The following is a 57,671-nucleotide window of genomic DNA, read 5'->3' on the forward strand; positions in this document are numbered from 1 at the left end:
GATTTTTTCATATCATCCAGAACAATACTATGGCTGATACCTTTGACATGCAATCCTTCGGCGCTGCCGTGAAGGTCTACAGAAGTAAGTTCTGTTATAATTCCTTTGCTCATCAACCGGATTTCGGTAAGGCTTTTAAAAGTAAAAATAACTTCATCTCCCAGATAGGTTCGTATTGCCTTTGCCTGATCTGCAGGATTTATGATAGCTTTGCCGGGGTATATTGCCATACAAAAGAAAAATGATGATGATCGGCCATCTTTTGCGTTAGTTCTAAATTATGATAAACCACGTTTTGGGTAAAACTTCCTATGCTGATATGTACCTGCTCTGAAAAATGTGCCATAAGTTTATTTGTCAAAATATTAAGTAAGAATTTATTTTCAAAAATAAACCTTAAAGTTAATTATCCAAATACATTTCCTTATAATTTATACGGTTTTTTTACATATTAAAACTACAGCCATCAAACCTAATTTAAACTGCAAAAAAAACGCTGTAAGACAAAAATCTTACAGCGTTAACAGTTAGTTTTATGAATTAAAACTTTATATTTAGTATGCTCAATAATTTTCTATAATCATTTATATTTCAAAGTTTTATTATTTAGCAGCTTCAATTCTTGCTTTTACCTCTTCTTCCGTTCCTTCAAAAACTTCAGTAGTTGTTTTGCCATTTTCTGTTTTTGTTAAAGTTCCTGTGGTAACTCCGTTTACGGTAGCTAAATTAACTTCAATACGTTTTTTATCATATTTACTGGTATCAAAACAATCTGTTTTTTGATGAACGTATTTTCCGTTTGCATCAAAATGAGCCAGGCATTTTGCAGTTTCTTCTTCAGAGCAGCCTTTTTCTTTACACATTTTAATACATTCTTCTTTGGTCATCCCAGACATATCTCCACATTTAGAAACTCCGCCTGCATGCATTTCGATTTTGCAGCAGGAACCTTTTGCGGCAATATCTGATGGCGCATGTCCGTCACCTAAAATTGGAGCAATCACCAATCCGATTAGACAAGTCAGTTTAATTAAAATATTCATTGAAGGCCCGGAAGTGTCTTTAAAAGGATCTCCAACAGTATCTCCGGTTACAGCTGCTTTATGAGCATCAGAACCTTTGTATGTCATTTCACCATTAATCATCACTCCTGCTTCAAAAGATTTTTTCGCATTATCCCAGGCACCTCCTGCGTTGTTCTGAAAAACAGCCCAAAGCACTCCCGAAACGGTAACACCGGCCATATATCCGCCTAACATTTCTGCAATCAATTGATTGTTATCTGAGTAAACTAATTTTCCTAAAAGTACAATAGCAATTGGAAAACCAATCGTTAAAATCCCCGGAAGCATCATTTCGCGTAAAGCGGCTTTTGTAGAAATTTCAACGCATTTTCCGTATTCGGGTTTTCCGGTTCCTTCCATAATACCCGGTATTTCCTTAAACTGACGACGTACTTCGTACACCATATCCATCGCTGCTTTTCCAACAGAATTCATCGCTAAAGCGGAGAAAACAACCGGAATCATTCCACCCACAAATAACATAGCTAAAACAGGCGCTTTGAAGATATTGATTCCGTCAATTCCTGTAAAGGTTACATAAGCTGCAAATAATGCTAATGATGTTAAGGCTGCAGAAGCAATTGCAAATCCTTTTCCTGTTGCGGCAGTTGTGTTTCCTACTGAGTCTAAAATATCTGTTCTGGTACGAACTTCTTTTGGTAATTCGCTCATTTCGGCAATTCCTCCCGCATTGTCAGAAATTGGTCCGAACGCATCTATTGCCAATTGCATGGCGGTTGTTGCCATCATTGCTGATGCCGCTAAAGCAACTCCGTAAAATCCTGCCAAAGCATATGAAATCCAGATGGCGCCAGCGAACAATAATACAGTGGGAAAAGTTGAAATCATTCCGGTTGCCAAACCTGCAATTACATTTGTTCCTGCTCCTGTAGATGATTTCTGCACAATCGCCAAAACTGGTTTTGTTCCTAATCCTGTATAATATTCTGTAACTGACGAAATGGCTCCTCCAACCACTAATCCTACTAATGTTGCGTAAAAAACACGCATTGATGAAATGTCTTTAGAACCTTCTCCGAAAAAGCTCATTTGCATTGTTTCAGGCAACATATATTGTACTAAAAAAAAACAGGCAACAGCTGTTAAAACAATCGAAACCCAGTTTCCTATATTTAATGCTTTTTGAACTTGTGCTTCTTTGGCATTGTCATCAGAAATACCAACCAGCATGGTCCCAATGATTGAAAATAGAATTCCAAAACCGGCAATCGCCATTGGAAGTAAAATTGGTCCAATCCCTCCAAAAGCATCATTGATACTTCCGCCCATATCTTTTATAACGTAATTTCCAAGAACCATTGCCGCTAAAACTGTTGCTACATAAGACCCGAACAAATCAGCGCCCATACCCGCAACATCTCCTACATTATCACCAACATTGTCTGCAATTGTGGCCGGATTACGAGGATCATCTTCCGGAATTCCAGCCTCTACTTTACCTACTAAATCAGCACCGACATCAGCTGCTTTAGTGTAGATTCCACCTCCTACTCTGGCAAACAATGCAATTGATTCTGCCCCAAGTGAAAATCCTGCAAGAGTTTCTAAAACAACCGTCATTGTTTCGGTGTCTTTCCAGACTCCTCCGGAAAATAAATTAAAAAAAATGATAAAAAAAGCTGTTAAACCTAAAACTGCCAAACCTGCAACTCCAAGTCCCATTACGGTTCCGCCTCCAAAAGAAACTTTCAAAGCCTGAGGCAGACTCGTACGGGCTGCCTGTGTAGTCCTAACGTTTGTTTTAGTTGCTATTTTCATTCCAATATTTCCAGCATAAGCCGAAAATAGAGCGCCAAAAATAAATGCAATTACGATTAATAAATGTGTTTTAACTCCCGGAATAAAAGTAATTCCTGCCAAAGCCAGGCTTGCAATAATTACAAATATGGTTAATAGTTTATACTCTGCTTTTAAGAAAGCTAAGGCACCTTCGTAGATGTAATCTGAAATCTCCTTCATTTTGCCGTCTCCGGCATCTTGTTTTAAAACCCAACTCCTTTTTATTCCCATGAAAAGTAATCCAATAATTGCCATCACAATTGGCAAATAAATCATAAATGCATTCATAATATTTTAATGGTTTTGGTTAATAGTCAACAAACTAACTAAACGAATTTAAACAAAAAAGCAATACTCTTAACGGAGTATTGCTTTTTTTACAAAATATGATGCCTGAAATTATTTAATACTAAATAATCCTTCTGGTTTGTTTTCAATTTGATTAAAACGATCTGTACATTCTTGAATGATAGCGAATGCCTCTTTTACATCTCCCCATCCTTCAACATCTACTTTTTTATTTTCAAGATCTTTGTAAACCTGGAAGAAATGTTCGATTTCTTTTAATAAGTGTCCGTTAATATCAGAAAGATCATTTAATGAATTCCAGATTGGGTCTGAAACCGGTACACAAATAATTTTTTCATCTGGTCCTTTGTCATCAGCCATGTGGAAAACTCCGATTGGTTTAACTTCGATTACACATCCAGGGAAAGTTGGTTCGTTAATCAAAACCAATACATCAAGAGGATCGCCGTCAAGAGCTAAAGTTTCCGGAATAAATCCGTAATCTGCCGGGTACATCATTGAAGAGAATAACATTCTGTCGAAACGCATTCTTTTGATTTCAAAATCGTACTCATATTTATTTCTGCTTCCTCTTGGTATTTCGATTAATACATCGAAAGTTGTTAGTTTGTCTGCGGTCATTTTTACTTTTTATTATTTCTATAATTTCGATTGCAAAAGTAACCAAAGAATCCTTTTTTACAATGAAAAAAGTACATTAATCTACGCATTTTATTGATTAATTAATATACTTTCCTTTTATATAACAGATAGTTAATAGGTAATCTTACGATTTCGCTTATTTAAGTAATAATGCCAAAGCAAATAGGTCGCATAAGACCGATACGGACTCCATTGATCGGTATGAGTCTCCATCTCTTGTTTGTCATGAATATTTAGTAATTCTTTGATCGTATTAATGACTGCAATATCACCCAGTGGAATCAAATCTGGTTCCTGAAGACAAAACATTAAATAGATATCAATAGTCCAGTTTCCGATACCTTTTAATTGGATAAGTTCTTCCCGAACTTGTTTTGCTGATTTTGTGGATAAACTTTCAATATCTAATTCTTTGTTTAAAACTGCTTCTGCCAAAATTTTAATGTATTTTGTTTTCTGACGGCTTACTCCCAGACTTCTAAATTCTTCTTCTGATAAAACCAACATCGTCTGGGGGTTACAAGTTGTATATGCCTTAATTTTTAAGAATGTAGCTTTCGCGGAATCTATCGAAACCTGCTGCTCAAGAATTAACAGTACTAAAGTTTCAAAGCCTTGTGGGCGTTTTGGAATTGGAGGTAATCCGTACTTTTCTATTATTTCGCGAAAAATTGGAGTTTTAGATGAAAGAAAATCAATAGCTTCCTGCATGAATTTGATTTTAAGTCTATTTTCAAAAGTAAATAAAATAATCTCGCAAAAAGATACTGAGTCGCTAAGTTTTGTTTCGCGCAGATTTTGCAGATTATTTTTACTTATCAGCCTATACATGAATAGTCTACAAAAAAAAGTCGCAAAGAATTTAACCTTTGCGACTTTGTAATTTAATGCTTTGCTCCTTGTGTATTTAGAAATAAAATCCGAAAGATCCTTTTACAGCAAATCTGGTAGCATCCGGCATGTTTAGGTAATTACCTCTCCATGAAAAATCAATTCTGAAAACTTTAAAGATATTTCCAATTCCGGCATTATACTCCCAATATATATTTTCCGGAGCATTATAAGGAAGTCCTGAGGCATTTATCGCACGGTTTTCATCAGAAATTGTTCCGTGAACCGCTCTCACACCTACAAATTCTCTCCAGTTCAGTTTTCTCATAAATGGAATCCTTCCAAACAATCTTCCTCCAAAATCATGATTCCATTGCAAAGTAGTGTATTGATCGGTGACAAATTCGTAGAAATTCAGGTTACTAAATGTATTTTCGATAGTCCAATACGTCTGGTTTCCAGGCACTACACTCATTAACCCTAACGGAATTGTACCAAAGGTCTTACCTGTTTCTAAAATAATATTTGTTCTTCCTAATGGTCCAATAATAATAGGCTGCTTGTAATATAATTGTATCTTTTCGTAAGCAAAATCACTATTTAAAACTCCTTTTAAACCATAGCTGAAGTTAATAAAGAAATGACTAAAAGGGCTGTCAACTAAATCCCTCTCAACACCATAACCAATAGTTTTACGGTTTGGCATTAACTCAAATTGAATATTAGCTTCTGACTGCGTTACCTTACTTTCCACAACACCGGCTGGGTTTTCAGGAGTTGGCAAAGTAGTATAATAATCTAAACTAAATGTATTGGAAGCCGACTCTAATGTTCTGTATGACAAACCTGCCTGAACAATAAAATTTTTCATAGGCTCCATTTCAACAGAAACATTACTTAGATTAATATTCGTTAGTTTTCCGTTACTTCCTGTCGTAAATAAAGCCGAAGATGCAAAACTTCTTCCTAAAACATCATTTGTAGTGGTTAGACTCGCACCTATTTGCTCAATATCACGCCTGTTTCCTCCAGAAATGATAACACGTTTTTTCTTGTCCACCATCCATTTTCCGGACACACCGTATTTGAATTTATTATCTTCAAAACCATAAGCCGTGTATGCTTGTATACGCCACGGATCATTTGGTCCAAAATAGGTTCTTCCCCCTACTCTTAATCTCAGTCCTTCAACTTCATTGTATCCAAAAGTGGAGAAAATAGGCCCAAAATCGAAATTCTTAAATTCTATATAACCGCTTCCCAAAATAGAAACCAAATTATAGAGCTGCTTAAATTTCTTAACTGTCTGCAGGGTATCAAGCATTTTATAAATGCCCTGTTCGTCTTTGTTTAATTTTTCAAAACGATTTTCTTCCCAAAATTCAGGTGGTCTATCATAAACGGCATTGTCAACAAAATTGACTTCTTCTTTATAAAATTTCTCAGGCTTCTGAATATTGAATTTATGATTTCTGTATAAAGTCGTTCGTTTTCCGTATACGCCTTTTGATTTTTCTTTTTTGTTTAAAGCAAAATCAGACATCATATAATCACGGGTCAAAAGGAAAACCGAGTCATTTTCTACTTCAAACTCCTGTTCGATGTAAATATCTTTTACCCAGTTAATATTAGCACTTTTAGTAACGCCCATATTGATTTTCTTAATGGCAAAAGTCGTGTCGTTTACCCAAAAATCACCTTTAAAAGTCAATTCATTTTTACGTCTTGGATAAAAAACAATATTATAACACCATTTTTTGTCAATAAAAGCACTGTCTTTCAATACATAATTGTAAACATCAATTCCGGTTCTCGAAAGCGGACTTGTAAAACTTTTATCAAAAAATTTAAGGTGGTTGTCATAAATATTATAATCGGAATAAAGATCTTTTACAAAAGACAAAATCTGTTGGTTTCCATTAAACCCGGACATTTTATTACCGGTCAGGTTTTCCTTGGTTTTCTTTAATTTATTATCTCCGTAAACATCATAAACAGATTCGTTGATAAAAATTGGTAAATAGGTTTTTCCTGTAACATCAGAAGTATCTACATGATTAAAAATAAACTCCATCCCCTTAAAAAGCTTGTTTTTCATGAATGCACTGTCAATTGTATTCATATCAAACTCCACTTTTTCATACTTCTGCATTTGATACTGATTAAACAGGTAGAGTCCGTTTTTACGTTTTCTTTCCCATATTTTTCTCAAAATATCCAATGCGGGGTTGTTTTTTTTGGATGTCTTTCCTGTAAAAATAACAACTTCATTGAGTGCCTCAGCCTCACTTAAAACAATTTTGAAGTTATAATTTACTGCTTTTTCCAAAGGGATTTCCTTATCTGAAAATCCAGCAGAAGTAATGAGTAAGGCGGTATAAGTATTGGGTGATTCTAAATAAAAACGTCCGTCTTCATTAGAAACAATTCCTGTATTTGATCCTTTAAAAACAACATTTGCAAATGGAACAGGCTGATTAGATTTGTCTAAAACAATTCCACTCACTTTAGTTTGCGCAAAGACAATACCTGCAAAAGCAAATACAAAAAATAGGCTGAGTAAAATTATTTTTTTCATAATCGACAAAAAAAAACTTCATCAATTAACTATGAATGATGAAGTTTTATGAGTATTTTTTATGTTTACTATTTGTACAACACTTTCTTAACTGCTTTTACTACATCACCAGCATTTGGTAACCATTCTTTTAGCAATACCGGAGAGTAAGGCGCAGGAGTATCGGCAGTTGTGATACGCTGAATTGGCGCATCAAGGAAATCGAAAGCCTGTTCTTGTACAATATAGGTTATTTCAGAAGAAACACTTGCAAATGGCCAGGCTTCCTCAAGAATTACCAATCGGTTTGTCTTTTTAACTGATTTTAAGATTGCATCCTTATCCATTGGACGAACTGTTCTTAAATCGATAATTTCACATGAAATTCCTTCTTTAGCTAATTCATCAGCAGCAATAAAAGCTTCTTTAATGATTTTTCCGAAAGAAACAATTGTTACATCAGTACCTTCACGTTTCACATCAGCAACTCCAATTGGAATTACATATTCTCCATCAGGCACTTCTCCTTTGTCACCATACATTTGCTCAGACTCCATGAAAATAACCGGGTCATTATCACGAATTGCAGACTTTAAAAGCCCCTTTGCATCATAAGGTGTTGAAGGAACGATAACTTTAAGTCCCGGAGTGTTAGCAAACCAGTTTTCTAAAGCCTGAGAGTGAGTAGCTCCTAATTGACCTGCAGAAGCTGTTGGTCCGCGGAAAACGATAGGCACATTGAATTGTCCTCCTGTCATTTGACGCATTTTAGCAGCGTTGTTTATAATTTGATCAATACCAACTAAACAGAAGTTGAAAGTCATATATTCAACAATTGGACGGTTCCCATTCATTGCAGATCCTACTGCAATTCCTGTAAACCCAAGCTCAGCAATTGGAGTATCGATTACTCTTTTTTCGCCAAACTCAGCAAGCATTCCTTTTGAAGCTTTGTATGCTCCGTTGTATTCTGCAACCTCTTCGCCCATTAAATATATGGATTCATCGCGACGCATTTCTTCGCTCATCGCTTCGCAAATGGCCTCTCTAAATTGTATTGTTCTCATAGTTGTATATTATGTTCTTTTTTTCTGATGAGCAAAAATAAATATTTTAAATAACTTAAAAGCAAAAATTGAGTTTAAAATAACAGTAACTTCTCCTTCTTCTTTCACTTTTAACTTTTTAAAGTTTATTGTGATATTTACAAAATAGATATACTGTCAATTTTGTTAACTAAAAGATATTTCATAAAAACTCAATTTTATCTGTTTTATTCTAAAAAAGGATAAAAATCTTTTTTGATGTCATTCTACCAAAAGACATTAATTAGCTATCATTAAGTATTATACAGCAGTTCTGAAATCAAGTCTGCTAAAAATCAATAATATTAATGAAAGTTTTAGCTTTCTTTTTTCCACAAAAGCATTCCAAAAACCAGCAATTTCCGAAATCGTAATAGTTTTAGAAAATATTATGCATGCATAGTATAATTATTCCAAATTAAATTCTAAATTTGTAAAAGCATATTATAAATTCAAAATATATACTTATGAAAATATTGGTTTGCATCAGCCATGTGCCTGATACTACTTCAAAAATTAACTTTACAAATGGCGATTCTGAATTTGATACAGCCGGCGTACAATATGTAATAAATCCTAACGACGAATTTGGTTTGACCCGTGCAATCTGGTTTCAGGAACAACAAGGTGCAACCGTAACTGTAGTAAACGTTGGAGGCCCAGATACAGAACCAACTTTACGTAAAGCTCTGGCAATTGGTGCAAACGAAGCAATTCGTGTAAATGCAAATCCTACTGACGGCTTTTTTGTTGCAAAACAATTAGCAGAAGTAATTAAAAATGGCGGGTATGATTTAGTAATTGCCGGAAAAGAATCTTTAGATTATAATGGAGGAATGGTTCCTGGAATGATTGCCGGAATTTTAGGCTCTAACTTCTTAAACTCTTGCACAGGTTTAACTGTTGAAGGAAACAACGTAAAAGCAGTTCGTGAAATCGATGGTGGAAAAGAAACTGTAAGCACCACTCTTCCATTAATCATTGGAGCACAAAAAGGTCTTGTTGAAGAGAAAGATTTACGCATCCCAAACATGAGAGGAATTATGACTGCAAGAACTAAAGCTTTAACTATTCTTGAGCCTGTTGATGCAGCCGTAAACACAAAAGCGGTAAAATTTGAAAAACCAGCTCCAAAATCGGCAGTGAAATTGGTTTCTGCAGATAATTTAGATGAGTTAATCAATTTATTACACAACGAAGCGAAAGTAATCTAGTAATCAGTATTCAGTCGCAGTTTTCAGTTTACGAACTTGAAACCTGAAACTTTAAACTTTTAAACAAAAACATCATGTCAATATTAATATACGCAGAATCTGCAGAAGGAAAATTTAAAAAAGTGGCTTTCGAATTAGCCTCTTACGCTAAGAAAGTAGCAGAATCGTTAGGAACAACTGTTACAGCTTTAACTGTAAACATCAGCGATGTTAGCGAATTAGGAAAATACGGAGTTGATAAAGTTCTTAAAGTAAGTAACGATAAATTAACTGGTTTTAATGCAAAAGCTTACGCTGACGTAATTAAACAAGCAGCTGAAAAGGAAGGCACAAAATTAGTTTTGCTTTCTTCTACAACAGATAGTATCTATCTTTCTCCACTAGTTGCGGTAGCTTTAAATGCTGGTTTCGCATCAAATGTGGTTGGATTGCCGGTTAGCACTTCTCCTTTCCAGGTAAAAAGAAATGCTTTTTCAAACAAAGCTTTTAATATTACTGAAATAAGTACAGATGTAAAAGTTCTTGGTTTAGCTAAAAACTCTTACGGACTTTTTGAAAGCGCAGGAGCTGCTGCAGCAGAAGATTTTAATCCAACAATTGGAGACAATGATTTTGGTGTAAAAGTAGAATCTGTAGAAAAAGTATCTGGAAAAGTTTCTATCGCTGATGCTGATATCGTAGTTTCTGGCGGACGCGGACTAAAAGGACCAGAAAACTGGGGATTAATTGAAGATTTAGCTGCTGTTCTTGGAGCTGCAACTGCATGTTCTAAGCCAGTTTCAGATTTAGGATGGAGACCTCACAGTGAGCACGTTGGACAAACAGGAAAACCAGTTGCAACAAACTTATATATTGCTATCGGTATTTCTGGAGCTATCCAGCATATTGCAGGTATCAACTCATCTAAAGTAAAAGTAGTTATCAATAATGACCCGGAAGCTCCTTTCTTTAAAGTGGCTGATTACGGTGTAGTTGGAGATGCTTTCGAAATTATACCACAACTGACAGAGAAATTAAAAGCTTTCAAAGCTCAGCATTCTTAATTTAAAATTCTCTCCAAAAATATAGCTGCCTAAAAACAAGATAATCGTATCTTTGTTTTAAGGCAGCTTTTTTGTTCCATATTTTTTGATTAAAATTGCACCTTAATTTCCCAATCAAAAGTAGTATTAAAATGAGGCGCTAAGTGCCTTTTTTACAAATATATATGAGTCTAGTAAAATTATCCATAAAAGGAATTTCATACAGTCAAACTCAAAATGGCGCTTATGCCTTAATTTTGAACGAAGTGGATGGTGAACGAAAATTGCCTATTGTAATTGGTGCTTTTGAAGCCCAATCAATCGCTATTGCCTTAGAAAAAGAGATAAAACCGCCACGTCCTTTAACTCACGATTTATTCAAAAATTTTGCTGAAAGATTTGATATCGTGGTAAAACAAGTAATCATACACAAATTGGTGGACGGAGTTTTTTATTCAAGTTTAATCTGCGAAAGAGATAAAATAGAAGAAATCATTGATGCCAGAACTTCTGATGCAATTGCTTTGGCATTGAGGTTTAACGCTCCGATTTTTACCTATAAAAACATTTTAGACAAAGCCGGAATTTATTTAAAATCTAATACCGCCGAGACTGACTCAGGTGCTCAGGAAATAGACGATGTCCTTTCTAATCCGGAGACTTTTGGTCACGAAGAAGAAACCAACCAATCCGGAGATGTTTATGCAAAACATTCTTTACAAGAATTAAACGAGCTTTTAGATCAAGCCGTTTCTCAGGAAGATTACGAAAAAGCGGCCAAAATTAGAGATGAAATCTCCAGAAGATAAATTTATGTTTGTTTAATCGTTTAATTGATTAAACAGTTACACGAATAAACGATTAAACGATTAAACAAAAATGAAACAATACTTAGATTTAGTAAAACACGTTTTAGAAAACGGCAATCAAAAAGGCGATCGCACAGGTACTGGAACTAAAAGTGTTTTTGGTTACCAGATGCGTTTTGATTTAAGTGAAGGTTTCCCAATGGTTACAACTAAAAAGCTTCATTTAAAATCAATCATTTACGAATTGCTTTGGTTTTTAAAAGGCGATACCAATATCAAATATCTTAAAGAAAACGGAGTAAAAATCTGGGACGAATGGGCTGACTCTAATGGTGACTTAGGCCCCGTTTACGGACACCAATGGCGCAACTGGAACAGCGAAGAAATTGACCAGATTACTGAATTAATTAACGAATTGAAAACCAATCCTAACAGCCGAAGAATGCTTGTTTCGGCTTGGAATCCTTCGGTTTTGCCGGATACTAAAAAGTCTTTTGAAGAAAATGTTGCAAACAATAAAGCTGCTTTGCCTCCATGCCATGCTTTTTTTCAGTTTTATGTAGCCGCTCCCGATTTAGAAAAAGGAGAAACTAAAGGAAAACTTTCCTGTCAATTATATCAACGAAGTGCAGATATCTTTTTAGGCGTTCCTTTTAACATCGCTTCTTATGCATTATTAACCATGATGATTGCTCAGGTATGCGAATTAGAATATGGTGAATTCATTCACACTTTTGGCGACGCACATATTTACAATAATCATTTCGAACAATTAGAATTACAATTATCACGTGAACCAAAACCACTCCCAAAAATGATTTTAAATCCTGAGATCAAAAACATTTTTGACTTTGATTATAATGATTTCACTCTTGTAGATTACGACCCACATCCTGCTATAAAAGGAAGTGTTGCTGTATAAAAACAAAATCCGCTTATTTTTAAAGCGGATTTTTTTATACTACTAAAACACTATTTTCGCTTCCTGCAAAATCGTTCCATCTATAAGAATCAGCTTCGGGATCATTTACATAAAGCCCGTCCACAACATACTTAAATTCGTAAATAGCATCTTTAACCAAATCATAAGTAGCCTTAAAAGTCCCGTTTTTTAATTTACTCAAGGTTCCTTCTTCTATATTCCAGTTATTAAAATCTCCAACTACAGCGACCGAATTAGCATCTTTTGCTTCAATTGCGAATGTTACTTTACAAACTGGTTTCGTTTTTATAAATTGCTTTTTTAAAGACATAACTATTTCATTTTTAGGTTCGTATACCAAAGTTCGCAAATTCATCTGAGTAAACAATGCTTACCGATATGAATTATCATTATAACAATCAAAGACGTTTTTTTTACAGTATCATTAATTTTAAGTTTTAAAATCTATGAATTCGGATTTACAGCCGGTTTCAAGACAAATATTATTTATTCAAAATAGTGAGTTTTCAAAATAAATTATAACTTTATAATCTTATTTTGAATAAATTATGGAAAAAGAGGTGCACGAACAATACGAGTATGCCCGTAAAAGGATCAGGCAAAAAAAAGCATTATATTTTCATTTGGTTCTTTTTCTATTGGGAAGCTTATTTTTATTTGTTGCCGATAATTTTTGTGGTCTTCGTATCAGAACAACTGAAAATTGGAGCATCTGGATTATTACCCTATGGTTTTTTATTTTTATTTTGCACTTCATAAAAATTTATATAACCGACAGATTTATGAATAAAAAATGGGAACGGGAACAAATTGACCGTCTGGTTGCATTACAGCAAAAGCGAATTGCCCAATTAGAATCATCCATAAACGACAATCCTGAAAACAAAATTTAGTTTATAATACTATGCTTATAATGATAGCGGCTGTAGCCGAAAATAATGCTTTGGGAAAAAAAAACAAATTAGTGTGGCATCTCCCAAATGATTTTAAAAGATTCAAATCTCTTACAACGAATCATCATATTATAATGGGTAGAAAAACTTTTGAAAGTTTCCCAAAACCATTACCTAACAGAACACACATTGTAATATCCCGTCAGGAAAATTATAATCCCGGAGGCTGTATTGTCGTAGACAGTATCGAAAAAGCCATTGCATTATGTCCTGAAAATGAGGATTCATATATTATAGGAGGCGGAGAAATTTATACTTTAGGATTACAATATGCTGATATTATCGAAATAACTAAGGTACACCATAGCTTTGAAGCTGATGCTTTTTTTCCTAAAATTAACGATAGAGAATGGCAATTGGTAGAATCTGAAGAAAACTTCAGGGATGACACCCATCTTTATGATTATACTTATGAAACATACATTCGTAAATAAAAAAAACATCCTCAAATTGAGGATGTTTTTTTTTAATTCAATGATTAGAGCAATGACCTACTCTTGAAACAATATTTGATAACATAAAATAAAAATTACAAATATTAAAAATACTCCAGAGAGGAATATAATAACATTTGATATTTTTTGAGAGTACATCTCAAAAAAACCCTTAATACCAAATACCACGAAGGTACTAAAGGCAAAGAAAATTAAAATTTCCAAAAACAAATTTAATCCTAAGAACGTATTTTGCGCTTTAAATATAATACTGCTCTCAAAAACAGTACTTTCAAAACAGCTTACAAGAACAAATGAGATGCTAAGCGCAAGGAGCACCCATTTGATTTGGGTCATTGTATCTCTATTTATCATTGAAAAAATATTAACATTTTTACAAGTGCTAAATTGACCAATAAATACGTTACCTACAATACCCACTTTTAGTGATTTTACTAAATCGATGTTTTCTACGCTTAAAACAATTTCTATCCTAATTAAGCAAAGGCAATTGCAGTTAAATACTTTATGTTATATTTGCGTAAATTAAAAAAATGTCTGAAAAAATAACTCCGTACAAAAATTCAACATTAGGCAAAAAAGAACAGGTTGCACAAATGTTTGATACCATATCTGGAAACTACGATAATTTGAATCGTGTAATTTCGTTTGGAATAGATGTCAAATGGCGCAAAAAAGTTTTGAAAATAGTTTCAGATTCAAAACCAAAAACCATTCTTGACATTGCTACCGGAACCGGAGATTTGGCTATTTTGATGGCACAAAGCAATGCTGAAAAAATTATTGGTTTAGATATTTCTGCCGGAATGCTGGAAGTAGGAAGAAAAAAAATAGAAGAAAAAAAACTTTCTGACCGTATTGAACTTATTCTAGGAGATTCTGAAAGCATGCCGTTTGAAGACAATTATTTTGATGCCATCACTGTTGGTTTCGGCGTTAGAAATTTTGAACATCTGGAAAAAGGTTTTGCTGAAATATTACGTGTATTAAAACCAAATGGTGTTTTTGTTATTTTAGAAACTTCTGTTCCTGACAAAACCCCTTATAAACAAGGATATCGTTTTTACACCAAAAACATACTCCCGATGATTGGAAAATTATTTTCTAAAGACAATTCGGCTTATGGATATCTATCTGAATCTGCAGCTGCTTTTCCTTATGGAGAAGCCCTGAACAATATTTTGAGAAAAATTGGGTTTATAAATGTTGTAGCCAAACCTCAGACTTTTGGAGTTGCAACCATATATTCTGCTTCTAAAAAATAGTATGAAAAAAACAGTAGTCTTAATTTTATTAGTATTATCGACACAAGGATATTCTCAATTTGCTAAAAGCATGTTTAGCAAAGATCCTATTATCAATCTGGAAAACTGGCAAAAACAGCGCCTTTACTTTGGGTATTATTTAGGTTTTAACAGCTTTGATTTTAAATTTGACTATAAAAATGTAGTACAGGAGGATATTCAGGTTAAAAAAACTGTCGGATTCAATGTAGGTGTTGTTGCCGATGTGAGACTACAGGAATATTTAAACCTGCGTTTTGAACCGGGTCTTTATTACACTAAAAGAAATTTATATTTCCCTAATTTCACTTCGGAGAGTGATTATTTAAGAGAAGTAAACAGCACTTATATTCACTTTCCTTTATTATTAAAATTCTCTGCTTTACGTACCGGAAACATCCGCCCTTATTTGACAGGAGGCCTTTCTACGACATTGAACCTTTCGAGCAACTCAAAATCTAAAGATGATAATTTTGAAGGTAAATTCAGGGTAAAACAATGGACTACTGCTTATGAAATCGGGTTTGGTATTGATATATTTTCAGAGTATTTCATCTTTTCACCGTCTATAAGAGGAATGTTTGGTTTAAGCGATGAATTAATCAGGGACAATAAAACACCCGAAAATCCAAATAGCCCTTGGACAGACAATATCGATTCCATGAAATCAAGAGCTATTTTAATAAATTTTACTTTTCATTAAAACAAAAACCTAACTATTTCGTTTAAATTCACTGAGAACAATAGCGGTGGCGGTAGCTACATTTAAACTTTCGGTTTTTTGTAATTCACCAAATCTGGGAATTGTGATTCGGCTTGTTACCATTTTTTCAATCTCTGCCGAAATACCATTGGCTTCATTACCCATAATAATGATTCCATTTTTAGGCAAATCAGACTGATAAATGTTTTCACCGTCCATAAAGGTTCCAAATACAGGTATTTTTGCGTTTGCTATATAAGATTTTAAATCAATATAATTTACATTAACCCTTGTGATGGAGCCCATCGTGGCCTGCACAACTTTTGGATTGTAAATATCAACAGTTTCTTTTGAACAAATAATCTGCTGAATACCAAACCAGTCGCAAAGCCTTAAAATGGTTCCTAAATTTCCCGGATCTCGTATGTCATCTAAAGCTACAATTAAACCGGAGTCGATTATTGCTTTTTCGGCAGGGATTTTGAAGACGGCTAAACAGGTATTAGGTGTTGATAAAGCACTTATTTTTTTAAGCTCCTGATCAGTAATGGGTATACGTTTTGAAAATTCAACCGATTCGAAATCATTCTGGGTAGTAAACAAAAGCTCTAATTCAAAATTGGATTGCAACAATTCCTGAATTACTTTTACTCCTTCGGCAAAAAATAATTGATTAGCAAAACGTTGCTTTTTTTGATGTAGCCCCGATATAAGCTTTATTTGGTTTTTACTAATCATAAAATAATGTACTTTTGAATTAAATATTTAAAAACACTTGAAAAAGATTTTTACAAAAATAACAGCATTTATTCTAATAGCAATACTTATTTGCGCTTGTAACGCTGTAAAAAGAGTTCCGAACGGCAAAAACTTACTCCTAAAAAATGATATTATAGTAAACGGCAAATCTACAAATGACGAAGTAGCTTCGAATCAGATGTACCAAAAACCTAATAGCAATTTGCTTGGATACCGCCTTCGTTTAAATTTATATAATCTGGCCAATTTAAATCCGGATTCTACATATCAGGCAAAATTCAAAAACAATCCCGAAAAGTATGAGCGTATGTCTAAAATACTTTCTGCAAAACAAGTAGATCGTCTTGGACAGTCATTTTGGTATAAAGGGATTCATGAATTCTTAAAAAAAACAGGTGAGGCTCCCGTAATTATTGATACTTCGAAGACCAAAAAATCAGTACTCCGTTTAAAATCTTATTACTTTAACAATGGTTATTTTAAAGTAGCCACCAATTACAATATCGACAGTATTGGTTTTAAAAGAGCAAAAATCAATTACAACATTACCACAGGACCTGCTTATACACTGGACTCCATTAGAACCAACATCAGCTCTCCGGCTTTAGATTCATTATACAAAAAAAGTCCTGAGCCTTCATTACTAAAATCTGGCAATCAATTTAAAACCAGCGATTTTGAGGAAGAAAAAAATCGAATCACGACCTATTTCAGGAACCATGGAGCCTACTTTTTTCAGCCTACTTATGTAACTTATGACGTAGATACAATCGGAAAAAAGGACAAAGCTGATATTACCTTAATCATCAAAGACAACACTATTCAGGAAAAAGATTCAAGCAGATCTGAACCTTTTAAACTTTATAAAATAAGCGATGTCAATATTTATACTGACTATTCTACGGCCAATGCAAAAAAACCGATTAAAGACAGCACAACTTATAACAACTTTAATTTGTACAGCTATAACAAATTAAAATACAAGCCACGTGCAATTACAGACGCTATTTTTATTACAAAAGGAGGTACTTATGCTGATTTCAGAACTACTCTTTCGTCCCGTTATTTAAACAATTTAAAGATTTTCAATTATCCATCTATACAATATGAAGTAGACAAAAGAGATTCTACAGCACAATCCCTAATCGCAAAAGTTTATTTAACACCAAGAAAAAAATACAGCTTTGGAGCTACTTTAGATTTAACACATTCTAACATTCAGGATTTTGGAATTGGAGCCAGTATTTCGGAAACAATTCGAAATGTATTTAACAGAGCCGAAACCTTAGAAATTTCTGCACGAGTAAACGTAGGGTCATCTAAAGACATGGCGAATCCTAATAATAATTTTTTTAATGTTTCTGAATACGGACTGGACATGAAACTTAATTTTCCACGAATCCTGATGCCTTTCGGGACTGAGAAAATTATCCCAAAAAGCATGATTCCATCTACATCAGTAGCAGCGGGTTTTTCTAAACAAAGAAACATCGGACTCGATAAAGAAAGTTTTACAGGCGGGTTATCCTACCTTTGGTCTCCAAAAAGATACAATACGGCAAAATTAGACTTACTTAATGCGCAATATGTCCGTAATTTAAATCCAGACAATTATTACAAAGTTTATACTTCTTCTTATGATGAATTGAACGGTATTGCGCAAAATTATAATACGACAGCAGAAAATGTCGATGCTCAGGGAAATTTAATAATTCCAACCGGAACCACTAATTTCACGAATGAAGTCTTATCAAATCAAACAGCCTTACAACCGGGCGATCCACAATATGAAGATGTTGAAAGCATAGAAGAAAGAAGAGTCCGACTTACCGAAAATGACTTTATTTTAGCAACCAGTTATACGTTTACCAAAACAACTAAAAAAGATTTAGCGGATAATAACTTTTATCAGTTTAAAACCAAAATTGAAACAGCAGGTACTTTGTTATCGGCCATTTCGAGCGTGGCGAATTTACCAAAAAATTCAAATGGCAGTTATGAAATATTCAATCTGGAATATTCTGAATACATAAAAACCGAATTTGACTATATTAAACACTGGGATTTTGGCAAGGAAAAAGTATTGGCTGTAAGAAGCTTTTTTGGAATCGCAATTCCTTTTGGTAATTCCAATTACATTCCGTTCTCCCGAAGTTATTATTCTGGAGGATCAAATGACAACCGTGCATGGCAGCCTTACGCTTTAGGCCCTGGAAGTACAGATGCTGTAAACGATTTTAACGAGGCTAATATGAAAATTGCACTGAGCGGAGAATTCAGGTTTAAAATTTTTGGTGATGTCAAGGGAGCATTTTTTGCTGACGCCGGAAATATCTGGAATGTGCTCGATAATGTCACTGATGAAAAGGCAAGATTTGACAACGTAAACGATTTAGCTGAAATTGCTTTAGGCTCTGGATTCGGTTTGAGATATGATTTAAGTTTTTTTGTTGTTCGTCTGGATTTAGGCTTCAAGACTTATAATCCGGCGCATGAGCCGGGTGAACGCTGGTTCAAAGAGTACAATTTTGGTCACTCGGTTTTAAATTTTGGAATAAATTATCCGTTCTAATGCTAATTAATTCTTATTTTTGCAACCTAAAAACCTAAAAACAACTAAAAAAAATTACAATGGCACACAATATCAAACCAGGAGTGGCTACAGGAGATCAGGTACAGGAAATCTTTAATTATGCAAAAGAAAAAGGATTTGCCTTACCTGCAGTAAACGTTACAGGATCCAGCACAATCAATGGAGTTTTGGAAACTGCAGCAAAACTAAACGCACCGGTAATCATTCAGTTCTCTAATGGAGGAGCACAATTCAACGCTGGAAAAGGGCTATCAAATGCAGGTGAAAAAGCAGCAATCGCAGGAGGAATCGCGGGAGCAAAACACATCCACACTTTAGCAGAAGCTTACGGTGCAACTGTAATTTTACACACTGATCACTGCGCAAAAAAATTATTACCATGGATCGATGGTTTATTAGATGCTTCTGAAAAACACTTCGCAGAAACAGGAAAACCATTATTTAGTTCTCACATGATCGATTTGTCTGAGGAGCCAATCGAAGAAAATATTGAGATCTGCAAAGAGTACTTGGCAAGAATGAGTAAAATGGGAATGACATTAGAAATCGAGCTTGGTATTACAGGTGGTGAAGAAGATGGTGTTGACAACTCAGACGTAGACAGCTCAAAATTATACACGCAGCCAGAAGAAGTTGCTTATGCTTACGAAGAATTATCTAAAGTAAGTCCTAAATTTACAATTGCTGCTGCTTTCGGAAACGTTCATGGTGTTTACAAACCAGGAAACGTAAAATTAACTCCAAAAATCTTAAAAAATTCTCAGGATTTCGTACAAAGCAAATTCAACACAGGACACAACCCGGTAGATTTTGTTTTCCACGGAGGTTCAGGTTCTACACTTGAAGAAATCAGAGAAGCTATTGGTTACGGAGTTATCAAAATGAACATTGATACAGATTTACAATTTGCATACACTGAAGGAATTCGTGACTATATGGTAAACAATATCGAGTACTTAAAAACTCAAATTGGCAACCCAGAAGGCGCTGATGTTCCTAATAAAAAATACTATGACCCTAGAAAATGGGTTCGTGAAAGCGAAGTAACTTTCAACGCAAGATTGGAACAAGCTTTTGCTGATTTGAATAACGTAAACACGTTGTAATTAACAGTTAACAATTAACAATTGATAATAAACTCTTATCATCAATTGTTAATTATCAATTATCAATTAAAAATATGGCTTGGTTTAAAAGACAAGAAAAAGGGATTACGACCGCTACAGAAGACAAGATGGACGTTCCGAAAGGATTGTGGTACAAATCTCCTACTGGAAAAATTATTGATGCTGACGAATTAGCAAGAAATTTATTCGTAAGCCCTGAAGATGATTTTCACGTTCGAATTGGAAGCGCAACCTATTTTGAAATTTTATTCGACAACAACGAATTTGTTGAGTTAGACAAAAACATGACTTCAAAAGATCCTCTGCATTTTGTGGACACAAAAAAGTACGCAGAAAGACTAAAAGAGGTTATGGACAAAACTCATCTTAAAGACGCTGTACGTACGGGAGTAGGAAAATCTAAGGGAAGAGAACTTGTAATCTGCTGTATGGATTTCGCATTCATCGGTGGATCTATGGGAGCTGTTGTTGGAGAAAAAATCGCAAGAGGTATTGATCATGCGATCAAAAACAAATTGCCTTTTGTTATGATTTCTAAATCTGGTGGAGCTCGTATGATGGAAGCTGCTTATTCTTTGATGCAATTAGCTAAAACTTCTGTAAAACTGGCTCAGTTAGCTGAAGCTAAATTACCTTATATCTCTCTTTGTACAGATCCAACAACGGGTGGAACAACCGCATCTTACGCAATGTTAGGAGACATCAACATCTCTGAACCAGGCGCTTTGATTGGTTTTGCTGGTCCACGTGTTGTACGTGACACTACAGGAAAGGATTTACCAGAAGGTTTCCAAACTGCTGAGTTTCTTTTAGAGCACGGTTTCTTAGACTTTATCACGCCTAGAAAAGAATTGAAAGATAAGATCAACTTATATATTGATTTGATTCAAAATAATGATATTAGATAGTTTTTGACTTTCTAAAAACATTCAAAATCCCAAGATAAAATTGCTTCTTGGGATTTTTTTATATCTTTTTGAATGAAAATCAAAATCCTCAATCACCCTGCCTTTTTCAAATCTTTTTTTAATTCTTTTTCAGCAATTTCGAAAGCCAGTTTCTCTCGCCATATAGCATAACGTTCTCTAAAAACTACTTTTATAGCGCTATCTACTGCTCCATGCATAAACAAACTCCAAACACTTGCTACTTTTCTAGATATAGATTGATCCCATGCACGAAGTGTAAGGGAAAAAGATCCGTCTATATAACGCATCCAATGCCACATCCCTGTTGGCATGAATAAAGTATCACCATGTTCCAAAAAAACTTCATAACCTTCTACGCCTTTGAGCGCTGGAAATTTTTCAAAATCAGGATTAGCAACATCATAATCTTCTAATGCATAAGTAGTATTCGGAAGACAATACAGCCTTTTTTTCCATTTATTATCAAACAATATGATATGTTTCCTTCCACCAAAATGAGTATGAAAAAGATGTGGCAAATCAATATCATAATGCAAAAAAGTAATGGCTTTTGAACCGCCAAAAAACATGGCTGGCATACTTTCTATAAAACCACCCATCAATTCTTTGGGAATTTTTACATCGTCGATTAGCTCAGGCCTGTGTTTGAAAAGATTGAAGAAAAAAATACGCAATTGGGTCGGCTCTCTTTTTATTAAATCCAGATACTCGCCAAATTTCATACTGGCAATCGAAGCATTAATTACTTTTTTTGGATCGGCTTTTGAATTATCAACAAGTTTAACCTCAATATCTCCTGCAATTTCCTTAAAGTACTCTGTTGACCATTTTTCTCTGGCAGGCCAATCTTTTGTAAGCCCCTTAATAATCAAAGGCTTTCTTTTATCTAAATAGTTCTTCTTAAAATCTTCGCGGGAAATAGACTCAACAGTATCAACAGATTTCAGGTTAAAGCTCATTTATTTAATGATTTTAGTTGTGAGTCTACCAAAAATACCTAATTATTTTCAGTCATCAAAATTTACAATTAAATAACACAAAAACAATATATTACATCCCAGTTCGAATCGCTTCTACAGGATCCAGATTTGCAGCAGAAATTGCAGGAAGAATACCCGAAATTAATCCGATAAGACCTGCCAGAGAAGTTCCCAAAATGATATTTCCAAAACTTAAAACAAATTCAAAATCAAGTACTTTTGTCAGTATAACTGCAATTCCCCAGACCATCAATAATCCGATGATTCCGCCAATTACAGAAAGAATTATAGCTTCGAATAAAAACTGAAATAAAATGAATCGGTTTTTAGCGCCAAGCGATTTTTGAATCCCAATTAAATTGGTTCTTTCTTTTACGGATACGAACATTATATTCGCAATTCCGAAACCTCCCACCAAAAGAGAAAACCCACTGATAATCCATCCTACGACATTTAGCTGCCCTAAAATACTATCAATAAAATCGGTAAATCCGGAAAGTACATTTAGAAAAAAATTATCCATCTCCCCTGCCTTCATTCCACGAATGGCTCTGAGCTTTTGCGTCACCTCTGCCTTATATGCTTCCATATCAACCCCTTTTTCTGGTTTTAAAACTATAACCGGAGTCATAGAATCGCTATCGCCATACATTCGTCGTAAAAAATTTGCAGGAAGATACACAGAAGTATCATTACTGTCTCCAAAAAAACCGGCACCTTGTTTTGCAATTACACCAATTACGGTAAAACGCTGTCCGTACAAACGGATATTTTTTCCGATAGGATCGCTTGCTCCAAAAAGCCCTTCTGCAATGTCATATCCAAGCACAATGACTGCTGATCCGGAGTTGGATTCCGATTCATTATAAAACCTTCCTTTATCAAAACTTAACCCATCTATATCTACCATTTCAAAAGAAGACGGAACAATATTTACGTCAGCAACGGTTCTTGAATCATATTTTAATATTTCATGATTTACAAAAAGCTGATAACCGACTTGGTCGGTATTATTAAGTGAATTTTTAAGCGCTACATATTCATCATATTTCACATTTGGAAACTGTTCTCTCTTCCATTGTGGTATTTCTGAAGGCCCGAAGCTAAATTTTATTAAATAAATCGTATTTTTATCTAAACTGCTCAGATCTTTAGAAATTTTCTTATCTAAAGAATCAACGGCAGCCAATACGGCAATAATAGAAAAAATACCAATTGTTACACCCAACAATGACAATAACGTGCGCAATTTATTGTTTCGCAAAGCATTGATCGCAAAGCCCAGACTTTCTTTTAATAATCTCAGATAAAGAAGCATATAATAGTATTTTCCAATGAAGTAAAATTCAATATTTTAAAAACAAAAACCTAATAAAAGTTAACTTACTCATCAGTAGATTTTTTTAGCATAATGTTACATTAATTTTCTTTAAAATAATATATAAAAAAACTACTTTTGCAGTCTCAAAATTCATAACTACACAATGAGCACAACTAAAAAAATACAATCAGCGTTAATATCTGTTTTTTCGAAAGATGGATTAGAACCAATCGTTAGAAAATTACACGAACAAAACGTAACACTTTATTCAACTGGAGGAACAGAAGATTTTATCAAAAACCTTGGGATTCCGGTAGTTCCAGTTGAAGATATTACATCATTTCCTGAAATTCTTGGCGGAAGAGTAAAAACATTACACCCAAAAATTTTTGGAGGAATTTTGAACCGTCAGGACAACGAAAGCGATGTTCAGCAAATGAAAGAATTTGATATTCCACAGATTGATTTAGTAATTGTTGATTTATATCCTTTTGAAAAAACGGTTGCTTCTGGCGCAAGTGAACAAGATATTATTGAAAAAATTGATATTGGTGGTATTTCTTTAATCCGTGCTGGTGCTAAAAATTTCAAAGACACTGTAATTGTAGCTTCAGTTAATGAATACAGTTTACTTTTAGACATAATCACAGAACAAAACGGAAGCACAACTCTTGAAAACAGAAGATTGTTTGCTACTAAAGCATTCCACGTTTCCTCTCACTACGATGGTGCTATTTTTAACTATTTTAACACAGACGAAACTATTTACAAAGAAAGCATTGCAGATGGTCAGGTTTTAAGATATGGTGAAAATCCTCACCAAAAAGGATTCTTCTTTGGAGATTTTGACGCTATGTTCAAAAAAGTTCACGGAAAAGAATTATCATACAACAATTTATTAGACGTTGATGCCGCTGTAAATTTAATTGAAGAATTTAAAACAGACGGACCGACATTCGCTATTTTAAAACATAACAATGCTTGCGGATTGGCTTCAAGAAAAACAATCAGCGAGGCTTACTTAGCAGCTTTAGCTTGTGATCCTACTTCTGCTTTTGGAGGAGTTTTGATTTCAAACACTAAAATTGATTTAGAAACTGCTCAGGAAATCAACAAATTGTTTTGTGAAGTTGTAATCGCTCCTGCTTATGAAGATGAGGCAATTACAGTTTTACAAGAAAAGAAAAACAGAATCATTTTAGTTCAAAATGAGGTTGAATTACCATCACGTCAGGTAAGAACTTGTCTTAATGGTTTGTTAATTCAGGACAGAAATAATATTACAGATACTAAAGAGCATTTAAAAACCGTTACAATTACAGAACCGACTGCTAAGGAAATAGAAGATTTGATCTTTGCTTCGAAAATCTGCAAGAATACAAAATCAAACACAATTGTATTTGCTAAAAACGGAACATTGATTTCTTCTGGCACAGGTCAGACCTCAAGAGTCGATGCTTTAATTCAGGCAGTTGACAAAGCAAAAGCTTTTGGATTTGATTTAAATGGAGCTTCAATGGCAAGTGATGCATTTTTTCCTTTTCCGGATTGTGTAGAATTGGCCAAAAAAGCAGGAATAACCGCTGTAATTCAGCCAGGAGGTTCAATAAAAGACGAGTTGAGTATCAATTATTGCAACGAAAATAATCTTGCAATGGTATTTACAGGAACACGTCATTTTAAACATTAATTTGTTTAACTTTGTTCAAAATAATTTATAACATTTTAAACCCCTAAAAAACTTATGGGATTTTTTGATTTCATGACTGAGGATATTGCGATAGACCTTGGTACCGCAAACACTTTAATCATTCATAATGATAAAGTTGTTATTGACAGCCCATCTATCGTGGCACGTGATAGAGTATCCGGCAAAATCATCGCTGTTGGTAAAGAAGCCAACATGATGCAAGGTAAAACACATGAAAACATCAAGACCATAAGGCCTTTGAAAGATGGTGTAATTGCTGATTTTGATGCTTCGGAAAAAATGATTAATATGTTTATTAAAAGTATTCCGGCATTGAAAAAAAGGATGTTTACGCCAGCTTTAAGAATGGTGGTATGTATTCCTTCCGGAATTACTGAGGTTGAAATGCGTGCAGTAAAAGAATCTTGTGAAAGAGTAAATGGAAAAGAAGTTTATCTGATTCACGAGCCTATGGCGGCCGCAATTGGTATTGGAATCGATATCATGCAGCCAAAAGGAAACATGATTGTGGATATTGGTGGTGGTACAACTGAAATTGCCGTTATAGCATTAGGCGGAATTGTGTGTGACAAATCTGTGAAAATTGCAGGTGACGTTTTCACAAACGATATTGTTTATTACATGCGTACACAACACAACCTTTTTGTTGGGGAAAGTACTGCCGAGAAAATAAAAATCCAGATTGGAGCTTCTATAGAAGATTTGGACGGACCTCCGGAAGATATGTCTGTTCAGGGTAGAGATTTACTTACTGGTAAACCAAAACAAGTTGATGTTTCTTACCGCGAAATTGCCAAAGCATTAGACAAATCAATTCAGCGTATCGAGGATGCTGTAATGGAAACTTTATCTCAAACACCTCCTGAATTAGCTGCTGATATTTACAACACTGGTATTTATTTAGCTGGTGGAGGATCAATGTTAAGAGGTCTTGATAAGCGTATTTCACAAAAAACAGATTTACCTGTTTATATCGCAGAAGATCCATTAAGAGCAGTTGTTCGCGGAACTGGAATGGCACTTAAAAATATTACAAAATTCAAAAGCATCTTAATTAAATAAGATTCAAAATAACAAATCAAAAAAAAATCAGAGTCGAATTTAAAAATTCGGCTCTGATAAATTTGAAACCAAAAGCATATCCTGAAACAAAATAACCGAACAAGAAATGCAGCAAATTTTTAATTTCATTATAAGAAACAGTAACCGGTTGCTGTTTTTGCTGCTTTTAGGCGTATCGTTGGCACTTACAATCCAATCTCACTCTTTTCACAGAAGCAGACTTATTAGCTCTGCTAACTTTATAAGTGGCGGCGTTTATGAAAAGATAAACACTGTAAACGAGTATTTGAATTTAAGAGCAGAAAATGATGAACTGGTACTTGAAAATGCCAGATTAAAAAGCCTTTTATTCAATATAGAAGATACTACAAAAGCACCGATGATCGATAGCATTAAAGGTGTGAAACCAGCTGATATTATTGTTTCGAAAGTAATTCATAATTCATATAGTACACATGAAAACTATCTTACTTTGAACTCAGGATCAAAGGAAGGAGTAAAACAGGACATGGGGGTAATTAACAGCTTAGGTATTATTGGTATAGTTGATAATACTTCTCCTAATTATGCTACGGTAGTCAGCATCTTGAATATGAAGTCTCAAATTAATGCCAAAATAAAAAAATCAAATCACTTTGGTTCACTTACTTGGAATGGAAAAAGCACAGGCTTCGTACAATTGACCGATGTTCCAAGATTAGCTTCGGTGAGAAAAGGAGATACTATCGTTACGGGAGGACAATCTGTAATTTTCCCTGAAAACATTAACATTGGAACAGTAGATAAGATATATACCGATAAGAAGACTACTTTTTACACTATTAATGTGAAGCTGTTTAACGACATGACTAATTTGGGGCATGTTTATATCATCAAAAGTAAGGACAGAGAAGAACTTATTAATTTAGAAAACAAAAACAAGGAAAAAGATGAATAGCACTTTGTTAGTCAATGTTTTTCGGTTTATTATGTTACTGGCAATTCAGATTGTTATTTTTAATAATATGAATTTCCTGGGATACATAAGTCCTTTTCCATATATCCTATATATCATTTTATATCCGGTAAACAGCAATAGAACCGGTTTAATAATTTCCAGTTTTTTATTAGGCCTTACTATGGACATGTTCTGTAATTCAGGTGGGATTCACGCTGCTTCCTGCGTAATTTTATCGTATTACAGACCTTATATTTTTAAATTTTCTTTTGGATTAAGTTATGAATATCAGACTATAAAACTAAATGAGTCCCTTACACCGGAACGGTTTTCATTCATTTTGGTTTCTGTTTTACTTCATCATATCGTCTTATTTATCCTGCTGGCCTTTCAATTTAAATTCATTTGGGATATTTTACTTCGAACCTTATTCAGTTCTATTTTTACAATACTCATTTCTATCATAATCATATATCTTATTAAGCCAAATAAACGATGAGAAAAGTCCTGCTGCCCACTTTAATTATTATTGCAGCATCTTTGCTAGTGATCAGGATATTTTATTTGCAGGTTATTGACGATTCTTTCAAATTGAAATCAGAAAATAACGCTATTAAAATAAAATATGATTATCCAGAGCGAGGCTATATTTACGACAGGTTTGGAAAATTACTTGTTGCAAACCAGTCTTCTTATGATATCATGGTAATTCCAAGGGATATTAAGGAAGATCTGAATGTTACGGAGTTCTGTCAATTATTAAATATTACAAAAGAAGATTATTATAAAAGAATAGAAAAGGCAAAGGTTTACAGCCCAAGACTGCCGTCTGTTTTTTTATCACAGCTTAATAAATCCGAATTTGCTGCTTTTCAGGAAAAAATAAGAAAATATGAAGGTTTCTATTTTCAAAAACGTTCTCTGCGTGATTATGAAGTTGATTATGGTGCCAATATCTTTGGCTTTATTACTCAGGTAAATGAAAGACAAATTGCAAAAAACCCTTATTACAACAGCGGTGATTTAATTGGCAAACAAGGTGTTGAAGAAAGTTACGAGGAAATTCTAAGAGGTATCAAAGGAGTAAAATACATCCAAAAAGACAAATACAATCGCGAAATTGGTTCTTATAAAGATGGGAAATACGACACTATTGCTGTACAAGGTGAAGACATTACTTTAACCATTGATGCTGAACTTCAAAAATATGGTGAAGAATTAATGATTAATAAACGAGGCGGAATTGTAGCACTTGAACCTAAATCAGGTGAGATTTTGGCACTAGTTACGGCTCCTTCTTACGATCCGGGGATTTTAGTTGGAAGACAGCGTTCTAAAAACTACACTCTTTTATATCATGATTCTATTGCCAAACCACTTTATGACAGGGGACTTTTGGCAGAATATCCGCCCGGTTCTCCGTTTAAAATTTTAACAGGACTGGTAGCTTTACAGGAAGGAGTGATTGACGAAAACTTTTCTGTTTCCTGTCACCATGGTTTCAGTTATGCAAGAGGACGATTTATGAGATGCCACTGCAGTGGAGGACAATTGCAATTACACAGAGCTATTTACCAATCCTGCAACAGTTATTTTGCAACGTCTTACATGCGTACTATTAACAAATACACTAAACCGGCCGCCGCAGTTGATGTATGGAGTAATCACCTTAAAACATTTGGATTGGGTGAATTTATGGGATACGATTTACCAACCGGAAAAAGAGGAAAAATCCCAACTTCTAAAACCTATAAAAGAATGTATCCAAACGGAGGCTGGAGAAGTACGGCAATTGTTTCAAATGCGATTGGTCAGGGAGAAGTTGTAATGACACCAATACAATTGGCAAATATGATGGCAACAGTTGCTAATCAGGGTTATTATTACACACCTCACATCATTAAAAAAATTGAAGGCAAAAAAATTGATGACAAATTTACAACCAAGCATACGACAAGTATTGACAAAAAATATTTTCCACCTATTATAAGTGGTTTATTTGATGTTTATAACATGGGAACTGCCAGCAGACTTAAGGTTGAAGGAATCGATATTTGCGGAAAGACAGGAACAGCAGAAAATTATACAAAAATTAATGGCGTAAGAACAAAACTAAAAGATCATTCTATATTTGTTGCTTTTGCTCCAAAAGACAATCCAAAAATTGCTATTGCGATTATGATTGAAAATGGTGGTTTCGGTGCTACCATTGCCGGACCAATTGCCAGTTTGATGATCGAAAAATATTTGAAGAAGAAAATTTCACGAACAGATTTAGAGACAAGAGTTTTAAACATCAGTCTTAGAAGCGAATACGCAAAACTAGGCGGTATGAAAGAGGCCGAAGCAATTGAATCGACACCGAAAGATTCTGTTCTTAAAGCTAAAATTGTTACTCCAAAAACACCGACACCAAAAACAGAACCTACAAAAACAGCAGTAGACACTACTAAAAAAAATTAATACGGATTATTTCAAATGAAAAATCAAAGCGTAAAAAACAATATTGACTGGATAAGTGTTATTATCTACAGTGTTCTGGTGATTCTGGGCTGGTTAAACATATATTCTTCTTCCTTATCCTCTACAGAGGGGACATATGAAAAACAGTTGATCTTTATTGGTTGTACCATCCCTTTAATTTTTGTCGTATTATTTGTTGATGGAAAATTTTATGAAAAGTACGCTAGTATAATTTTTGCAGTTTCGTTATTATCCTTAGCTGGATTATTTCTTTTCGGAAAAACAATTGCAGGACAAAGATGCTGGTATGCAATAGGAAGTTTTACGCTCCAGCCCTCAGAATTTGCAAAAGCTGCTACTTCATTAGCCTTGGCCAAATATCTTAGCGACACTCAAATCAACCTTAAAGAAACCAACAGGCAATTACAGGCTTTAGCGATTATATTTTTACCCGTAATGCTTATTCTGCCTCAGCCAGATCCGGGGAGTGCTTTAATTTACAGTGTTTTTATACTTGTTCTGTTTAGAGAAGGATTACCTTCATGGTATGTATGGACTGGCTTTATCACGATACTTCTATTTGTCTTAACGCTGGTTTTAGAAACTTATGCCGTAATCTTAATTGCTGCCGGTGTATTGGCAATAATATATTTTAAAGGAAGAGTGGTTGATAGAAACCTTCTTCTTAGTACTATTTTATTAGCCGTGATTTCAGGTTTCGTTCTTTCAGTAGATTACGTTTTTGATAATGTATTCAAACAACATCACAGAGACCGTTTTAATATCCTTTTAGGAAAAACAGTTGACATGAAAGGTATTGGATATAATACCAATCAGTCTGAAATTGCAATTGGCTCAGGAGGATGGCTTGGCAAAGGTTTTCTGGAAGGAACACAAACCAAAGGAGGATTTGTACCCGAACAACATACAGATTATATTTTTACGACTGTGGGAGAAGAATGGGGTTTTACGGGTTCAGTAGTCGTTATTTTACTTTTTGCCGGTCTGCTTCTTAGAATAATTTATCTGGCTGAAAGGCAAAAAACCAAATTTAGCAGAGTTTATGGCTATTGTGTAGCCGCAATTTTATTCATACACTTTTTTGTGAACATTGCCATGGTAATCGGTATCTTTCCGACCATTGGGGTTCCTTTGCCTTTCTTTTCTTATGGAGGATCAGGTTTATGGGGATTTACCATTTTACTTTTTATATTCTTAAAAATGGATGCCAACAAAGTCAACGAATGGTAATCAAAAACTATAAAACAAAAAATCCGAAGTTTGAAACCTCGGATTTTTTTGTTTACATATAACTTAAAATCTCTTTCTTATAAGTATCGTACTCTCCCTGAAGAATTAGACCATTGTCTAATAACTTTTTGTAATTCTGTAATTTATCAAAAAGCTCTTCTTTTGACAATTCACTTAATTTTCGCTCTCCTGCTTGCGTCTGAGGCTGAACTACTGGCTCAAAAGTTTCTGTATAAACCGGAGCAGCAGGTAAAATTTCTGCAAAACTTGTTACTTCTTCAGTTTCTATCTCTTCAACTTCATCTTCAAAAGTATTAACATCTTCTACGGTTTGTACAGATTCTGCATTAGATACTGATACCGGATTTTTAAGCAAATCCAATTGTTCTTTTGCGTAGGTATATATTTTTCTGGCCTGAATTTTTGGAATATAATCAATCGAAATAGAGAAATCTGTTTTTGTATTAAATGAGAATTCTGAACCCAGAATATTTTCTTTTACAAAAGCACCAGCTATATTGTCCCAGGTATAATCTGTAAAATCCATTGAAAGCCCTAAATTTTTAGGCTCACAAATAATAATTCTTTTATTCGTTAACACAATACTGTCCGGAAAAACAGTAATTGCCGGTTTTTTTTGAACAGCGATATACCCTACTTCTTCTCCTTTCATCAACAAATCACTGAGTTTTGAAGTAATTTTTTCAATTGCTTTTGGGTCTTGTTCTTCGTTCAGAAACTTTTTAAATTGTTCTTTCATATTCTATTAAACTACTAAGTTGCAAATTTATTGAGTGTTATGTTTTTGACTTTCCTTACAAATGTAATGCCTAATTTTCTAATTCAATAATTTCGTTCTGAATTTTCTTTGTCAAACTTTTGAAAACCAATTCGTAGGAATGATCAATAAGTTCTTTGACAAAAGATTCCGGTAAACTTTTGTTTAGCGCAATCGTATTCCAATGTACTTTACTCATGTGATAACCGGGTTTTATTTCATCATATTCAGCTCTGAGTTCCTGCGCACGTTCAGGATCACATTTTAAATTTACTGAAGCTTCATCCTTTTCCCATTGCGACAAAGAAGACAATGCAAACATTTTTCCGCCCACTTTAAATACCAAAGTATCTTCATCAAAAGGAAAATGTTCACTGACACCTTTTTTCGAAAGACAATATTCGTAATACGTTTCTAAATTCATAATTATTTATTTACCAATTTCACCTAAATGAGTGTATTTAAAACCTTTTTCATATTTTAGTCCATAACCGAAAATCCGATCCATTGCAGAATGTGAAAGTAAAACAATTCCCGCTAATTGCAGATCTTCAATTTTAAAATACGAGCCTAAAATATATAATAAAACTGTAATTCCTTTGTGATGAAATACATTATAGAAAAACGCTCCGCTTTTGTTTCCAAATAAATATCCCAGCATCGATACATCAGGGGCTAAAATTAAAACTAAAAACCACCACCATTCAAAATTTAAAAGACTGAACAAGTAGATTCCGAGAATAAATAAAGTAGTTTCTTCGAGTTTAACAATTATATTCATCATAGTATTTTTTCCATCATTTTTTCAGGATGATTCAGTTTAGTAAAACCAAATTTCTCATATAAAAAATGAGCATCTGTTGTTGCCAAACGCCAGATTTTAATGCCTTTCAGCAACGGCTCATTCATCATATTCTCAATTAAAATCGACGAGTATCCTTTTCGCCGGTGTTCTTCAGTAATAAAAACATCCATTACATAACCAAAAACTACATAATCTGTAATTACTCTTGCAAAACCAATTTGCTTGTCATCTAAATAAATTCCAAAACAAACCGAAGCATCAATCGTAGTTTGTACCTCTTCGATTGTTCTTGCTGCAGCCCAGTAAATATCTTTTAGAAAATTTTGAATAAACAAAATGTCAAGTTTGCTTTTGTCTGTAGAAACGGTAATCTTATTCATAATTTTTGAAACATTATACTCTTTTAAACTTTTTCTAGCTATTTCATATTCGTTACATTTTAATTTTTTCGTCAACTTTTTCAATTGGCTTACTGATAAAACCCGGGGCACCAAACCGATATCCAAAATACAACAACCCATAAACTTTATCATTCGTAATAACGGTTGTTTTATCCTGATTATAAGAGCTATCGTCAAAATTTAAACTTAAACCAAAAAGAATACGTTCACTGTTATAACCTATTTTTATTCCGCCTTCGATATTTTTGGTAAAATAGGTTTCTTTCTCAATACTTTCAACACCTAAAGCTACACTTTTATCATTCAAAAATTTTACTCCTACAGAAGGTGACAAATGCGGTGCGATATAAAAGTTTTTGTGAATGATGAAATTATAATAATAACCGGCAGCCAATCGAATATCAAATTCTTTTTGCTTTCCGTTGAGATCTTCGGCTTGAGAAATAATTCTGTTATACGTATAAAGGAGAGACGGAATAAAACTTCCAGCACTCTTTTTTTGCCATTCGGTAAATGAGGTTATACTTTTAAGAGAGAATTTTGGATTGAAAAGATACGAGGTCGACATTCCGTATTGTACTGTTTTAAAATCCGGAAACTGAAGATACGGGTCTTTTCCTTCTACCCAGTCCGGATTAAAATCAGACATGTTGGCCACATAATATCCTTTGGTTTTACTGTAATTGACCGTTTGAAGCCACCTTCCTAAAAAGAAACGGAAATTATAATCTGAAAAAGAAGATTTTCCTTTTAAGTCTTCATCTTTATTTGCACCAAAAAATTTAGGATAAAAACCATAACTAAACCCAATAAATTTATAATCGATACTAAGAAAGAGTTTGTAACTATTATTGGTCTCCAAGTCCAGATTCGATCCTTTTTTATTGTCCAAAAAATAAGCATCAGTGTGAGAACTTAAATTGGCCCTAATCATTATTTTATCCGGATAATAAATAAAATTTACAGTATCTTTTTTTGTTTCGTTCTGACTAAATAATGGTGCGAAACTCAAAACAAAAAACATCAAAATAATATAGGTACAAATTGTACAAAAATTGGTTTGGGTTAAGTTTTGTATTCTCGCTGCTTTCAATGCTGAATAATTTGGTATTAGTAAATATACCCTAATTAAAATTGAGTTGAAAAATTAAATGTCAAAAGTTTCAATAGCATATAAAACAGGCTTACTGGGGCTCGCATCGTTTTCAAAAGAAGCAATTTGTAGGTTTAGCAGATAATCACCGTCTTTAATTTCGTTTGGCACAAAAATCATTTCGGTGATTGTCGCTTCAAAACGTGCATCACTGTTTAAATTATGTGTATCCTTCACATTCCAAAAAGCTTTATGAGCCAATAATTTTCCTTCATCATGTTCCCGATCAACGCTTGGCAAGTCAATTAATAAGTGCTGGATTTCGCTTTCGCGGATGAAAACCGCAGCTTCTTCAGACAAATAAGGCGGATTCGTGTTGGAATATTTCTTTGATTTTTTATCCTCCTGATTGGGAAGCGTTCTAATGATAATTGCCTGAGAATGTGAAGAACCTGTAATATTTAGAGCATTTGAAATCTGCTCTTTTGTAATCACGAAATCTTCTCCAATTTTTTCAGGCGCAACAGTAACCAGTCTGGAAAAAAAGAAAAACTGCTTTAGAGACTGGTTTATACTGTAAAAATCATTTGTAATATGTCCCAGACATTCGGTATGTGTACCATGCCCATGCGGATTAAAAAAAATATTATTGAAATTTGTTGATGACTTTCCTTCAGAAACTTTACCGATCCAGTCTCCAAAAACTACAGGTTCAATAACCGGTTTTTCGATATACCAGGCAATTGGGTTTTCTTCTGTATTGGTTAATGGAATAGAAATATCAATGGGTTTTGATAAGTCGATTTGATATTGATTGTCAATTACTGCTAACATAGGGACGTGGATTATACGGATATTCTAACGCAGATTTTAAGTTTTTTTATCAGCGTTCAATATTTATTCATCCAAATTTAGATAAAATAAATCTGAAGCAATTCCATCTGTTAAAAATTTTCCTTTAGGAGTTGGTTTTAAAATATTGTTTTGAATAAAAAGCAAATCATCATTTAAGAATTTTAAACTTTGATTTTCTAAATAATTCAAATAATCTAACCCAAATTCTTTTTCGATTCTTTCTAATGATACTCCCCAGATTGTTCGTAATCCTGTCATAACATACTCATTATAACGATCCGATATAGTCAGAATTTCAGTTTCAATTGGAAGCTCCTGATTTTGAATTGATTTTAAGTAAAGCGAATTATTTGCGATATTCCAGCCCCTTTTTTCCCCATCATAACTATGTGCAGAAGGCCCAATCCCGATGTATTTTTTACCCAGCCAATACGCCGAATTGTTTTTGGAGAAATAGTTTTCTTTTCCAAAATTTGATAATTCGTAATGAATGAAACCGTTTTTCTGAAGCATTTCAACCAAAATCATAAAATGATTTGAAGCTACTTCATCCTGAGGCTCAGCAATTTTTCCGGTTTGAATTAATTTGCTCAAAGCCGTTTTCGGTTCAACGGTCAGAGCATAACTCGAAATATGCGGAATGCCAAAATCCAGAGCAGTCTGAATATTTTGTTTCCACATTTCGTCACTCATTCCCGGAATTCCATAAATCAAATCAAGCGAAATATTGTCGAAATATTTTGTCGCTTCTTCCAGGCATTTTTTGGCTTCCGCCGAATTATGAGCACGGTTCATTAGCTGCAAATCTTCTTCATAAAAAGACTGAATTCCGATGCTAAGACGATTTATTGGACTTTTGGATAACTCTAAAATTCGTTCTGAGGATAAATCATCCGGATTGGCTTCAAGGGTAATTTCAGGATTTTCGATGACTTTATAATTCTTGTAAACTTCTGAAATCAAAAAGTTGATTTCTTCATTACTCAAAACGGAAGGTGTTCCTCCGCCAAAATATATCGTTTCTACAATCTCATACTCAAACTCATTTTTACGCATGCCAATTTCTTTAGCTAATGCCAAAACCATATCGTCCTTCTTTTTCATCGAAGTTGAAAAATGAAAGTCGCAGTAATGGCAAGCCTGTTTGCAAAAAGGGATGTGGATGTAGATTCCTGACATTTTTTAATTAGATAATTAGTTAATGTGTCAATTAGATAATTTATTCCATGTCAAAAGAATTATCTAATTTTCAAATTTTCTCAATTGACACATTATTTTTTAACTCGATCTTCATTCTGTTTCACAAAAGCATCCCAGCCCGAATAACTTTTTCCGGCAACAACTTTTCCTGAATTAAAGTGATGGCAAACAGCAGCTGCCAAACCGTCTGTTGAATCGAGATTTTTCGGCAATTCTTTTAAGCCTAAAAGTTGTTGCAGCATTTTGGCAACCTGTTCTTTACTCGCATTTCCGTTTCCGGTAATCGCCATTTTTATTTTCTTCGGTTCATATTCGGTGATTGGAATATCTCTTGAAAGTCCGGCAGCCATGGCAACACCCTGTGCACGACCTAATTTCAGCATTGACTGAACGTTTTTCCCAAAGAAAGGTGCTTCTATCGCAATTTCATCAGGATGATGCGTTTCGATTAATTCGATGGTTCTTTCGAAGATGATTTTTAACTTTTGGTAATGATTGTCGTATTTAGAAAGCTGCAATTCATTCAATTGCAGGAATTCCATTTTTTTATTGGTTACTTTAATCAGTCCAAAACCCATAATCGTAGTTCCGGGGTCAATACCTAATATGATACGTTCTTTTGTCAAGAGAAGTTTTGTTTCAAGTTTATTTTATTTCAAGTTTCAAATTACCTGAATCTCGAATAAATCATTTTCTAATTTACTAATTGCCACATTATCTCATTCTCAAATTGACTACTTTTGCGGCATGATTTCAATTCCTCACAAAGCTAAGCAATTCCTTGTTCTTCTGGCCAAACTTTTGATTGTTGGCGGCGCATTTTATTTTATTTACAATCAGCTGGCAAACAATGACAAATTAGACTGGCAGAAGTTTATCGCTTTATTTCAAAAAAATCAGTCGGTTTTAGGGATTGGGTTTATTTTGCTATTGAGTGTCTTAAATCGCTATTTTGAGATTTTGAAATGGCAGAATCTGGCGCAGGTAATTCATGAAATTTCAGTTTACGAATCTACCAAGCAGGTTCTAGCCGCTTTAACAGCCGGAATTTTTACACCAAACGGAGTTGGGGAATATGCAGGAAAAGCGCTGTATTACCCAAAATCTGAAGCTAAAAAAGTAGTTTTCCTGAACCTGATCTGCAACGGAATCCAGATGATTTTGACTATCCTTTTTGGAATTTTCGGACTGCTGTATTTCAATGCACAATTTAATGTTATCACAACCCAAACCGTTCTGATTCTCTTTGGCGGACTTGTACTTATTCTGATTGTTTTATTTTCGATTAAAAAAATAAAAGTAAAAGGATATTCAATCGAAAAACTGATTCATAAAATCAATGAAATCCCAAAATCAATTCATCAGAAAAATATCGTTTTAGGAATCTGTCGTTATTTGGTGTTCTCACATCAGTATTACTTTTTGTTTTTAGGTTTTGATGTCGATTTGCCTTATTTAACTTTAATGGCAGCGATAACATCGGTTTATTTTTTAGCGTCTTCATTACCGACTTTTCAGTTTTTGGATTTTGCCGTGAAAGGAAGCGTAGCGATTTATTTCTTCGGAATCCTGAAAGTAAACGAATGGATTGTAGTCTTCATCAGCACTTTGATGTGGTTTTTAAATGTAGTTCTTCCGGTTGTTTTAGGAAGTTATTTTGTGCTGAATTTTAAAACCAAAACAACAGAATGATTTTCGAATTATTCGCCATATTAGTCATTTATATTGTGAGTATTTCGGTGCTGATTTATGGTTTTTTCAGAGTGAAAACATATCAAAAAAAGGATTTAGAACCGAAAACAAGTTTTACTATTATAGTGCCGTTTCGCAATGAAAAAGAAAATCTGCCAATGCTTTTGGAGAGTTTTTCTAAATTGAATTATCCAGAAGATTTATTTAAAGTTATTCTGGTAGATGATGGTTCTGACGAGAAATTCCAAATTCTAAATTCCAAATTCCAAATTTCTGTAATTGATACTATAAGGACTTCTAATTCTCCCAAAAAAGACGGGATTACAACTGCAATACAACATGTAAAAACCGATTGGGTTATCACAACCGATGCCGATTGTATTGTTCCTGAAAACTGGCTTTTGACATTTGATAACTATATTCAGGAGAACAACGTTTCCATGCTCGCAGCTGCGGTTACTTATACATGTAACAATTCTTTTTTACATCATTTTCAGCAATTAGATTTGGTGAGTTTGCAGGGCGCAACAATTGGCAGCTTTGGACTCAACACTGGTTTTATGTGCAACGGAGCCAATTTTGCTTATACCAAGAAATTATTTGAAAAACTGAACGGTTTTGAAGAAAACGACAAAATTGCCAGTGGAGATGATGTTTTTTTACTGCAAAAAGCAATCGAAAATTTTCCAAATGAAGTTCATTATTTAAAAGCCAAGGAGGCAATTGTGACTACAAAACCTACTGAAAACTGGCAAACTTTATTTTATCAGAGAGTACGTTGGGCAGCCAAAACAAGTTCATACAAAAGTACTTTTGGGAAGTTTCTCGGACTTATTGTTTTCTTTGGAAATCTGAGTTTTGTTGTTGGATTTTTCTTTCTGCTTTTTGGAGCCTGGTCGTATCCAATTTTTGTATTGTTTGCTTTTTTTAAATTTTTGACAGATTTTGTGCTGCTTTCCATCACCAATTGTTTTTTGACAAAAGACAGAATTAAAAGTTTTTTACTGAGCAGTTTATTGTACCCGTTTTTCAGTTCTTTGGTTGCTTTATACAGTTTGTTTGGTTCTTATGAATGGAAAGGACGAAAGTTTCAAAAATAGTTCCCCTGAATCCTAGTGCCTAGCCCTGATGGAAGCGACATCCTTTTTATTTTTTCTTTAAAAATAAAAAGATACAGCGGACAGCAGGAAACAGCTCCTAATTATTAAACTACTGATTTTGTTTTACTTCTTTTTCCTTAAGAATTACGGGCAAAATAAATTGTGATTTTACCGGAATACCGCGTTTGATAGCAGGGTTAATTTTAGGAAAATCAACCAAACGCGCACGAAGGATACTATCAATTTTAATCCTGTCGTAATTGACAGAATCTTTTGGAAATTGAGGTTCGAAATTAATGGTCGCATCAGGAAAAACGGTTACTTTTACTTCTATGGTATCAAGTTCAGGATATAAAACAGACAAAGTATCTATATCTAACTTTTCCTGGATAAGCTGCGTCATGATTTCGAAAAAACATTGCTGACGCTGATTTTTATTATTAATTTTTTCACAGTCTGCTAAAGACGGATATTCATCAACTTCTTTCCAGTTGATTGATTTTAATTCTTTTTGAAGCAATTCTTTTTCAGAAGGTACCTGCTTCTCAAAATATTGACAAGAATTAAAAATTAAAAAAACTAAAAAAGGAAAATAATGTTTCAAGATTTTGATGTTGATTTTAACTTATAATGTAAAAATACAATTATTTTTTTTGGTAAGCTTTCTATTGCAAATATTCGTAACAGATTTTTAAAAGTCTTTTTTTCTGTTATTTTTATAATTTATTCCTGAAATAAAGATTAAAAAACTCATTCAAAATTTACAAAACAATGGACTTATTATTAGTTTTTCTTGGTTTTATATGCATCATAATAGGAATTATGGGCAGCTTTTTGCCTGTTTTACCAGGTCTGTCCAGCTCTTGGGTTGGTTTATTATTACTATATCTGACCAAGGCAGTCGAAAACAATTACTGGGTTCTGGGCATTACATTTATAATTATGATTACTGTCACCATTTTAGATTATATAATTCCCGCCAAAGGAACCAAACGATTTGGAGGCAGTTCTTATGGGGTTTGGGGAACCAATATCGGTTTGATCGTTGGTATCTTTGCACCTATACCCTTCGGCATAATCATTGGACCTTTTGCAGGCGCTTTTATTGGCGAGATAATCTATGATTCCAAAAACCATAAAAGAGCTTTAAAAGCAGCTACTGGTTCATTAATTGGCTTTCTGGCGTCAAGTTTTATAAACTTTTTACTGAGTATCGTTTTTCTTGGGCTTTTTCTGAATTTATTGTGGCAAAACAAAGCTAATTTGTTTTTATAGCTCCAGTAATAGTTAAGCTTTTTCTTATGTTTTTTAGATTTTAGAATAGTAAAAAAAAATATTTTCAACACAGTTATACTTCCATTTGAGAACTAAGGAGTTATATTCATTGATTGTATGCATTATTCTTGGATAAATTATCAAAAAAGCAAAAACAAAATATTTAACTTAATTTTTGGATATGTTAATATATTTTATATTTTTATCGCTATAATCGACAAAATACCACATTTATCGATTATTAGCAGCAAAATATTAATTAATCCAGTAATACAATTATGACCCCAAATCTACAAATTGAACTACGCCGCTTTATCTCTTCCAATGTCATCTCCAAGCTCAACAAATTTTACTTCGAAAATGATGCTTTATTAATTAAAGCTATTGATGTTTCGTTAGGAACTGTTTTAATGGGATGCTATAACAATCTTGAAGAGAAAGAATTAGAAGAAATGACAGTACTTATTGAAAATACTTCATTTTACAAAGAAATTGATTTTGCTTCTGCCCGGATTTTATCTGTGGACGACAATTACAAAGCAGAAGGCAATGCACTTTTAGAACAAATTTTCACAGCAAAAAAAGGAAGAATTTCTGAAATGATTTCAAATGAGGTTGGCATTAAAAGCGAAACAGCCCGAGAAGTCTTAAATTTTTCTGTATTGCTTATTGTTTCGTATTTGAAATACAACTCCGAATTAATTGCAAGTTTGAAACTGCTTTTGGACAATCAGAAAAGAGACATTTTAAACAGCATTCCTCCTGGAATTAAAATCATTTTAGGCTTTTCGTGTTATGAAACCGTAGAAGAAAAAAACCATTCACGTTTCGCCAGATCTATTTTCAATCTTTTTGGAAACAGTTAATTTTTAGTTTTCTAAAAATTAAATTTTCTCGATTGGTCTTTTCTTTAAAAGTTTCAAAATAACCGGGAATGTAGAAACGATTATAATGATAACAATGATGTATTCAATGTAATGTTTCAAATCAATTCCCTGTTTTAAAAACACGCCATATAGATAATGACCGGCGAAGATTAATATGAAAGACCATAAAAAAGAGCTCAGAACGTTATAGAACATAAATTTCTTTTTATCCATTGAAACAATCCCAGCTATAATTGGAGCAAATGTTCTAAAAACAGGTAAAAACCTCGCATAAATAATAGCCTTACCTCCATACTTTTCGAAGAAATCCTTCGATTGTAAGAGGTATTTCTTTTTAAACCAAAAAGAGTCCTCTTTTTTAAACAAATAATATCCGCTTTTGGCACCAAACCAATAACCGGTCATGTTACCTAAAACCCCCATTATTGCAACAGCTGTTGACAATAAAAACACATTTATAAAATCACTTGGAATAGATATAACATTCTGAATTAATTCGCGGCTGTAGATTCCCGCCAAAAAAAGCAAGCTGTCTCCCGGAAGAAAAAAACCTGCAAAAAGTCCTGTTTCAGCAAAAACTATAAACAGTACAATAAATAAACCTATCTGAACACCACCGATGCTTAATGTTATGTAAAATTCAGGGTTGACTAATTGAGTCCAGTCAAAATTATTCATAAATGAGTTTGGTTATATTTATTAAGTGCGTGAAAGTAACAATAATTTAATTTAACCACAATAAAATACGGTATTTTAAACATAAATTAACTATTAAAAAAAGCCCGGGCTTTGAAACCCGGGGCTTTGAATATTACTCTCTTTCATATTTGCAACAACTATGCAAATTATCGTAATCTTTTTGCGTCGCTTTCACCTCTTTGGTATCATGTCCTGCTTTTGCCACAGCTTTGTTTAAATCTGCTGTTGAACATTTTTCTTCATTTAAAATCACTGTTAACTGGTGCGATTCGACATCCCAGCTTGCCGATTTAACTCCCGGCACACCAAAAGCTGCTTTTTCAATACGTTTTTTACACTGCTCACAATTACCGTTAACCTCTGTAGTGTATTTTAAATTCTTATTTTTTTTAGTCTGAGCCTGAGCTGAAAACCCTAAAAATGTTAGTACTGCTATTAAAATTAATTTTTTCATTTTATAAATAATTTATTGTTATTGTAATTGATTTTTGAAATTGATAATTGTTATTTACTTTATTTTAAATCGTAAACCTGCATAATACATCTGACCAAAAATAGGTGCGTATGCTATTGAAGCATCAAAGTTAGGACCAAAAGGATCATCTGCACCCAAAATTGCTTTTTGCTGTTTGTAATTCCCAATGTTTTCACCCCCAATATACACCTCGAAAACCGAAGAAAAAACACGCGTAACCTGAGCATTCATCACTGCATAAGACGGTGAAAATTCCGGAAACTGATCTGCCTCAGGGTTTGATGCGGTGTAAGGCAATTGCTGTTTCCCTGACCAGTTATAGGTGTAATCAAACTTCCATTGCTTATCATCATTAAGTGTAGTTTCATATTCCAGATTGCCTAAAAAACGATGTTTTGCCTGTAATGGCCTTTGAAAAGTTCCTCTTAAATAATCGGTCTGAATATCATAATATTTATAAGCGGTTCTCAAATTCAGGTTACGAATCAGTTCATAATTAAACTCAAACTGAAGGCTATTTGCAAACGAGCTTCCTTTTAGATTATAAAACAAAACTTCCTGAGGGCTCTGCATCAAATCAACAACGGCCTGATTTTGAAAATCGGTTCTGTAGATATCAAAACCTGCTTCTGCGTTTTTATTGAAAATCTTAAATTTCTGAGAAAAACTCACTCCGTAATTCCATGCAATTTCCGGATTCAATCCATAAATTTTTCCGCTGTTATCCAAAATGGAAAAAGTTCTTGAACTTGCAAAAAGCTGTTGGTTTTCTGCAAAAATATTAGCTGAACGTTTTCCTCTTCCTGCAGAAAAACGAACTACTCCATTTTTCCACGGATTGTATCTTACATGCAGTCGAGGTGTCACAAAAGTTCCTAAACGGTTGTGATTATCTACCCTTCCACCCAAAATCAAACTAAAATTATCTGTGTTATCATAGGTGTATTCAAAAAATGCCCCAACGGAATTATCAATTCGGTTATAATTATTTACATACACCAATTCCTGATATTGATCGTAAGTAAAATTCAGACCCGTTGTGAATTTATGCATGGTGTTATTAATAATCGAACTAAAAATTAAATTCGAATAAAAACTATCTTGTTTAATATTATATTGATTCAGTCCGAAATAAGAATCTTGTTTATGACTATTGAAAGCATTTTGAAAACCAATACTCTGATATGGCATATCTTTAAAAACATAACCAATTTTTGTCGATACTTCAAAACGTTCTGTATTTATTTCTGACCCCCAATGATTTGTAGTTCCGCGATCACGGTCTTTATCAAAATCAACTTCTCCGGTTTGTTTTTCATCATTCATATATCTGAAATTGATAAAACTTACCAAACCGCTTTCGGGATTATAATACTGATAACGATTTAAAACATTGATTTGTTTTCCTAACGGATTATCCAAAAAACCGTCATCATTCATATCGTTTTTTGCTACACGCGCATTACCATGAACAAACAGACTTGTTGCCCATTTATCAGACAGTTTTTTATTGAAATGTGTATTCAGCTCAAAACGGGCATCGGTAGATCCGTAAGCATTAAGGAAAAACGGAATATCGCTTAGAGGTTTTAAAAGCTCCGTATTTATTTGTCCCGAAATACTTTCATATCCGTTAATTACACTTCCGGCTCCTTTGGTAATCTGAACACTCTCAATCCAGGTCCCGGGCGTGAAAGATAATCCGTAAGCCTGGGAAGCCCCACGAACCGAAGGAATATTTTCTTCGGTAATCATCAGATAAGGGCTTGTAAGACCTAACATTTTTATTTGCTTGGTTCCTGTTAAGGCGTCAGAAAAATTCACATCAATTGACGGATTGGTTTCAAAACTTTCTGCCAGATTGCAGCACGCTGCTTTCAAAAGTTCTTTGCTTGTAATGAGTGTTGTATTGGCTGTAAGGGTATAGGATTTTTTAAGTCCTTTTTGCTTTTTAGTAATTTTCACTTCCTCTAAGTCTTCTTGTGAAAACGCAGAAACAGAAAGCAAAAACACCACAAAAAGCATGATATTTTTTTGCATAAAAAAGATTTTAATGTTATTTAGAAATTTCTGTTTTAAAGATTCTCAAATAATTAAGAAATATTAAAACAACACGTTTCAAGCCACAAAAAACGGCTTGATTCTAAACATTAAAATCAGGAATAAAAAATGTATTGATTGTATAATTTAAATAAGGGGGGTGCATTTGCATCAGCATAATACGAAATGTTCTGACTGTTCTTAAAATTTGGAACAGACAAAAACTCAACTAAATTGTATTGCTGAATTACTGCCGGAAATGCAAACTGAAAAAAGAAAACCTTAAAAGTTGCATCATCTGATTTCTTTTCGAATTTAAATACCTTGTCTTTACAACAGGAAGATTTTTTTTCTTTATCTCCACAACATTTTTTTTCAGGAGAAACTGTAGTACTTAATGAAACGGAAGCAATCTTTCCTCCGCAATAGTGCACATCAAAAGCAAATCCGATGTTGGAAACCAACAAAAGGAAAGCTAAAAATATTCCGGTGCACTTCTTTAAATTCATAGTGCAAAACTATTTAAAAAAGTCCGGATAAAAGCTAAATAAAATGTTATTTTTTAAGATTTTGTTGCTGATAATAGAAAGCAGGAACAAACAACAGCACAAATATGGGCTGAATGATAAATCTTCTTACATAAAAAAGCAGCCAGCCTGCATCGGGAAAATATTTAAGTATACTAAAAAACATTCCTAAAAGCAGCACTAAAAAAAAGGCATACAAAAATGTACTAAACTTTAGAATTTCAACATCTCTAAATAAAACATAAATAAGCGCTAACGACAAAACTGTATTTAAGGTATAACGAAGCAAAAGCCCTGTTAAAAGTTTAAAATTATCTGTCACAGGAAAAGGGATTCCTTTAAAATCTGAATCAAAATAAACGAGAAAAGGATCGTAAAACAATTGGTTTTCCAAAGCCCGAATACTTCCTAAACACAAAATAATCAAAATGCTTATACTAATTTTGAATTTATTTCCGGAAAATTTATTTAGCATATTTTGAAAATTTATTTACCCATATAACCCATAAAATGAAAACCAATCCATAAATAATCAAAGGAAAAAGAACTCCATGCAAAAGATGTTCTTTTTCGGGAAAACGAAACATCAAAATGGTTAATGTCGCAATTCTGACTACATTTAAAATATAAATAAAAAGAATTCCTGACAAAATAAACAACAAAGTCGTTTTAAGCTTTCCGGAAAAAGCAAGTACAAACGAAACAAACAAAATCATTACGCTTACAGCATTACACCCTTCTACAATTCTAACAACATTCACATTATTATACCAGACTTCCAGATAAGAACCCCACAAACTTTTCTGAACCAATACATCATAATTAAAAATACTCATCAACCAATTGACATTAGAACCAACAACAACGGTTATTCCGTCAATACCATCTGAACCAAAGCTGTCCAGATAATATTTATAAACTAGTGTAAATAAAATATAAGCGGCAAAAAATGTCCCTATAAAAATAAGGAAGGGTTTAAATTGTACTAAATATTTTTTCAAGAGGGATTTTTTTTCAAATTTATGTATTTTTTGAGTTTTGCTTTAAATACTTTTGTATAAAATTTTTACATGATGACATTTCAGGAATTAGAACCAAAAATAGCAGCTATTGTGGCTGATGCAGATACAAACAGAGATGAAAAATTACTGGCAATCTGTCAGTTACTAAACAAAAACATTGAATATTACAATTGGGTTGGATTTTATTTCGCCAATCACGAAAATAAAACATTGCATTTAGGACCTTATGTAGGAGCTGAAACAGACCATACTGTGATTCCGTTTGGAAAAGGAATTTGTGGTCAGGTTGCCGAAAGCAATACCAATTTTGTTGTTCCGGATGTTTCTGCTCAGGACAATTATATTGCCTGTAGTTTTACTGTAAAATCAGAAATTGTTGTACCTTTATTTGTAAACGGTGTAAATATTGGGCAAATTGACATTGACAGCCACATCATAGATCCGTTTACGGAAGCTGACGAACGATTTTTAGAATTTGTAAATCAGGAAGTTGCCAAATTATTTTAGAAGTCCCTATTTTTATTGTAAAAAATAGACCTGAATGAAAAAAAGCGTTTTCATATTACTCCATTTAATACTTTCAGTAAATCTATTTGCACAAATTAATGTTGTCTCAAAAAAAATATTTCTTGATTCGCTTAACTGCGAAGCCACACCCGAGAACTACAGTTACACCAGAGTTATTACCAACTATTCACAAAAAAGCATCCGCTATGTTGTCACTGATTTTTACAAAAACGGAAGAAAGAAAATGACAGGTTCTACTTTAGACAGAGATGTTTTAAAAAAAGACGGAGAGTTTATTTATTATTACAAAAACGGAGCAAAACAAGCAGTTGTAAACTATTCTGAGGATCATAAATCTGGCAAAGAAATCAATTGGTATGAAAACCAAAGCAAAAAATCTGAAAAACAAAACATCTGGAATCCCAAAACAAAAACCACACAAACCTTGATTCTTAATTATTGGGATGAAAATAAAAAACAAACCGTAATTGAGGGAAACGGAGATTATGAAGAAACAGATAAATTTACAACACAAAAAGGATCTGTTAAAGACGGCCTTAGACAGGGAATTTGGCAGGGAACTGATTCTTTACGTAAAATAACATTTACTGAAAATTACGATAAGGGAATTTTAATTTCCGGAATAAGTGTAGACGAAAACAATGTAAAAACGGCTTATACATCTTTATCCCCAAAACAAATCGCCAAAAAAGGACAGAAGTAAAACTAAATTTATAGAATTTCAATTCACTACACTTAAAATATTTTGCGCAATACAAAAATTGCTAAATCGTCTTAAAAATACTACTTTCGTTTTCTAACTAACATTATACCTTATGAAACCGATTTTGTATTGGATGCTATTTTTAATCCCTAAATTAGTTATTTCACAAGTAACTTCTAACATCAAAACCCTCTATCTCGACTCTCTATGGCAAAAAACCTCTCAGGGAAACCATAAATATTACAGAGTTATAAATGGGTATTACTCTAAAAACCCCGATACTTATCAAGTCAGCGATTATTATAAATCCGGCATATTAGAAAAAGAAGGATTATCTAAAACAAAAGAGGGCGACTCCAAAACAGGAGAGTTTATCTTTTATTACGAAAACGGCAGTAAAAAATCTGTTTCAAATTACGTTAACAATCATTTAAGCGGGAAGGAAACAAAATGGTATGAAAACGGAATTTTAAAAGAAGAAGGAGAATATATTGTTGAAGAGAAAAAAAAGACATCTGTATACAAAGTCAATCAATTTTGGAACAGCAAGGGAGAACAAAAAGTAAAAGACGGTAATGGTGATTATGAAGAAACTGGTGAAAAATATTTTGCTTCCGGAAAAGTAAAAAACGGATTTAAAGATGGCATTTGGGTCGGTTATGACAAAAAAGCAGAATATACTTTTAGTGAAAACTATGAAAATCAAAAATTAGTATCAGGCATTAGCATTGACAATGCAAAAGTAACCCACAATTATACTGTGATAAAGAAAAAACCTGAACCTAAATACGGATTACAGAAATTTTACGCATATAATAGGAAGAAATTTCAAATACAATGTACCCCCCAGGTGTCAACGGTAAAGTCATAACTAGTTTTATAATTGACACGGAAGGCCAGCTAGTGGAACCAAAAACAATAAAAAGTTTTGGATACGGCACTGATGAAGAAGCCATAAGAGTGATAACAAATGCTGAAAAATGGATTCCCGGAGAAATCCGAGGAATCAAAGTGAGATGTCAATATACATTACCAATCACTATTCAAAGCTCAACCAATATGTAAGCTTTCTCTGCAGTGAAAAATTTAAATTCTCCTTTATCTTGCAATTCCAAAAATAAATAGTAATTTTGCACCCGTCTTACAAAAGTTGTATTGACATACATAAAAATCATTAAAATAATATTGGAATGTATTTAACTAAAGAAAAGAAAGAAGAGATTTTCGCACAACACGGTGGTGCAACAAACACTGGAAGCGCAGAAGGTCAAATTGCATTGTTCACTTACAGAATTTCTCACTTAACTGAACATTTGAAAAAAAATCGTCACGATTACAACACTGAGCGTTCTCTTGTACTATTAGTAGGTAAAAGAAGAGCTTTGTTGGACTACTTGAAAAAGAAAGATATCAACAGATATCGTGAGATCATTAAAGTATTGAATATCAGAAAATAATCAATATCGAAAAGAGGTGCGAAAGTGCCTCTTTTTGTTTTTACGTTACAGGCATTACAAGAAAAAAAGTTTGGTTTTTCATTGGGTTTTAGATAACAACAACTACACACAACAACTACAACACAACTAAAACCCATTGTATAATCAAAAAGGAAAATTTATGATTCCACAAGTTTCACAAGAAATTATCGATTTAGGAGATGGAAGAAGCATCTCAATCGAAACTGGTAAATTAGCAAAACAAGCCGATGGCTCTGTTGTTGTACGTTTAGGAAACTGTATGCTTTTGGCAACAGCAGTTTCTGCAAGAACATCTAACCCGGGTGTTGACTTTTTACCATTAACGGTAGATTACCGCGAAAAATTTGCTGCTGCAGGACGTTTCCCAGGAGGATTTTTCAAAAGAGAAGCAAGACCAAGCGACAGCGAAGTATTAACAATGAGATTAGTTGACCGTGTATTGCGTCCGCTTTTCCCAGACGATTATCACGCTGAAACTCAGGTTATGATTCAGTTAATGTCTCATGACGACAATGTTATGCCAGACGCATTAGCTGGTTTAGCAGCATCAGCAGCATTAGCAGTTTCAGACATTCCATTTTACAACTTAATTTCTGAAGTACGTGTTGCACGTATCGACGGAAAATTAGTAATCAACCCAAGCAGAGAAGAGTTAGAAAAATCTGATATCGACATGATGATCGGAGCTTCTTTAGATTCTGTTGCCATGGTTGAAGGTGAGATGAAAGAAATCTCAGAAGCTGAAATGATTGAGGCTATTAAATTTGCACACGAAGCTATTAAAGTTCAAATTGAAGCGCAACAAAGATTAAGAGCAAAAATTAGCTCTCAGGAATACAGAACTTACGAAGGTGAAGTTGAAGACGAAGCTGTTTATTCTAAAGTAAAAGCTGCTGCATACGATAAATGTTATGCAATTGCACAAGAAGCTTCTGGAAAATCAGAAAGAGGTGAAAAATTTGCTGCAGTAAAAGAAGAAGCAAAAGCTTTATTTACAGAAGAAGAATATGCTGAAAATGCAGATCTTGCCGGTTTAGTCGGAAAATATTTTTACAAAACAAACAAAGAAGCTGTTCGTAACGTAATTCTTGAAAAAGGAATTCGTCTTGACGGAAGAAAAACTACTGAAATCAGACCAATCTGGTGCGAGACTGATTATTTACCATCTGTACACGGATCGTCTTTATTTACACGTGGAGAAACTCAGGCTTTGGCTACAGTAACTTTAGGAACTTCCAGAGAAGCCAACCAAATCGACTCTCCATCTGAACAAGGTGAAGAGAAATTCTACTTACACTATAACTTCCCTCCTTTCTCGACTGGTGAAGCAAAACCTTTAAGAGGAACTTCAAGAAGAGAAGTTGGTCACGGTAACTTAGCTCAAAGAGCTTTAAAAAATATGATTCCTGCTGATTGTCCTTATACAATTCGTGTTGTTTCTGAAGTTTTAGAATCTAATGGTTCTTCTTCTATGGCAACGGTTTGTGCCGGAACAATGGCTTTGATGGATGCTGGAGTTCAAATGGTAAAACCAGTTTCTGGTATTGCTATGGGATTGATTACTGACGGTGAGAAATTTGCTGTATTGTCTGACATCCTAGGAGACGAAGATCACTTAGGAGATATGGACTTTAAAGTAACCGGAACAGCTGACGGTATTACAGCTTGTCAAATGGACATCAAAATTGATGGTTTACGTTATGACATTATGGAACAGGCTTTGGCTCAGGCTCGTGACGGGCGTTTGCATATTTTAGGAAAATTAACTGAAACTATCGCTACTCCAAGAGAAGATGTTAAAGCTCACGCACCAAAAATCATTACCAGAACTATCCCTGGAAACTTTATTGGAGCATTAATTGGACCTGGTGGAAAAGTAATTCAGGAATTACAAAAAGCTACTGGAACTACGATCGTAATCAACGAAGTTGACGAACAGGGAGTTGTTGAAATCTTAGGAACTGATCCAGAAGGAATCAAAACAGTATTGGCTAAAATTGATGCATTAACTTTCAAACCTCAGGTTGGAGAAGCTTACGAAGTAAAAGTAATCAAAATGCTTGATTTTGGGGCTGTAGTTGAATATACTGCTGCACCTGGAAACGAAGTATTACTTCACGTATCTGAATTAGCTTGGGAACGTACTGAAAACGTTGCTGATGTAGTTAAAATGGGAGATATTTTCCAAGTGAAATACCTGGGAATTGACCCTAAAACTAAAAAAGAAAAAGTGTCTAAAAAAGCGCTTGTTCCAAGACCTCCACGTGAGGAGAAAAAAGAGTAATCTAATCTTACTAAAGGTTTATTCATAGAAAACCCCAAATTCATTTATTTGAGTTTGGGGTTTTTCGATTAAAACTGTACATTAAACTAACTTAGTATGCTTCTGCTACTACAAACAATTATCACTGATAATTAACGAAATCTGATCTGTTTCATATTAATTTAAAAGTTTTAGGCTACCTGATATTAAAGATCTGAAATTTTATTCTTTAACCAAATTGATTACTTTGCTGACAAAATAAATACCGAGATAGATTTATATTAAAAAAAAATATTATTCGTTGTAACTTTTTTGACACTTCTTACGTATAACCATTTGTACACTTTAAAAAAATAGGGAGACAACAACATGAGACAACTTAAAATCACCAAGCAGGTAACCAATCGTGAAACTGCATCGTTAGACAAATATCTACAAGAAATTGGAAAAGTTGACCTAATTACCGCTGATGAAGAGGTAGAATTAGCACAAAGAATAAAGGCTGGTGATCAAAGAGCATTAGAAAAACTAACAAAAGCCAACCTACGTTTCGTAGTATCTGTGGCTAAACAATATCAAAATCAAGGATTAACTCTTCCTGATTTAATTAATGAAGGAAATTTAGGTTTGATTAAAGCAGCACAACGTTTTGATGAAACCCGTGGATTCAAATTTATCTCTTACGCTGTATGGTGGATTCGTCAATCGATCCTTCAGGCATTGGCAGAACAATCACGTATCGTTCGTTTACCATTAAATAAAATTGGTTCTATCAATAAAATCAACAAAATGTATGCGTTATTAGAGCAGTCTAACGAACGTCCGCCTTCTGCTGAGGAAATTGCAAAAGAACTTGACATGACTGTAAATGATGTAAAAGAGTCTATGAAAAACTCTGGGCGTCACTTATCTATGGATGCACCTCTTGTTGAAGGTGAAGATTCTAACCTTTATGACGTTTTACGATCCGGAGAATCTCCAAATCCTGACAGAGAGTTAATTCACGAATCATTACGTACTGAAATTGAGCGTTCATTAGAAACATTAACTCCAAGAGAGGCCGATGTTGTTCGTTTGTATTTTGGTCTTGGCGATCAACACCCAATGACTCTTGAAGAAATCGGCGAAACTTTCGACCTAACCCGTGAGCGTGTACGTCAGATTAAGGAAAAAGCAATCCGCAGACTAAAACACACTTCCAGAAGTAAAATCCTTAAAACATATTTAGGATAAACAATATTTGTTTCAGGTTTAAAGTTTCAGGTTGCTTTTTGTAACTTGACACATGAAACATGAAACCTTTGTAACGCAAACAACAGTTTGATTGACTGTTCGTTTTTTGATTGATGATTGAAACTCCGGCTGATTACCGGAGTTTTTTATTTTTTATAATTACCTTTGCAAAAAAATAACACAACACCACTACACACAATGAAAAACACTCTTATTGCTCCTTCTGTTCTTGCAGCTGATTTTGCTAATTTACAACGTGATATCGAAATGATCAATGACAGCGAGGCTGACTGGTTTCATATTGATATTATGGATGGAGTTTTTGTTCCGAATATCTCTTTTGGAATGCCGGTTTTGGAAGCTATTTCAAAACACGCAAAAAAAACAATAGACGTACACTTAATGATTGTTGACCCTGACCGCTATATCAAAACTTTTGCAGATTTAGGAGCTAATAATTTAACTGTACACTATGAAGCTTGCACGCATCTTCACAGAACTTTACAAGCTATTAAAGCTGAAGGAATGAAAGCTGGAGTTGCCATCAACCCTCACACAAACATTGATTTATTAGAAGATGTAATAAACGACATTGATTTAGTTTGTATTATGAGTGTGAATCCTGGCTTTGGAGGACAATCTTTTATAGAAAACACATACACCAAGATTAAAAAACTTAAAGATTTAATTATCAAAAAAAATGCTTCGACTTTGATTGAAATTGATGGCGGCGTAACCAATAAAAATGCAAAACAATTAGTAGAAGCAGGAGCTGATGTTTTAGTTGCCGGAAGTTTTGTTTTTAAAGCACAAAACCCAACACTAACTATTGCAGATTTAAAAGCCCTTACTGCTTTTTAAGTTTTTCAAATTAGGAAAGAAATCAATTCCGGTCATTTTTTCTAAAGTCTCCACAGGAACAACAAACTCATAAATTCCTTTTTGACTTTTTTCATTCGGAATCAAAAAAGCAATTGCTTTATGTTCTTTCCCTAATTTAGTTAAAACAATTTTATAAAAATATTTAGGAACAGAAACCTCTTCTGTTCCTATTTTTTTATCTGAATCCTTCAAAATTCCACCTGTAACAACATATACGTTATTATACTTTTCAGCCCAATAACGGACTTTATTCTCTAAACGGTTCCATATACCACTATTAAACTCATGGTTCTGAGGCGAAATATTTGAAGTGTAAAATGTGTCATCATATGCTTTTTTATCAAATTCCATATCTCCCGCAGGACAAAGATGCCCTTTATCATAACCTGACTTCTTATAATTCCGCCAGTCAGCAGAACCTGTTGTCACTTTAGGATCTTCTATAAAATAAGGTCTTTTAAAATCATTATTCTTTAAATATTCTTTTTTTAATTCATAAGCCACCCACTCCGCCTGTTCAAATTTTTCATTGTAAGACAGTGTATAATAATCGTGTTTTACTATCTGCTTTGTAGTCGAGATGGGCAAATAAGCTACAGAATAATTTGCCTGAGTACTATTTTGTAATGGCGAAACAAAAGTATTTTGTACCAAAAGCATTTGTTTTTCCTGAATTTGATCTTTACAGGAAATCAGAAATAGTGTACTTAAAAATAAAAAAAATGTTTTTTTCATATCAAACTATCAATCAAAAAAAAGCTCCATAAAATAAAATATGGAGCCTTTGAATTATACTATTTTAAAAATTAGGATTTAACTAATTTGTCTCTTTTTAATTTGGTAGAATTGGTCTGTTTATTATTACCCTTAGGCTGTAAATCATCCAATACATTTAGAGCTTCTTCAACATACACATCTTTTGATAAAGCCTGATGCCATGCTTCTCTTTTCTCTTTTAATGAAGCATCTTTATCCATTTCCAGATTTTCATAAGGCAATGATTTAAAAACTAAATTATTTTTATAATCTGCAATAGGTTTATATTTCTTGCCTTCACTTTCTACCTGCTCCTGTGTAGCTTTAAAGCTTTTAATATTCAGACTATATGTGTTTTCCTTATTCTTAAGATCGATCCATTTTGCATTATCCTCTATCAATTTGAATTGAGGATTTTGAGCAATTCTAAGTTTACTATTTGCTACTGCCTGATTAAAGTTTTCGTTAGAATTCCAAACATTATAATTTGCAGGATCTATTTTATCCCAAGGCATTGCATTATCCATATCGCGCTCACCCATTTTTAAGTACGCATAACGATCCGGCATTACCACGTCACTTTTTACACCTTCTAATTGAGTTGAACCTCCGTTAATTCTATAGAATTTTTGAGCAGTTGCTTTCAATGCTCCAAAATCTCCATATTCACTGTTACGCACAAACTGATTTAAATCTATAACAGTCTGAACCGTCCCTTTACCATAAGTTTGTTTACTTCCGATAATTACACCGCGTTTGTAATCCTGAATTGCAGCTGCTAATATTTCTGAAGCAGAAGCAGAAAAACTGTTTACCATAATTACCAAAGGTCCGCTCCATTCAATTTTTTTGTCTTTATCATATAAAACCTCTTTCATTTTTCCAGCAGATTTTACCTGAACAATTGGTCCTTCTTCAATAAACAATCCGGCAATATCGACTACTGTAGAAAGAGATCCTCCTCCGTCATCACGTACATCAAGAACAATTCCGCTGATATTTTCTTTTTTCAGTCTTTCAACCTCCAAAGCAATATCTTTGCCGGCATCCCTTCCATCTTTATTTTCAAAATCTATATAAAATTTAGGCAAATAAATTACCCCGTATTTTAATCCGTTTTTCTCAACGATACTAGATTTAGCATACGTTTCTTCAATTTCAACAACATCTCTGATGATTGAAATAACTTTAATAGTACCGTCTACTTTTTTTACTGTCAGTTTTACCTCGGTTCCTTTATGTCCTTTAATTTTCTTCACAACATCATCCAGACGCATCCCCACAACATCTACAGGTTCCTGGTTACCTTGTGCCACTTTTAAAATTAAATCACCGGCTTCAAGTTCTTTTCCTTTCCATGCAGGCCCTCCTGAAATCAGCTCATCAATCTGGGTGAAATCATTTTTCTTAGTCAAACGTGCTCCAATCCCTTCTAATTTACCACTAATATTTACATCAAAACGATCTTTTTCTTCTGGCGCAAAATAACTTGTATGTGGGTCAAAACGAGTCATTATTGCATTTACATAAACAGAAAACCAGTCAGCTTTGTCCAAATCTTTTATGTTCCCAAAAGACTCATCCAAAGATTTTAAAGAGCTTTCTCTTGTTTCTTTCTCCAAAGTTTCAAAAGATTTTACTTTGTATGAAGCGTCACTTTTCTTTTTATCTTCCTCTAATTTTTGTTTTGTTACCAAAGACGAAAGAGTTGATAATTTAATTTGCATTCTCCATCTTTCATTTATTTCGGCCGTGTTTTTTGCATAAGGAATTTTCTCATAATCTGCATTAAAGGTCTCTTCAATATTATAATTGAATGGCTGTGCTAAAATTGCTTTATACCTTTTTTTGCTTTCTTCCATACGTTTCATCAATCTGGTGTATGTCAGATTAAAAAACGTCAAATCTCTATTTACAAACTGATCATCCAGCATTAGCTCATATTGCTTAAATTCATCAATATCAGACTGAAGGAAAAATCGTTTCGAAGGATCAAGTGCCTCAATGTAATCCTTAAATATACCTTTTGAAAACGCATCATCTATAGGAGGCGGGTTATAATGTCCTTTTTCTATAACAAATGCCAGCAGCTCCAAAAGCATCTTGTCTTTATTTGGGTCCGGATCTACTGTTTTATCTGCATTTATTTTGAATGCAAACAACGTTACAGACAAGCATAATACAGCTATGAGGATTTTATAATTTCGTTTCATAAATTTAATAATAGCATTCATCAATTTTTTTATCTAAGTTATAGCAAAAATCAAGTCAATAAAGCCAAGTCTACTATAATTTTTTGTTAAAGATATAAAAATCTTTGAATCGCAAATAGCTTGTATAATTTAGTTGACAAATTTTAATTTATTTGTTACCATTCTACGAAAATCTGTTCCTACATTTGTCTTTAAAATCTTATTCCTAATTCTTACTATGAAAAACAAAAAGCCCTTAATATTAGTAACCAATGATGATGGCATTTCTGCTCCCGGAATCAGAACTTTGATAGATATTATGGCAACTATTGGCGATGTCATAGTCGTAGCACCAGACAAACCTCAAAGTGCGATGGGGCATGCCATAACAATAAACAATACTTTATATCTGGATAAAATTTCAAAGGAAGATGATTCTGTAATACAATATAGCTGCTCAGGAACCCCTGTAGATTGTGTAAAATTAGCCGTTCATGAAATATTGAAAAGAAAACCTGATTTATGTGTATCAGGAATCAATCATGGATCAAATTCATCTATCAATGTAATTTATTCAGGAACAATGAGTGCAGCTGTTGAAGCGGGAATTGAGGGAATACCCGCTATTGGCTTTTCATTACTGGATTACAACTGGAATGCTGATTTTGAACCGGTTAAATCATTCGTCAAAAAAATAGTTTTAGAAACCTTAGAAAAAAAATTACCGGAAGGCGTCATATTAAATGTTAACTTCCCGAAGTTAAAAGAAAAAGAAATCAAAGGAATAAAGATTTGCAGACAGGCAAAGGCGATGTGGTTAGAGAAATTTGATAAACGCCAAACTCCTTTTGGAAAAGACTATTACTGGCTTTCGGGAGAATTCGTTAATCAGGACAAAGGAAATGACACAGATGAATGGGCACTGGAAAACGGATATGTTTCTGTAGTTCCTGTTCAGTTTGACCTGACAGCACATCATAGTATCCAGCAACTCAATACTTGGAATTTAAATGAATAAAAAAGACATCTTTTTAGGTTTCATAATAGGCATTTTTACTTCTTTGCTTGGAAGTTATTTGTTTATTGCCTTTTTTACAAAATTTGATATACTATCCGGAATTCAGGCAATCAGAGAAAATGGCTATTTAGGAAAAGTGATAACTATAGGTACAACTCTGGATCTTGCTGTTTTCGCTTTTTTATTAAAAAAAGATAAAGAATTTATGGCTGGCGGGGTCATTTTGGCCGTGATTGCTTTGGCAATTTCCACATTGCTGGTTTAAGTTATTATCTTTGCAGGCGATTATTTCTTAAAAACACAATCTACCTATGAAATATTATATTATTGCCGGTGAAGCCTCAGGCGATTTACACGGATCTAATTTGATGAAAGCGTTATATGAGGAAGATCCAAATGCAGAAATTAGGTTTTGGGGCGGCGATTTAATGCAAAAAACAGGAGGAACTCTTGTGAAGCATTACCGTGAATTGGCTTTTATGGGCTTTGTCGAGGTGCTTTTCAATTTAAAAACCATTTTGAATAATATTAAATTCTGCAAAAAGGATATTTCAGAATTTCAGCCGGATGTAATCATTTTCATTGATTATCCCGGATTTAATATGCGAATTGCAAAATGGGCAAAAGAATTACATTATAAAACTCATTATTATATTTCACCTCAAATCTGGGCATGGAAAGAAAACCGGATCGAAGCAATTAAACGCGATGTAGATAAAATGTTTGTGATTTTGCCTTTCGAAAAAGGTTTTTATGAAGACAAACACCATTTTCCTGTTGACTTTGTAGGACATCCTTTAATTGACGCTATTCACAATCAGCCTACTTTTGACGAAGCTATTTTCAGAAAAGAAAACCATTTAAGCGAAAAACCAATTGTTGCCGTTTTACCAGGCAGCCGCAAACAAGAAATCATCAAAATGCTAAGTGTAATGCTAAGTGTTGTCGATGATTTTAAAGAGTATC

General features: G+C 33.8%; 58 protein-coding genes and 1 pseudogene (1 of these 59 running past the window's edge). 32 read left to right on the top strand and 27 right to left on the bottom strand.

Going from position 1 to position 57,671, the window contains the following annotated elements; all coding sequences use genetic code 11:
- The 6 genes and pseudogenes from AAEO57_RS02950 to AAEO57_RS02975 all read right to left on the bottom strand — a co-directional run.
- Positions 1–230: pseudogene (locus AAEO57_RS02950) on the bottom strand (type VI secretion system Vgr family protein); the annotation flags it as partial.
- A gap of 372 nt (positions 231–602) precedes the next feature.
- Entirely contained in the window at positions 603–3,152 is a 2,550-nt protein-coding gene (locus AAEO57_RS02955; protein ID WP_341689352.1) for a sodium-translocating pyrophosphatase, read from the bottom strand.
- Between the two features lie 111 nt (positions 3,153–3,263).
- Complete coding sequence (locus tag AAEO57_RS02960; RefSeq protein ID WP_341689353.1) at positions 3,264–3,794, bottom strand: inorganic diphosphatase; 531 nt, start codon at positions 3,792–3,794, stop codon at positions 3,264–3,266.
- A 132-nt stretch (positions 3,795–3,926) separates the two neighbouring features.
- A complete protein-coding gene (locus AAEO57_RS02965; RefSeq protein WP_341689354.1) occupies positions 3,927–4,526 on the bottom strand; it encodes a DNA-3-methyladenine glycosylase family protein in 600 nt (199 codons plus the stop codon).
- 196 nt (positions 4,527–4,722) lie between these two features.
- Positions 4,723–7,224 carry a DUF5686 and carboxypeptidase-like regulatory domain-containing protein gene (locus AAEO57_RS02970; RefSeq protein ID WP_341689355.1) on the bottom strand — a complete coding sequence of 834 codons (2,502 nt, stop codon included), beginning with the start codon at positions 7,222–7,224 and terminating at the stop codon, positions 4,723–4,725.
- A gap of 68 nt (positions 7,225–7,292) precedes the next feature.
- On the bottom strand, positions 7,293–8,270 hold the full coding sequence (locus AAEO57_RS02975) for a pyruvate dehydrogenase complex E1 component subunit beta (RefSeq protein WP_341689356.1): 978 nt from the start codon (positions 8,268–8,270) through the stop codon (positions 7,293–7,295).
- Between the two features lie 485 nt (positions 8,271–8,755).
- On the opposite strand from AAEO57_RS02975, the gene AAEO57_RS02980 reads away from it, so the two are divergent.
- The 4 genes from AAEO57_RS02980 to AAEO57_RS02995 all read left to right on the top strand — a co-directional run bounded on the left by AAEO57_RS02980 (position 8,756) and on the right by AAEO57_RS02995 (position 12,255).
- Positions 8,756–9,502: an electron transfer flavoprotein subunit beta/FixA family protein gene (locus AAEO57_RS02980; protein ID WP_341689357.1), complete on the top strand. Its 747-nt coding sequence runs from the start codon at positions 8,756–8,758 to the stop codon at positions 9,500–9,502.
- Positions 9,503–9,576: 74 nt separating this feature from the next.
- Positions 9,577–10,545 carry an electron transfer flavoprotein subunit alpha/FixB family protein gene (locus tag AAEO57_RS02985; protein WP_341689358.1) on the top strand — a complete coding sequence of 323 codons (969 nt, stop codon included), beginning with the start codon at positions 9,577–9,579 and terminating at the stop codon, positions 10,543–10,545.
- A 164-nt stretch (positions 10,546–10,709) separates the two neighbouring features.
- On the top strand, positions 10,710–11,333 hold the full coding sequence (locus AAEO57_RS02990; RefSeq protein WP_341689359.1) for a bifunctional nuclease domain-containing protein: 624 nt from the start codon (positions 10,710–10,712) through the stop codon (positions 11,331–11,333).
- Positions 11,334–11,403: 70 nt separating this feature from the next.
- Positions 11,404–12,255, top strand: a complete 852-nt coding sequence (locus AAEO57_RS02995; RefSeq protein WP_341689360.1) for a thymidylate synthase — start codon at positions 11,404–11,406, stop codon at positions 12,253–12,255.
- Positions 12,256–12,289: 34 nt separating this feature from the next.
- Here the strand turns inward: AAEO57_RS02995 and AAEO57_RS03000 are convergent, their stop codons facing one another.
- On the bottom strand, positions 12,290–12,586 hold the full coding sequence (locus tag AAEO57_RS03000) for an isoamylase early set domain-containing protein (protein ID WP_341689362.1): 297 nt from the start codon (positions 12,584–12,586) through the stop codon (positions 12,290–12,292).
- A 238-nt stretch (positions 12,587–12,824) separates the two neighbouring features.
- Between AAEO57_RS03000 and AAEO57_RS03005 the strand changes: the two genes are divergently transcribed.
- From AAEO57_RS03005 to porT, 4 genes are all read left to right on the top strand, one after another.
- Positions 12,825–13,169, top strand: coding sequence for a 2TM domain-containing protein (locus AAEO57_RS03005; RefSeq protein WP_341689363.1), 345 nt, complete (start codon positions 12,825–12,827; stop codon positions 13,167–13,169).
- A gap of 11 nt (positions 13,170–13,180) precedes the next feature.
- A complete protein-coding gene (locus AAEO57_RS03010) occupies positions 13,181–13,663 on the top strand; it encodes a dihydrofolate reductase (protein ID WP_341689364.1) in 483 nt (160 codons plus the stop codon).
- Positions 13,664–14,217: 554 nt separating this feature from the next.
- Positions 14,218–14,949: a bifunctional demethylmenaquinone methyltransferase/2-methoxy-6-polyprenyl-1,4-benzoquinol methylase UbiE gene (gene ubiE, locus AAEO57_RS03015; protein WP_341689365.1), complete on the top strand. Its 732-nt coding sequence runs from the start codon at positions 14,218–14,220 to the stop codon at positions 14,947–14,949.
- 1 nt (position 14,950) lies between these two features.
- Positions 14,951–15,670 carry a type IX secretion/gliding motility protein PorT/SprT gene (gene porT / locus AAEO57_RS03020; protein ID WP_341689366.1) on the top strand — a complete coding sequence of 240 codons (720 nt, stop codon included), beginning with the start codon at positions 14,951–14,953 and terminating at the stop codon, positions 15,668–15,670.
- Positions 15,671–15,679: 9 nt separating this feature from the next.
- Here the strand turns inward: porT and AAEO57_RS03025 are convergent, their stop codons facing one another.
- Entirely contained in the window at positions 15,680–16,408 is a 729-nt protein-coding gene (locus AAEO57_RS03025; RefSeq protein WP_341689368.1) for a TrmH family RNA methyltransferase, read from the bottom strand.
- 37 nt (positions 16,409–16,445) lie between these two features.
- Here AAEO57_RS03025 and tamL point away from each other — a divergent pair, with 37 nt between their 5' ends.
- The 3 genes from tamL (at position 16,446) to accD (ending at position 21,057) form a co-directional block, all read left to right on the top strand.
- Positions 16,446–19,001, top strand: a complete 2,556-nt coding sequence (gene tamL, locus AAEO57_RS03030) for a translocation and assembly module lipoprotein TamL (protein ID WP_341689369.1) — start codon at positions 16,446–16,448, stop codon at positions 18,999–19,001.
- 59 nt (positions 19,002–19,060) lie between these two features.
- A complete protein-coding gene (fbaA, locus tag AAEO57_RS03035; protein ID WP_308852701.1) occupies positions 19,061–20,128 on the top strand; it encodes a class II fructose-bisphosphate aldolase in 1,068 nt (355 codons plus the stop codon).
- Between the two features lie 74 nt (positions 20,129–20,202).
- Entirely contained in the window at positions 20,203–21,057 is an 855-nt protein-coding gene (accD, locus tag AAEO57_RS03040) for an acetyl-CoA carboxylase, carboxyltransferase subunit beta (RefSeq protein ID WP_341689370.1), read from the top strand.
- A 92-nt stretch (positions 21,058–21,149) separates the two neighbouring features.
- Here the strand turns inward: accD and AAEO57_RS03045 are convergent, their stop codons facing one another.
- Positions 21,150–22,037, bottom strand: coding sequence for a cupin-like domain-containing protein (locus tag AAEO57_RS03045; protein ID WP_341689371.1), 888 nt, complete (start codon positions 22,035–22,037; stop codon positions 21,150–21,152).
- A gap of 91 nt (positions 22,038–22,128) precedes the next feature.
- Positions 22,129–23,376 (bottom strand): ABC transporter permease, encoded by a 1,248-nt coding sequence (locus AAEO57_RS03050; RefSeq protein WP_341689372.1) that lies wholly within the window; start codon positions 23,374–23,376, stop codon positions 22,129–22,131.
- 166 nt (positions 23,377–23,542) lie between these two features.
- Between AAEO57_RS03050 and purH the strand changes: the two genes are divergently transcribed.
- The 6 genes from purH (at position 23,543) to rodA (ending at position 30,803) form a co-directional block, all read left to right on the top strand.
- Positions 23,543–25,069: a bifunctional phosphoribosylaminoimidazolecarboxamide formyltransferase/IMP cyclohydrolase gene (gene purH / locus AAEO57_RS03055; RefSeq protein WP_341689373.1), complete on the top strand. Its 1,527-nt coding sequence runs from the start codon at positions 23,543–23,545 to the stop codon at positions 25,067–25,069.
- A 54-nt stretch (positions 25,070–25,123) separates the two neighbouring features.
- Positions 25,124–26,152, top strand: a complete 1,029-nt coding sequence (locus AAEO57_RS03060; protein ID WP_341689374.1) for a rod shape-determining protein — start codon at positions 25,124–25,126, stop codon at positions 26,150–26,152.
- Between the two features lie 106 nt (positions 26,153–26,258).
- Positions 26,259–27,089 (top strand): rod shape-determining protein MreC, encoded by an 831-nt coding sequence (mreC, locus tag AAEO57_RS03065; RefSeq protein WP_341689375.1) that lies wholly within the window; start codon positions 26,259–26,261, stop codon positions 27,087–27,089.
- The gene (locus AAEO57_RS03070) at positions 27,082–27,588 is read left to right on the top strand and encodes a rod shape-determining protein MreD (protein WP_341689376.1); all 507 of its coding nucleotides are present in this window, start codon (positions 27,082–27,084) and stop codon (positions 27,586–27,588) included. Before mreC ends, AAEO57_RS03070 begins: the two co-directional genes overlap by 8 nt.
- The gene (gene mrdA, locus AAEO57_RS03075; RefSeq protein WP_341689377.1) at positions 27,585–29,552 is read left to right on the top strand and encodes a penicillin-binding protein 2; all 1,968 of its coding nucleotides are present in this window, start codon (positions 27,585–27,587) and stop codon (positions 29,550–29,552) included. The genes AAEO57_RS03070 and mrdA overlap by 4 nt, the downstream gene beginning before the upstream one ends.
- 15 nt (positions 29,553–29,567) lie before the next feature.
- Positions 29,568–30,803, top strand: a complete 1,236-nt coding sequence (gene rodA, locus AAEO57_RS03080; RefSeq protein ID WP_341689378.1) for a rod shape-determining protein RodA — start codon at positions 29,568–29,570, stop codon at positions 30,801–30,803.
- A 52-nt stretch (positions 30,804–30,855) separates the two neighbouring features.
- Here rodA and AAEO57_RS03085 read toward each other — a convergent pair whose 3' ends face one another.
- The 8 genes from AAEO57_RS03085 to ruvC all read right to left on the bottom strand — a co-directional run bounded on the left by AAEO57_RS03085 (position 30,856) and on the right by ruvC (position 36,561).
- Positions 30,856–31,563 carry a PH domain-containing protein gene (locus AAEO57_RS03085; RefSeq protein WP_341689379.1) on the bottom strand — a complete coding sequence of 236 codons (708 nt, stop codon included), beginning with the start codon at positions 31,561–31,563 and terminating at the stop codon, positions 30,856–30,858.
- A gap of 70 nt (positions 31,564–31,633) precedes the next feature.
- The gene (locus AAEO57_RS03090) at positions 31,634–32,005 is read right to left on the bottom strand and encodes an MmcQ/YjbR family DNA-binding protein (RefSeq protein WP_341689380.1); all 372 of its coding nucleotides are present in this window, start codon (positions 32,003–32,005) and stop codon (positions 31,634–31,636) included.
- A 6-nt stretch (positions 32,006–32,011) separates the two neighbouring features.
- Positions 32,012–32,362 (bottom strand): DUF4260 domain-containing protein, encoded by a 351-nt coding sequence (locus AAEO57_RS03095; RefSeq protein WP_341689823.1) that lies wholly within the window; start codon positions 32,360–32,362, stop codon positions 32,012–32,014.
- Positions 32,362–32,766 carry a GNAT family N-acetyltransferase gene (locus tag AAEO57_RS03100; protein ID WP_341689381.1) on the bottom strand — a complete coding sequence of 135 codons (405 nt, stop codon included), beginning with the start codon at positions 32,764–32,766 and terminating at the stop codon, positions 32,362–32,364. Before AAEO57_RS03100 ends, AAEO57_RS03095 begins: the two co-directional genes overlap by 1 nt.
- Before the next feature lie 52 nt (positions 32,767–32,818).
- Positions 32,819–33,880, bottom strand: coding sequence for a DUF4421 family protein (locus tag AAEO57_RS03105; RefSeq protein ID WP_341689382.1), 1,062 nt, complete (start codon positions 33,878–33,880; stop codon positions 32,819–32,821).
- A 54-nt stretch (positions 33,881–33,934) separates the two neighbouring features.
- Positions 33,935–34,714, bottom strand: coding sequence for a cyclase family protein (locus AAEO57_RS03110; RefSeq protein WP_341689383.1), 780 nt, complete (start codon positions 34,712–34,714; stop codon positions 33,935–33,937).
- Between the two features lie 63 nt (positions 34,715–34,777).
- Positions 34,778–35,914, bottom strand: a complete 1,137-nt coding sequence (gene hemW / locus AAEO57_RS03115) for a radical SAM family heme chaperone HemW (protein WP_341689385.1) — start codon at positions 35,912–35,914, stop codon at positions 34,778–34,780.
- Positions 35,915–36,006: 92 nt separating this feature from the next.
- A complete protein-coding gene (gene ruvC / locus AAEO57_RS03120; RefSeq protein WP_243233570.1) occupies positions 36,007–36,561 on the bottom strand; it encodes a crossover junction endodeoxyribonuclease RuvC in 555 nt (184 codons plus the stop codon).
- A gap of 121 nt (positions 36,562–36,682) precedes the next feature.
- Between ruvC and AAEO57_RS03125 the strand changes: the two genes are divergently transcribed.
- Positions 36,683–37,627 carry a hypothetical protein gene (locus tag AAEO57_RS03125; RefSeq protein ID WP_341689386.1) on the top strand — a complete coding sequence of 315 codons (945 nt, stop codon included), beginning with the start codon at positions 36,683–36,685 and terminating at the stop codon, positions 37,625–37,627.
- Positions 37,624–38,727, top strand: a complete 1,104-nt coding sequence (locus tag AAEO57_RS03130; RefSeq protein WP_341689387.1) for a glycosyltransferase family 2 protein — start codon at positions 37,624–37,626, stop codon at positions 38,725–38,727. The genes AAEO57_RS03125 and AAEO57_RS03130 overlap by 4 nt, the downstream gene beginning before the upstream one ends.
- Positions 38,728–38,836: 109 nt before the next feature.
- Here the strand turns inward: AAEO57_RS03130 and AAEO57_RS03135 are convergent, their stop codons facing one another.
- Positions 38,837–39,331: a hypothetical protein gene (locus AAEO57_RS03135; RefSeq protein WP_341689388.1), complete on the bottom strand. Its 495-nt coding sequence runs from the start codon at positions 39,329–39,331 to the stop codon at positions 38,837–38,839.
- 167 nt (positions 39,332–39,498) lie between these two features.
- On the opposite strand from AAEO57_RS03135, the gene AAEO57_RS03140 reads away from it, so the two are divergent.
- Together AAEO57_RS03140 and AAEO57_RS03145 are read left to right on the top strand one after the other, a co-directional pair.
- Entirely contained in the window at positions 39,499–40,002 is a 504-nt protein-coding gene (locus AAEO57_RS03140; protein ID WP_341689389.1) for a DUF456 domain-containing protein, read from the top strand.
- A gap of 278 nt (positions 40,003–40,280) precedes the next feature.
- Positions 40,281–40,868 (top strand): DUF937 domain-containing protein, encoded by a 588-nt coding sequence (locus tag AAEO57_RS03145; RefSeq protein ID WP_341689390.1) that lies wholly within the window; start codon positions 40,281–40,283, stop codon positions 40,866–40,868.
- A gap of 18 nt (positions 40,869–40,886) precedes the next feature.
- On the opposite strand, the gene AAEO57_RS03150 is transcribed toward AAEO57_RS03145, so the two are convergent.
- The 6 genes from AAEO57_RS03150 to xrtF form a co-directional block, all read right to left on the bottom strand.
- On the bottom strand, positions 40,887–41,567 hold the full coding sequence (locus AAEO57_RS03150) for a DedA family protein (protein ID WP_341689391.1): 681 nt from the start codon (positions 41,565–41,567) through the stop codon (positions 40,887–40,889).
- A gap of 133 nt (positions 41,568–41,700) precedes the next feature.
- Positions 41,701–42,042 (bottom strand): heavy-metal-associated domain-containing protein, encoded by a 342-nt coding sequence (locus tag AAEO57_RS03155; RefSeq protein WP_341689392.1) that lies wholly within the window; start codon positions 42,040–42,042, stop codon positions 41,701–41,703.
- Positions 42,043–42,096: 54 nt separating this feature from the next.
- A complete protein-coding gene (locus AAEO57_RS03160; RefSeq protein WP_341689393.1) occupies positions 42,097–44,103 on the bottom strand; it encodes a TonB-dependent receptor plug domain-containing protein in 2,007 nt (668 codons plus the stop codon).
- A gap of 116 nt (positions 44,104–44,219) precedes the next feature.
- Complete coding sequence (locus AAEO57_RS03165) at positions 44,220–44,612, bottom strand: HYC_CC_PP family protein (protein ID WP_341689394.1); 393 nt, start codon at positions 44,610–44,612, stop codon at positions 44,220–44,222.
- A 46-nt stretch (positions 44,613–44,658) separates the two neighbouring features.
- Positions 44,659–45,105 (bottom strand): exosortase F system-associated membrane protein, encoded by a 447-nt coding sequence (locus AAEO57_RS03170; RefSeq protein WP_341689395.1) that lies wholly within the window; start codon positions 45,103–45,105, stop codon positions 44,659–44,661.
- Complete coding sequence (gene xrtF, locus AAEO57_RS03175; protein WP_341689396.1) at positions 45,095–45,631, bottom strand: exosortase family protein XrtF; 537 nt, start codon at positions 45,629–45,631, stop codon at positions 45,095–45,097. The genes AAEO57_RS03170 and xrtF overlap by 11 nt, the downstream gene beginning before the upstream one ends.
- A gap of 72 nt (positions 45,632–45,703) precedes the next feature.
- Here xrtF and AAEO57_RS03180 point away from each other — a divergent pair, with 72 nt between their 5' ends.
- From AAEO57_RS03180 to rpe, 8 genes are all read left to right on the top strand, one after another.
- Positions 45,704–46,159: a GAF domain-containing protein gene (locus AAEO57_RS03180; RefSeq protein ID WP_341689825.1), complete on the top strand. Its 456-nt coding sequence runs from the start codon at positions 45,704–45,706 to the stop codon at positions 46,157–46,159.
- A gap of 34 nt (positions 46,160–46,193) precedes the next feature.
- Positions 46,194–46,883 carry a toxin-antitoxin system YwqK family antitoxin gene (locus tag AAEO57_RS03185; RefSeq protein ID WP_341689397.1) on the top strand — a complete coding sequence of 230 codons (690 nt, stop codon included), beginning with the start codon at positions 46,194–46,196 and terminating at the stop codon, positions 46,881–46,883.
- A gap of 112 nt (positions 46,884–46,995) precedes the next feature.
- Positions 46,996–47,754 carry a toxin-antitoxin system YwqK family antitoxin gene (locus AAEO57_RS03190; RefSeq protein ID WP_341689399.1) on the top strand — a complete coding sequence of 253 codons (759 nt, stop codon included), beginning with the start codon at positions 46,996–46,998 and terminating at the stop codon, positions 47,752–47,754.
- A 32-nt stretch (positions 47,755–47,786) separates the two neighbouring features.
- Positions 47,787–47,948 carry an energy transducer TonB gene (locus tag AAEO57_RS03195; RefSeq protein ID WP_341689401.1) on the top strand — a complete coding sequence of 54 codons (162 nt, stop codon included), beginning with the start codon at positions 47,787–47,789 and terminating at the stop codon, positions 47,946–47,948.
- A gap of 125 nt (positions 47,949–48,073) precedes the next feature.
- Positions 48,074–48,340 (top strand): 30S ribosomal protein S15, encoded by a 267-nt coding sequence (gene rpsO, locus AAEO57_RS03200; protein ID WP_008466503.1) that lies wholly within the window; start codon positions 48,074–48,076, stop codon positions 48,338–48,340.
- Positions 48,341–48,500: 160 nt separating this feature from the next.
- A complete protein-coding gene (locus tag AAEO57_RS03205) occupies positions 48,501–50,645 on the top strand; it encodes a polyribonucleotide nucleotidyltransferase (protein ID WP_341689406.1) in 2,145 nt (714 codons plus the stop codon).
- A 348-nt stretch (positions 50,646–50,993) separates the two neighbouring features.
- The gene (locus tag AAEO57_RS03210; RefSeq protein WP_007804760.1) at positions 50,994–51,857 is read left to right on the top strand and encodes a sigma-70 family RNA polymerase sigma factor; all 864 of its coding nucleotides are present in this window, start codon (positions 50,994–50,996) and stop codon (positions 51,855–51,857) included.
- 198 nt (positions 51,858–52,055) lie between these two features.
- Positions 52,056–52,718 (top strand): ribulose-phosphate 3-epimerase, encoded by a 663-nt coding sequence (gene rpe, locus AAEO57_RS03215; protein WP_341689410.1) that lies wholly within the window; start codon positions 52,056–52,058, stop codon positions 52,716–52,718.
- Here rpe and AAEO57_RS03220 read toward each other — a convergent pair.
- Together AAEO57_RS03220 and AAEO57_RS03225 are read right to left on the bottom strand one after the other, a co-directional pair.
- Positions 52,695–53,474 (bottom strand): DNA/RNA non-specific endonuclease, encoded by a 780-nt coding sequence (locus tag AAEO57_RS03220; RefSeq protein WP_341689412.1) that lies wholly within the window; start codon positions 53,472–53,474, stop codon positions 52,695–52,697. The two genes, rpe and AAEO57_RS03220, sit on opposite strands and share 24 nt — an antisense overlap.
- 71 nt (positions 53,475–53,545) lie before the next feature.
- A complete protein-coding gene (locus AAEO57_RS03225; protein WP_341689414.1) occupies positions 53,546–55,729 on the bottom strand; it encodes a carboxy terminal-processing peptidase in 2,184 nt (727 codons plus the stop codon).
- 196 nt (positions 55,730–55,925) lie between these two features.
- Here AAEO57_RS03225 and surE point away from each other — a divergent pair, with 196 nt between their 5' ends.
- The 3 genes in view from surE to lpxB are tightly spaced (at most 46 nt apart) and all read left to right on the top strand, a layout consistent with a single transcriptional unit that may run on beyond the window.
- A complete protein-coding gene (gene surE, locus AAEO57_RS03230; RefSeq protein ID WP_341689416.1) occupies positions 55,926–56,705 on the top strand; it encodes a 5'/3'-nucleotidase SurE in 780 nt (259 codons plus the stop codon).
- The gene (locus AAEO57_RS03235) at positions 56,698–56,970 is read left to right on the top strand and encodes a hypothetical protein (RefSeq protein ID WP_341689418.1); all 273 of its coding nucleotides are present in this window, start codon (positions 56,698–56,700) and stop codon (positions 56,968–56,970) included. Before surE ends, AAEO57_RS03235 begins: the two co-directional genes overlap by 8 nt.
- A gap of 46 nt (positions 56,971–57,016) precedes the next feature.
- Positions 57,017–57,671: the 5' portion of a lipid-A-disaccharide synthase gene (gene lpxB, locus AAEO57_RS03240; protein ID WP_341689420.1), read on the top strand. Its footprint extends 464 nt past the window's final position; the window shows 655 of its 1,119 coding nt (coding positions 1–655); its start codon is at positions 57,017–57,019; the stop codon falls past the right edge of the window.

It is taken from the genome of Flavobacterium calami, assembly GCF_038290035.1.
Classification (GTDB): domain Bacteria; phylum Bacteroidota; class Bacteroidia; order Flavobacteriales; family Flavobacteriaceae; genus Flavobacterium; species Flavobacterium calami.

Coding starts and splice junctions, on each gene's coding strand:
- AAEO57_RS02990 (WP_341689359.1), top strand. CDS start 10,710: ATGAGTCTAGTAAAATTATCCATAAAAGGAATTTCATACAGTCAAACT.
- rodA (WP_341689378.1), top strand. CDS start 29,568: ATGAAAAATCAAAGCGTAAAAAACAATATTGACTGGATAAGTGTTATT.
- AAEO57_RS02970 (WP_341689355.1), bottom strand. CDS start 7,224: ATGAAAAAAATAATTTTACTCAGCCTATTTTTTGTATTTGCTTTTGCA.
- AAEO57_RS03005 (WP_341689363.1), top strand. CDS start 12,825: ATGGAAAAAGAGGTGCACGAACAATACGAGTATGCCCGTAAAAGGATC.
- rpe (WP_341689410.1), top strand. CDS start 52,056: ATGAAAAACACTCTTATTGCTCCTTCTGTTCTTGCAGCTGATTTTGCT.
- purH (WP_341689373.1), top strand. CDS start 23,543: ATGAGCACAACTAAAAAAATACAATCAGCGTTAATATCTGTTTTTTCG.
- AAEO57_RS02995 (WP_341689360.1), top strand. CDS start 11,404: ATGAAACAATACTTAGATTTAGTAAAACACGTTTTAGAAAACGGCAAT.
- AAEO57_RS03150 (WP_341689391.1), bottom strand. CDS start 41,567: ATGAATAATTTTGACTGGACTCAATTAGTCAACCCTGAATTTTACATA.
- AAEO57_RS03125 (WP_341689386.1), top strand. CDS start 36,683: ATGATTTCAATTCCTCACAAAGCTAAGCAATTCCTTGTTCTTCTGGCC.
- AAEO57_RS03190 (WP_341689399.1), top strand. CDS start 46,996: ATGAAACCGATTTTGTATTGGATGCTATTTTTAATCCCTAAATTAGTT.
- hemW (WP_341689385.1), bottom strand. CDS start 35,914: ATGTCAGGAATCTACATCCACATCCCTTTTTGCAAACAGGCTTGCCAT.
- AAEO57_RS03185 (WP_341689397.1), top strand. CDS start 46,194: ATGAAAAAAAGCGTTTTCATATTACTCCATTTAATACTTTCAGTAAAT.
- mrdA (WP_341689377.1), top strand. CDS start 27,585: ATGAGAAAAGTCCTGCTGCCCACTTTAATTATTATTGCAGCATCTTTG.
- AAEO57_RS03110 (WP_341689383.1), bottom strand. CDS start 34,714: ATGTTAGCAGTAATTGACAATCAATATCAAATCGACTTATCAAAACCC.
- AAEO57_RS02975 (WP_341689356.1), bottom strand. CDS start 8,270: ATGAGAACAATACAATTTAGAGAGGCCATTTGCGAAGCGATGAGCGAA.
- AAEO57_RS03205 (WP_341689406.1), top strand. CDS start 48,501: ATGATTCCACAAGTTTCACAAGAAATTATCGATTTAGGAGATGGAAGA.
- AAEO57_RS03010 (WP_341689364.1), top strand. CDS start 13,181: ATGCTTATAATGATAGCGGCTGTAGCCGAAAATAATGCTTTGGGAAAA.
- mreC (WP_341689375.1), top strand. CDS start 26,259: ATGCAGCAAATTTTTAATTTCATTATAAGAAACAGTAACCGGTTGCTG.
- AAEO57_RS03145 (WP_341689390.1), top strand. CDS start 40,281: ATGACCCCAAATCTACAAATTGAACTACGCCGCTTTATCTCTTCCAAT.
- AAEO57_RS03155 (WP_341689392.1), bottom strand. CDS start 42,042: ATGAAAAAATTAATTTTAATAGCAGTACTAACATTTTTAGGGTTTTCA.
- AAEO57_RS03160 (WP_341689393.1), bottom strand. CDS start 44,103: ATGCAAAAAAATATCATGCTTTTTGTGGTGTTTTTGCTTTCTGTTTCT.
- AAEO57_RS03140 (WP_341689389.1), top strand. CDS start 39,499: ATGGACTTATTATTAGTTTTTCTTGGTTTTATATGCATCATAATAGGA.
- AAEO57_RS03060 (WP_341689374.1), top strand. CDS start 25,124: ATGGGATTTTTTGATTTCATGACTGAGGATATTGCGATAGACCTTGGT.
- AAEO57_RS03170 (WP_341689395.1), bottom strand. CDS start 45,105: ATGCTAAATAAATTTTCCGGAAATAAATTCAAAATTAGTATAAGCATT.
- AAEO57_RS03070 (WP_341689376.1), top strand. CDS start 27,082: ATGAATAGCACTTTGTTAGTCAATGTTTTTCGGTTTATTATGTTACTG.
- AAEO57_RS03025 (WP_341689368.1), bottom strand. CDS start 16,408: ATGATTAGTAAAAACCAAATAAAGCTTATATCGGGGCTACATCAAAAA.
- AAEO57_RS03180 (WP_341689825.1), top strand. CDS start 45,704: ATGACATTTCAGGAATTAGAACCAAAAATAGCAGCTATTGTGGCTGAT.
- rpsO (WP_008466503.1), top strand. CDS start 48,074: ATGTATTTAACTAAAGAAAAGAAAGAAGAGATTTTCGCACAACACGGT.
- fbaA (WP_308852701.1), top strand. CDS start 19,061: ATGGCACACAATATCAAACCAGGAGTGGCTACAGGAGATCAGGTACAG.
- AAEO57_RS03235 (WP_341689418.1), top strand. CDS start 56,698: ATGAATAAAAAAGACATCTTTTTAGGTTTCATAATAGGCATTTTTACT.
- AAEO57_RS02965 (WP_341689354.1), bottom strand. CDS start 4,526: ATGCAGGAAGCTATTGATTTTCTTTCATCTAAAACTCCAATTTTTCGC.
- AAEO57_RS03085 (WP_341689379.1), bottom strand. CDS start 31,563: ATGAAAGAACAATTTAAAAAGTTTCTGAACGAAGAACAAGACCCAAAA.
- AAEO57_RS02980 (WP_341689357.1), top strand. CDS start 8,756: ATGAAAATATTGGTTTGCATCAGCCATGTGCCTGATACTACTTCAAAA.
- AAEO57_RS03100 (WP_341689381.1), bottom strand. CDS start 32,766: ATGAATAAGATTACCGTTTCTACAGACAAAAGCAAACTTGACATTTTG.
- AAEO57_RS03130 (WP_341689387.1), top strand. CDS start 37,624: ATGATTTTCGAATTATTCGCCATATTAGTCATTTATATTGTGAGTATT.
- AAEO57_RS02985 (WP_341689358.1), top strand. CDS start 9,577: ATGTCAATATTAATATACGCAGAATCTGCAGAAGGAAAATTTAAAAAA.
- AAEO57_RS03225 (WP_341689414.1), bottom strand. CDS start 55,729: ATGAATGCTATTATTAAATTTATGAAACGAAATTATAAAATCCTCATA.
- porT (WP_341689366.1), top strand. CDS start 14,951: ATGAAAAAAACAGTAGTCTTAATTTTATTAGTATTATCGACACAAGGA.
- AAEO57_RS03095 (WP_341689823.1), bottom strand. CDS start 32,362: ATGAATATAATTGTTAAACTCGAAGAAACTACTTTATTTATTCTCGGA.
- AAEO57_RS03220 (WP_341689412.1), bottom strand. CDS start 53,474: ATGAAAAAAACATTTTTTTTATTTTTAAGTACACTATTTCTGATTTCC.
- AAEO57_RS03000 (WP_341689362.1), bottom strand. CDS start 12,586: ATGTCTTTAAAAAAGCAATTTATAAAAACGAAACCAGTTTGTAAAGTA.
- surE (WP_341689416.1), top strand. CDS start 55,926: ATGAAAAACAAAAAGCCCTTAATATTAGTAACCAATGATGATGGCATT.
- AAEO57_RS03050 (WP_341689372.1), bottom strand. CDS start 23,376: ATGCTTCTTTATCTGAGATTATTAAAAGAAAGTCTGGGCTTTGCGATC.
- ubiE (WP_341689365.1), top strand. CDS start 14,218: ATGTCTGAAAAAATAACTCCGTACAAAAATTCAACATTAGGCAAAAAA.
- AAEO57_RS02955 (WP_341689352.1), bottom strand. CDS start 3,152: ATGAATGCATTTATGATTTATTTGCCAATTGTGATGGCAATTATTGGA.
- AAEO57_RS03045 (WP_341689371.1), bottom strand. CDS start 22,037: ATGAGCTTTAACCTGAAATCTGTTGATACTGTTGAGTCTATTTCCCGC.
- AAEO57_RS03210 (WP_007804760.1), top strand. CDS start 50,994: ATGAGACAACTTAAAATCACCAAGCAGGTAACCAATCGTGAAACTGCA.
- AAEO57_RS02960 (WP_341689353.1), bottom strand. CDS start 3,794: ATGACCGCAGACAAACTAACAACTTTCGATGTATTAATCGAAATACCA.
- AAEO57_RS03090 (WP_341689380.1), bottom strand. CDS start 32,005: ATGAATTTAGAAACGTATTACGAATATTGTCTTTCGAAAAAAGGTGTC.
- accD (WP_341689370.1), top strand. CDS start 20,203: ATGGCTTGGTTTAAAAGACAAGAAAAAGGGATTACGACCGCTACAGAA.
- AAEO57_RS03165 (WP_341689394.1), bottom strand. CDS start 44,612: ATGAATTTAAAGAAGTGCACCGGAATATTTTTAGCTTTCCTTTTGTTG.